At 46.5% G+C, this 57,671-nt stretch carries 49 protein-coding genes, 2 tRNA genes and 1 other RNA gene (1 of these 52 only partly in view); 28 read left to right on the top strand and 24 right to left on the bottom strand.

Going from position 1 to position 57,671, the window contains the following annotated elements; all coding sequences use genetic code 11:
- From QUA01_RS16510 to QUA01_RS16500, 3 genes are all read right to left on the bottom strand, one after another.
- Positions 1-1,471, bottom strand: the 5' portion of a protein-coding gene (locus tag QUA01_RS16510; protein ID WP_333091030.1) for an AAA family ATPase. The gene continues 596 nt to the left of window position 1, outside the view; the window shows 1,471 of its 2,067 coding nt (coding positions 1-1,471); it begins with the start codon at positions 1,469-1,471; its stop codon lies beyond the left edge, outside the window.
- Positions 1,468-1,743 carry a hypothetical protein gene (locus tag QUA01_RS16505; RefSeq protein WP_333091028.1) on the bottom strand — a complete coding sequence of 92 codons (276 nt, stop codon included), beginning with the start codon at positions 1,741-1,743 and terminating at the stop codon, positions 1,468-1,470. Before QUA01_RS16505 ends, QUA01_RS16510 begins: the two co-directional genes overlap by 4 nt.
- Before the next feature lie 201 nt (positions 1,744-1,944).
- On the bottom strand, positions 1,945-3,291 hold the full coding sequence (locus QUA01_RS16500) for a DNA phosphorothioation system restriction enzyme (protein WP_333091027.1): 1,347 nt from the start codon (positions 3,289-3,291) through the stop codon (positions 1,945-1,947).
- A 21-nt stretch (positions 3,292-3,312) separates the two neighbouring features.
- Here QUA01_RS16500 and QUA01_RS16495 point away from each other — a divergent pair, with 21 nt between their 5' ends.
- Positions 3,313-3,462 (top strand): hypothetical protein, encoded by a 150-nt coding sequence (locus QUA01_RS16495; protein WP_333091025.1) that lies wholly within the window; start codon positions 3,313-3,315, stop codon positions 3,460-3,462.
- A 43-nt stretch (positions 3,463-3,505) separates the two neighbouring features.
- On the opposite strand, the gene QUA01_RS16490 is transcribed toward QUA01_RS16495, so the two are convergent.
- The 5 genes from QUA01_RS16490 to QUA01_RS16470 all read right to left on the bottom strand — a co-directional run bounded on the left by QUA01_RS16490 (position 3,506) and on the right by QUA01_RS16470 (position 5,736).
- On the bottom strand, positions 3,506-4,081 hold the full coding sequence (locus QUA01_RS16490) for a Uma2 family endonuclease (RefSeq protein ID WP_333091024.1): 576 nt from the start codon (positions 4,079-4,081) through the stop codon (positions 3,506-3,508).
- Positions 4,082-4,108: 27 nt separating this feature from the next.
- Positions 4,109-4,549 carry a hypothetical protein gene (locus tag QUA01_RS16485; RefSeq protein ID WP_333091022.1) on the bottom strand — a complete coding sequence of 147 codons (441 nt, stop codon included), beginning with the start codon at positions 4,547-4,549 and terminating at the stop codon, positions 4,109-4,111.
- Positions 4,550-4,942: 393 nt separating this feature from the next.
- Complete coding sequence (locus tag QUA01_RS16480) at positions 4,943-5,326, bottom strand: phasin family protein (protein ID WP_194067167.1); 384 nt, start codon at positions 5,324-5,326, stop codon at positions 4,943-4,945.
- A gap of 23 nt (positions 5,327-5,349) precedes the next feature.
- Positions 5,350-5,446: signal recognition particle sRNA small type (gene ffs, locus QUA01_RS16475), an RNA gene on the bottom strand.
- Positions 5,447-5,469: 23 nt separating this feature from the next.
- Complete coding sequence (locus QUA01_RS16470) at positions 5,470-5,736, bottom strand: YciI family protein (protein WP_194008815.1); 267 nt, start codon at positions 5,734-5,736, stop codon at positions 5,470-5,472.
- 128 nt (positions 5,737-5,864) lie between these two features.
- On the opposite strand from QUA01_RS16470, the gene QUA01_RS16465 reads away from it, so the two are divergent.
- Positions 5,865-6,446: a 2'-5' RNA ligase family protein gene (locus QUA01_RS16465; RefSeq protein WP_333091019.1), complete on the top strand. Its 582-nt coding sequence runs from the start codon at positions 5,865-5,867 to the stop codon at positions 6,444-6,446.
- 137 nt (positions 6,447-6,583) lie between these two features.
- On the opposite strand, the gene QUA01_RS16460 is transcribed toward QUA01_RS16465, so the two are convergent.
- Complete coding sequence (locus QUA01_RS16460; protein WP_333091017.1) at positions 6,584-7,285, bottom strand: ComF family protein; 702 nt, start codon at positions 7,283-7,285, stop codon at positions 6,584-6,586.
- Positions 7,286-7,359: 74 nt separating this feature from the next.
- On the opposite strand from QUA01_RS16460, the gene QUA01_RS16455 reads away from it, so the two are divergent.
- Together QUA01_RS16455 and QUA01_RS16450 are read left to right on the top strand one after the other, a co-directional pair.
- Positions 7,360-9,810 carry a putative PEP-binding protein gene (locus QUA01_RS16455; RefSeq protein WP_333091016.1) on the top strand — a complete coding sequence of 817 codons (2,451 nt, stop codon included), beginning with the start codon at positions 7,360-7,362 and terminating at the stop codon, positions 9,808-9,810.
- A 493-nt stretch (positions 9,811-10,303) separates the two neighbouring features.
- Positions 10,304-10,750 carry a hypothetical protein gene (locus QUA01_RS16450; RefSeq protein WP_333091015.1) on the top strand — a complete coding sequence of 149 codons (447 nt, stop codon included), beginning with the start codon at positions 10,304-10,306 and terminating at the stop codon, positions 10,748-10,750.
- A gap of 291 nt (positions 10,751-11,041) precedes the next feature.
- Here QUA01_RS16450 and QUA01_RS16445 read toward each other — a convergent pair whose 3' ends face one another.
- The gene (locus QUA01_RS16445; RefSeq protein ID WP_194067161.1) at positions 11,042-11,257 is read right to left on the bottom strand and encodes a hypothetical protein; all 216 of its coding nucleotides are present in this window, start codon (positions 11,255-11,257) and stop codon (positions 11,042-11,044) included.
- 318 nt (positions 11,258-11,575) lie between these two features.
- Here QUA01_RS16445 and egtC point away from each other — a divergent pair, with 318 nt between their 5' ends.
- The 4 genes from egtC to egtD all read left to right on the top strand — a co-directional run bounded on the left by egtC (position 11,576) and on the right by egtD (position 15,331).
- Complete coding sequence (egtC, locus tag QUA01_RS16440) at positions 11,576-12,364, top strand: ergothioneine biosynthesis protein EgtC (RefSeq protein WP_333091014.1); 789 nt, start codon at positions 11,576-11,578, stop codon at positions 12,362-12,364.
- On the top strand, positions 12,336-13,655 hold the full coding sequence (egtB, locus tag QUA01_RS16435) for an ergothioneine biosynthesis protein EgtB (protein WP_333091011.1): 1,320 nt from the start codon (positions 12,336-12,338) through the stop codon (positions 13,653-13,655). Before egtC ends, egtB begins: the two co-directional genes overlap by 29 nt.
- Entirely contained in the window at positions 13,601-13,864 is a 264-nt protein-coding gene (locus tag QUA01_RS16430; protein WP_333091170.1) for a hypothetical protein, read from the top strand. The genes egtB and QUA01_RS16430 overlap by 55 nt, the downstream gene beginning before the upstream one ends.
- A gap of 423 nt (positions 13,865-14,287) precedes the next feature.
- Positions 14,288-15,331: an L-histidine N(alpha)-methyltransferase gene (egtD, locus tag QUA01_RS16425; RefSeq protein ID WP_333091010.1), complete on the top strand. Its 1,044-nt coding sequence runs from the start codon at positions 14,288-14,290 to the stop codon at positions 15,329-15,331.
- Between the two features lie 370 nt (positions 15,332-15,701).
- On the opposite strand, the gene QUA01_RS16420 is transcribed toward egtD, so the two are convergent.
- Both QUA01_RS16420 and QUA01_RS16415 read right to left on the bottom strand, forming a co-directional pair.
- Entirely contained in the window at positions 15,702-16,313 is a 612-nt protein-coding gene (locus tag QUA01_RS16420; RefSeq protein WP_333091008.1) for a hypothetical protein, read from the bottom strand.
- A gap of 630 nt (positions 16,314-16,943) precedes the next feature.
- The gene (locus tag QUA01_RS16415; protein ID WP_333091006.1) at positions 16,944-18,626 is read right to left on the bottom strand and encodes a tetratricopeptide repeat protein; all 1,683 of its coding nucleotides are present in this window, start codon (positions 18,624-18,626) and stop codon (positions 16,944-16,946) included.
- 256 nt (positions 18,627-18,882) lie between these two features.
- Here QUA01_RS16415 and QUA01_RS16410 point away from each other — a divergent pair, with 256 nt between their 5' ends.
- The 4 genes from QUA01_RS16410 (at position 18,883) to QUA01_RS16395 (ending at position 23,861) form a co-directional block, all read left to right on the top strand.
- Entirely contained in the window at positions 18,883-20,526 is a 1,644-nt protein-coding gene (locus QUA01_RS16410; RefSeq protein WP_333091004.1) for an RluA family pseudouridine synthase, read from the top strand.
- 74 nt (positions 20,527-20,600) lie between these two features.
- A complete protein-coding gene (locus tag QUA01_RS16405; protein WP_333091002.1) occupies positions 20,601-21,164 on the top strand; it encodes a Uma2 family endonuclease in 564 nt (187 codons plus the stop codon).
- Between the two features lie 331 nt (positions 21,165-21,495).
- The gene (locus QUA01_RS16400; protein ID WP_333091001.1) at positions 21,496-22,614 is read left to right on the top strand and encodes an alkene reductase; all 1,119 of its coding nucleotides are present in this window, start codon (positions 21,496-21,498) and stop codon (positions 22,612-22,614) included.
- A gap of 242 nt (positions 22,615-22,856) precedes the next feature.
- A complete protein-coding gene (locus QUA01_RS16395) occupies positions 22,857-23,861 on the top strand; it encodes a protochlorophyllide reductase (RefSeq protein ID WP_333090999.1) in 1,005 nt (334 codons plus the stop codon).
- A 233-nt stretch (positions 23,862-24,094) separates the two neighbouring features.
- Here the strand turns inward: QUA01_RS16395 and QUA01_RS16390 are convergent, their stop codons facing one another.
- Complete coding sequence (locus tag QUA01_RS16390; RefSeq protein ID WP_333090997.1) at positions 24,095-24,271, bottom strand: hypothetical protein; 177 nt, start codon at positions 24,269-24,271, stop codon at positions 24,095-24,097.
- 48 nt (positions 24,272-24,319) lie between these two features.
- Here QUA01_RS16390 and QUA01_RS16385 point away from each other — a divergent pair, with 48 nt between their 5' ends.
- Positions 24,320-26,449 carry a ShlB/FhaC/HecB family hemolysin secretion/activation protein gene (locus tag QUA01_RS16385; RefSeq protein ID WP_333090995.1) on the top strand — a complete coding sequence of 710 codons (2,130 nt, stop codon included), beginning with the start codon at positions 24,320-24,322 and terminating at the stop codon, positions 26,447-26,449.
- 80 nt (positions 26,450-26,529) lie between these two features.
- On the opposite strand, the gene QUA01_RS16380 is transcribed toward QUA01_RS16385, so the two are convergent.
- The 4 genes from QUA01_RS16380 to QUA01_RS16365 form a co-directional block, all read right to left on the bottom strand.
- A complete protein-coding gene (locus QUA01_RS16380) occupies positions 26,530-27,759 on the bottom strand; it encodes a DNA methyltransferase (RefSeq protein WP_333090993.1) in 1,230 nt (409 codons plus the stop codon).
- The gene (locus QUA01_RS16375; protein WP_333090991.1) at positions 27,756-28,550 is read right to left on the bottom strand and encodes a hypothetical protein; all 795 of its coding nucleotides are present in this window, start codon (positions 28,548-28,550) and stop codon (positions 27,756-27,758) included. Before QUA01_RS16375 ends, QUA01_RS16380 begins: the two co-directional genes overlap by 4 nt.
- A 113-nt stretch (positions 28,551-28,663) precedes the next feature.
- Positions 28,664-29,002 carry a DUF433 domain-containing protein gene (locus QUA01_RS16370; RefSeq protein ID WP_333090989.1) on the bottom strand — a complete coding sequence of 113 codons (339 nt, stop codon included), beginning with the start codon at positions 29,000-29,002 and terminating at the stop codon, positions 28,664-28,666.
- A gap of 14 nt (positions 29,003-29,016) precedes the next feature.
- Entirely contained in the window at positions 29,017-29,253 is a 237-nt protein-coding gene (locus tag QUA01_RS16365) for a hypothetical protein (RefSeq protein ID WP_333090988.1), read from the bottom strand.
- Positions 29,254-29,628: 375 nt separating this feature from the next.
- On the opposite strand from QUA01_RS16365, the gene QUA01_RS16360 reads away from it, so the two are divergent.
- The 3 genes from QUA01_RS16360 (at position 29,629) to QUA01_RS16350 (ending at position 38,654) form a co-directional block, all read left to right on the top strand.
- Positions 29,629-32,556, top strand: a complete 2,928-nt coding sequence (locus QUA01_RS16360; protein WP_333090986.1) for an S-layer family protein — start codon at positions 29,629-29,631, stop codon at positions 32,554-32,556.
- Positions 32,557-32,655: 99 nt separating this feature from the next.
- Positions 32,656-35,676 (top strand): S-layer family protein, encoded by a 3,021-nt coding sequence (locus QUA01_RS16355; RefSeq protein ID WP_333090985.1) that lies wholly within the window; start codon positions 32,656-32,658, stop codon positions 35,674-35,676.
- Between the two features lie 65 nt (positions 35,677-35,741).
- On the top strand, positions 35,742-38,654 hold the full coding sequence (locus QUA01_RS16350) for a two-partner secretion domain-containing protein (RefSeq protein ID WP_333090984.1): 2,913 nt from the start codon (positions 35,742-35,744) through the stop codon (positions 38,652-38,654).
- Positions 38,655-38,702: 48 nt separating this feature from the next.
- Here QUA01_RS16350 and QUA01_RS16345 read toward each other — a convergent pair whose 3' ends face one another.
- The 3 genes from QUA01_RS16345 to QUA01_RS16335 form a co-directional block, all read right to left on the bottom strand.
- Positions 38,703-39,926: a DUF790 family protein gene (locus QUA01_RS16345; protein WP_333090983.1), complete on the bottom strand. Its 1,224-nt coding sequence runs from the start codon at positions 39,924-39,926 to the stop codon at positions 38,703-38,705.
- Between the two features lie 15 nt (positions 39,927-39,941).
- Positions 39,942-40,403: a DUF3598 family protein gene (locus QUA01_RS16340; protein ID WP_333090981.1), complete on the bottom strand. Its 462-nt coding sequence runs from the start codon at positions 40,401-40,403 to the stop codon at positions 39,942-39,944.
- Between the two features lie 246 nt (positions 40,404-40,649).
- Positions 40,650-42,185 carry a DEAD/DEAH box helicase gene (locus tag QUA01_RS16335; protein ID WP_333090980.1) on the bottom strand — a complete coding sequence of 512 codons (1,536 nt, stop codon included), beginning with the start codon at positions 42,183-42,185 and terminating at the stop codon, positions 40,650-40,652.
- 283 nt (positions 42,186-42,468) lie between these two features.
- On the opposite strand from QUA01_RS16335, the gene ald reads away from it, so the two are divergent.
- On the top strand, positions 42,469-43,557 hold the full coding sequence (ald, locus tag QUA01_RS16330) for an alanine dehydrogenase (RefSeq protein WP_333090978.1): 1,089 nt from the start codon (positions 42,469-42,471) through the stop codon (positions 43,555-43,557).
- A 512-nt stretch (positions 43,558-44,069) separates the two neighbouring features.
- Here the strand turns inward: ald and QUA01_RS16325 are convergent.
- The gene (locus tag QUA01_RS16325; protein ID WP_333090977.1) at positions 44,070-44,924 is read right to left on the bottom strand and encodes a Uma2 family endonuclease; all 855 of its coding nucleotides are present in this window, start codon (positions 44,922-44,924) and stop codon (positions 44,070-44,072) included.
- Positions 44,925-45,232: 308 nt separating this feature from the next.
- Between QUA01_RS16325 and QUA01_RS16320 the strand changes: the two genes are divergently transcribed.
- The 5 genes from QUA01_RS16320 to mutT all read left to right on the top strand — a co-directional run bounded on the left by QUA01_RS16320 (position 45,233) and on the right by mutT (position 48,967).
- Positions 45,233-45,314 (top strand) — tRNA-Leu (locus tag QUA01_RS16320).
- Positions 45,315-45,388: 74 nt separating this feature from the next.
- The gene (locus QUA01_RS16315) at positions 45,389-46,165 is read left to right on the top strand and encodes a TrmH family RNA methyltransferase (protein WP_194067135.1); all 777 of its coding nucleotides are present in this window, start codon (positions 45,389-45,391) and stop codon (positions 46,163-46,165) included.
- A gap of 608 nt (positions 46,166-46,773) precedes the next feature.
- Positions 46,774-47,733: an RNA polymerase sigma factor, RpoD/SigA family gene (locus QUA01_RS16310; protein ID WP_194066910.1), complete on the top strand. Its 960-nt coding sequence runs from the start codon at positions 46,774-46,776 to the stop codon at positions 47,731-47,733.
- Positions 47,734-47,958: 225 nt separating this feature from the next.
- Positions 47,959-48,300 carry a DUF760 domain-containing protein gene (locus QUA01_RS16305; RefSeq protein ID WP_194009546.1) on the top strand — a complete coding sequence of 114 codons (342 nt, stop codon included), beginning with the start codon at positions 47,959-47,961 and terminating at the stop codon, positions 48,298-48,300.
- 262 nt (positions 48,301-48,562) lie between these two features.
- Positions 48,563-48,967, top strand: a complete 405-nt coding sequence (mutT, locus tag QUA01_RS16300) for an 8-oxo-dGTP diphosphatase MutT (RefSeq protein ID WP_333090974.1) — start codon at positions 48,563-48,565, stop codon at positions 48,965-48,967.
- 36 nt (positions 48,968-49,003) lie between these two features.
- Here the strand turns inward: mutT and QUA01_RS16295 are convergent, their stop codons facing one another.
- On the bottom strand, positions 49,004-50,245 hold the full coding sequence (locus QUA01_RS16295) for a histidine kinase (protein ID WP_333090972.1): 1,242 nt from the start codon (positions 50,243-50,245) through the stop codon (positions 49,004-49,006).
- Positions 50,246-50,333: 88 nt separating this feature from the next.
- Between QUA01_RS16295 and QUA01_RS16290 the strand changes: the two genes are divergently transcribed.
- The 3 genes from QUA01_RS16290 to QUA01_RS16280 all read left to right on the top strand — a co-directional run bounded on the left by QUA01_RS16290 (position 50,334) and on the right by QUA01_RS16280 (position 54,928).
- Positions 50,334-52,022: a DUF2079 domain-containing protein gene (locus QUA01_RS16290; protein WP_333090971.1), complete on the top strand. Its 1,689-nt coding sequence runs from the start codon at positions 50,334-50,336 to the stop codon at positions 52,020-52,022.
- Positions 52,023-52,250: 228 nt separating this feature from the next.
- On the top strand, positions 52,251-53,438 hold the full coding sequence (locus QUA01_RS16285) for a glycosyltransferase family 4 protein (RefSeq protein ID WP_333090970.1): 1,188 nt from the start codon (positions 52,251-52,253) through the stop codon (positions 53,436-53,438).
- 245 nt (positions 53,439-53,683) lie between these two features.
- Positions 53,684-54,928 (top strand): MFS transporter, encoded by a 1,245-nt coding sequence (locus QUA01_RS16280; RefSeq protein WP_333090969.1) that lies wholly within the window; start codon positions 53,684-53,686, stop codon positions 54,926-54,928.
- A gap of 151 nt (positions 54,929-55,079) precedes the next feature.
- Here the strand turns inward: QUA01_RS16280 and QUA01_RS16275 are convergent.
- Positions 55,080-55,153: transfer RNA gene (locus QUA01_RS16275), tRNA-Arg, on the bottom strand.
- A gap of 93 nt (positions 55,154-55,246) precedes the next feature.
- Here QUA01_RS16275 and moaC point away from each other — a divergent pair.
- The 3 genes from moaC (at position 55,247) to QUA01_RS16260 (ending at position 56,480) form a co-directional block, all read left to right on the top strand.
- A complete protein-coding gene (moaC, locus tag QUA01_RS16270) occupies positions 55,247-55,768 on the top strand; it encodes a cyclic pyranopterin monophosphate synthase MoaC (protein WP_333090967.1) in 522 nt (173 codons plus the stop codon).
- Between the two features lie 88 nt (positions 55,769-55,856).
- The gene (locus QUA01_RS16265; protein WP_333090966.1) at positions 55,857-56,114 is read left to right on the top strand and encodes a 2TM domain-containing protein; all 258 of its coding nucleotides are present in this window, start codon (positions 55,857-55,859) and stop codon (positions 56,112-56,114) included.
- Between the two features lie 63 nt (positions 56,115-56,177).
- Complete coding sequence (locus QUA01_RS16260; protein WP_333090964.1) at positions 56,178-56,480, top strand: DUF3181 family protein; 303 nt, start codon at positions 56,178-56,180, stop codon at positions 56,478-56,480.
- A 75-nt stretch (positions 56,481-56,555) separates the two neighbouring features.
- On the opposite strand, the gene QUA01_RS16255 is transcribed toward QUA01_RS16260, so the two are convergent.
- Positions 56,556-57,671: calcium-binding protein (locus QUA01_RS16255; RefSeq protein WP_333133121.1), on the bottom strand; the 1,116-nt coding region annotated here is incomplete at its 5' end.

Raw genomic sequence — 57,671 nt, 5'->3', positions numbered from 1 at the left:
CATCCTGAGTCGCAGCAATCCGGCGCTGGGCCAATACTTGCTTTTGCTCGTTCAGTTGCTGCTTGTCGATTTGTTTGTCCAAAGCAGCAACCTGCGCGTTCAAACTCTCAATCTGCTGCTGGTTAGAGCCAGTTTCCCGGTGCAAATCGCCAAGGTTTGCCTCAATTTCATCCAAGCGCTTTTGCAAGCGGCTGACATCGCCGTCAGGGAAATTTTTCAGCTTGCTGTGAATATCGTCTAACTGGTTTTCCACCCGCGAAATTTCTGTTCTACCGCGATGAATATTGGCTTGTTGGCTGTCAAGTTCCTCCCAAAAATCAGCTACTTGTCTATCAATTTCATTAACGCGATCGCTAATCCGAATAGTAGTTTCTTCCACATCGCCAATAACCGCTTTATCCATCCAACCACTCACATTTTCGGAAGCAACAGAACCGGGAGTTAATTCCGCACCGCAGATGCAGCGCTGCTGCACTAATAACTCTTGCAAAAACGGCCGCCCAATCCCCGAAAGTAACTCACCTTTTTCGCGCAAATTTCCAAAAATTGAGTTAAATTCAGCCGCAGCATCCGACAAAAATACCGCGTAACCGCGCCCCGAAATTGCTCGTTGAAGCGCTGATGAAGCCCGATCAATTTCTTCGTGAAATAAACGCCGTTGCTTTTCCAATTCGTCTCGCAACTGTTGCAACTCAGCAGCACCACTGCGTTCCAGCAAATCACCGTTAACTGCTTTTTTTAATTCGCCTTGATTAGTCAATTCTTGCTCAATTTCTACTTGTCTTTGTGAAAGTTGGTCTACCTCTTTCTGCAAAGTTTGCTTTTCTTTTAAAAGTTTTTTAATTTCGTACCCACCAATCATACTCAAATCTGTTTCTAGAGATTTTTTTGCGTCTCCCAAATGTCGGATAGAGCGATTCAGTACCTCTACTCCCAGCAATTCCTTAGTAGCTTCGGCAATTTCTGCTTTCTTATCGTGGCGAACAATTTGCTCCATTCGTTCCCCATCAAAAAAGAAATACTGATGTAAATTTACTGGTAAAATTCGTCCGATAATATCATCGGGATGCTGGGCTGTTGGCATCCAACGGCCGTCATCTTTTGCTACTTGCAGGAACAATTCGCCTTTGATGTGTTCTACACCATTTTCACTTTTGTAAGCACGGCAAACACGCCTTGCTTGGTAGCGCTTGCTGTCGTGTTCAAACACAACTTCTGCCCAACAACCTACTGCTTTTCCCATTTCTGCTTCAGCAAGAGCGCGCTTGTTTACTAATTGTTCTTCCGCCGCAAAAGCCGTGCTAAATTTTCCGTACAGCACCCAGGTAAAAGCATTCATCAGTGCAGTTTTTCCAGCACCGTTATTACCGTGAATTACTGTAATATTTTGCTCGCCCCAAGCCAGCTTTATTTCGGGACTTTTGCCAAAAAACTGCCGAAAATTGCAAAGAGTAAGTGAAATTAACTTCATACAATTGCTTCCCTAATAATTGTTAAAATGTCATCGCTAATATAGCGGGGAGATTTCATATATAGCTTATCTTTTTCTAGTTCCAATACCTGCTCGATAATTTGTCTGACTTCCGGCGGCGCGCTAGTAATCGGTTGCTGTACGTCGCTTAAGTCTTTGTCTGTGTAATAACCAGAACGTTTTTCTGCTAAAATGCCGATCGGTATGGGTGCGATCGCACTATCTTCATATCTAAAAGCCATTACCAAATTTTCATTCAGATTTTCAGCCATATTTTTTAGCAAATATTAAAAATTACAGGGCTGGTGCTCATGGGTGAGAAACCGAGTTTCTACGAGTTTTGCGACGAGAAACGAGAAATTTAGGCAGAAATCGGGTTTCTCAAGTCTGCGTGCGCCAGCGAAATCAACTAGCAACTCAAACTGCGAGCAAATAATTCTCTATTTTTAACATAAACCGAACCGGAATAAATGTCAAATATCTAACAAGCCATAACGCTTTTGAAGTTGCAACAATTTTACCCTAGCTTCCCCAGCATTGTCGGCTAAATCAGCAAATTCTAAGAACCGCTTCAACTCTTTTCTGAGCAGATTGCGCTCGACTTCTAAGGTTTCTCTGCCCAAATCGGGAGGCAAAACAATCATGTCAAATAAAGTAGCTCTTTCCTTTCCCGGATGCGGTCGCAAAATGCGTCCCCGGCGCTGAATAAACTGGCGCGGATTGCTGCTGCTTGCTAAAATAACAGCATTGCGAATTGCTGGAATATCAACGCCTTCATCCAAACAGCGAATCGCGACTAAACCTTGCAATTCTCCACTCTCAAATTGCTGGCGCAATCTTTCTCTTTCTGCTAAAGGAGTTGCCGCCGTGTAGGTGTTAACTCGATAGCCTAATTCTGAACCTAATAACTTTGCGGTTTCTGTTAGTTGGCGGTTGTTATTGCGGCGCGCACTTCCTTCGATCGCGCCGTCGCCGCAGTAAAATAAAGTATGGGCCGTGTCGAGACGGTTACTCATTAACTTTCGCAAAGCTGTTAATTTATTAGCCGCCGCCCCAATTAACCGAGAACGCTGCATTAGTAAAGTTGTTAAAATATCGTTTTCTGATACTTTTTCATCGCCCCAAAGCGCCCAACCAATTTTTTTAGTTAAATAGGAATATTTGCGGGTTTCAGCTTCTGTCAATTCTACTAAAATCGGATAGTATAAATAATGTACTAAGGCTTTTTGTCGGATGGCATCGGCTAAGGTAAGCTCTGGTTGCAAAACCGGGCCGAAATAATCTAAAATAGATTCGGTTCCCTGTTCGTCAAAGTGTCTTTGTGGGGTGGCGGAAAGGGCGAGGCGCAGTCCAATATTGCGTGGCAAACTTTGTCCCAAACGGGGTGCGCCTAAGTTGTGAACTTCGTCTCCAATAATTAGGGTTTTTTCTGGGAAATAGCGGATTTGCGACTGCAAGCTATCGGACATTAAGGTGGCATTTGTGGTGATAATTGTCAGAAATAGTCCCTCGATAGCTCGCACTTCATACAAACCCGCAGCTAGCTTATTTTGCCAACTGCGGGCATTTTCAAAGGCTAAAATAGGTTTTAAACCAAATTTTTCCGATTCGCGCGCCCACTGATTCACTAAGTGGCAGTAGGGGCAAATTACAAGCAATACTTTAAGGTTAATTTTATTATATAATTCAGTGGCGATCGCCAGTGCAGTAATCGTCTTACCGCAACCAGTCGCCATCTTCAGCGTACCGCGTCCCCGATTCGCAAACCAATTATCAACCGCCGCCCGCTGATATTGTCGCAATTCCAGCGATGGCGGCATTCTCGGAAACCCAGATTGCAAATGATTTACCGCCATCGCGATTCACCTTTAAATGCCGTTAAGAAGAAGGAAGAAGAAAGAGGAAGAAGGAAGAAAGAAGAAGGAAGAAGGAAGAAGGAAGAAGGAAGAATGAACGTTTTTTTTAGCGAGTCGTATTTTACATTTAACTAGATGGATTTAGTTGGATGCAAAAGTCCCTGTACTCAAATGTAGCTTACGCGCGATCGAAACTTAACAACCCAAACAAATTATCCGCCGACAGTTGCAAATCCGACAGCACATCGAGCACCGGCAAAATATCCAGATTCTCCTTCCCCTCTGGTTGCTGCTCCGGCTTAAAAACCAAAATTAATTTTTCTTCCGGGTCAATCAACCAACCTAACTTAGCACCGTGATTTAAACAAAACAAGATATTATTGATTACCCGAGTTGGATTTTGAGCCGGCGATAAAATCTCAATTGTCCAATCCGGCACAATTTCAAACCTGTTTTCTATCTCTCCACTAGCATTAAGAGGAATGCGCGACCACTCAAATACTGCTAAATCTGGAACAATAGCACATCCTCCAAAAGTACAGCACAATTCAGGAAAAGCAAAAGCTAACTTTTGCCGTTTACCAGCTTGATTAATAGCTGACGACAATTTGATTTGTAACGTGCTGTGTTTTCCTTGCGGCATAGCTTTTTGATGAATTTTACCGTCAACATACTCGCTAGCCGGCTTAGTTTCTGGCAGTAGCAAAAACTCTTCCAGAGAAATCTTTGACGGAGACTGAATTGACGTTAACATAAGCGATTCAACCCTCAAAAACTCCGATCAATTAACGTCGCTGTCACCTTCCCAATCCTGACAACTCTCCGATTCCACACCAGTAGGGTGCATCGCACAAACCAACAAATTTCCGCCGTAAACTTGGCCGTGATAGTTAGTGCAACCGCGACAAGCCGGCTGCTGAGTCGTCGAAGGGTCTACATAAGTCACCACCGACCAATCTATCTCATCAAGCTCCGGGTCGAACTCCCGAACAATTTCAATTATCGGCTCTATAAATTCATTGATATAACCGTCTAATTCATTAAAATAACCGTCAAAGTCAGCAATCAGGTTATTTTGTACTTGTTCTGTAAACTCTTCCGAAATCTTTGCCAAAACGTCCAGCATTTCGACAAATTCATCGCTAACATCGCTGAAAAAATGCTCTACGTCAGAAGCAGCATTTTCCATTACTTCAAAAAAACCTTTTGACCAATCTTCCATGAATTTGACAGCTTACTATTGCAAAGTATTTAACATAGTCCGGGACACATCAAGCCCAAAAAACCGGGTTTTTTACTCTCATCAGGTTGCAACGGGCGTATTGTAGTAAAAAAACTCGGTTTCTGACTACCCCCACGTCCGGGACTATCACAGATAAGTGCAGCCAGCCTCATGCGAAGCGATCGCACCTACTCTCAATTCTATTACCTATTGCTCTATATCCGTCCACATCGGATACCATTTTCCTGAAACAATCCAACTGTAGGTCAACTCCAAACCCGCATCCAGTCAATCATCCCCAATCTAAAATCGAAAAATCTAAAATCGTAAAGGGAACTTAAGAGTATTATCTTGAGTTCCCTTTATGCTTTGCTTTGCGAGCTTTTTTTGAGCTTAATCGCGCTTCAGCTTTCGCAATTCATCTTGTAAATTCTGTACTTGTTCGCGGAGTTTATCTACGCCGCCGGTTTCTTTAGCATCTGGTGCCGAAACCTCTTCTTCCTCAGAAACAATTTCAATCCGGCGAGGTTCAGCCGTTTTTTTGTCCCCAGTGACTTCTACTGGCGGTTGCTGCTGCTGAGCTTGTTGCACCATATCTTCGACAAAGCGGCGTGCTTCTTCCGTTGACATTTCGCCCCGCTTGACTAATTCATCGGCCAGCTTTTGGGATTCAGCGCGCAATTCAGTCAACTTGCTGCCTGCTTTTTCACCAGCATAGGAAGCTAGCCCGACACCAAGATAAACTGCCTTTTGTAAAATATCTCCGAAACCAGGCATAGGAGCTACACCTCATAAAACAAGGTGAACCGGAGACCACGCCTATTACAAGCATCCCGTGTTGCTGCTACCTTCCGGTCCTGACAAGATTTGGGCGTTGGAATCGCGTGGGTCCAGTTCATTTGTGAGTATAACACATTTATTTATTCTTCAACCACACACCAGTGATAAATTTCATAAATAACGCAACCGTTTTTCACCAGGGGGTCTTCAGCAACGATCGCCCTTGCCTCATCCATCGAACCCGCCTCAAACATCAACATACCGCCGCCCCGCCTCGCCCAGTAGCCAGTTTTAGCTCGGTGTCCTTTAGAAATCAACTCTCGGACATAAGCTCTGTGAGCGGGCACATACTGGTCAAATACAGGCTTTTCGACAATTCCTTGCTCAATTTTGACAAACCAAGGCATTTTTTATTTTAGATTTTAGATTTTAGATTGGGGATTGTAGATTGGGAATGAGGTTTTTGGTACGAGGAATTGAGTAAATACTCGATCGCCCGTACTCAGCCACTCCTTCCTTACTGCGATGCTACCCTATGAACCAGTCAAAACAGCGATTTTTTATTGCTCTAGTGCCGCCCCCGGAAATTCAACAGCAGATTACTGAGATTAAACAGTATTTTGCCGAACACTACAACAGCCGCAGTGCCTTGAAGTCACCGCCCCACATCACCCTGCAACCTCCTTTTGAATGGCCAGCGGCGGAATTTCCGAAATTAGAGGAAAGCTTAAAAAAATTTTCCGCACACCGGCTGTCAATTCCCGTTAGCCTATGCGGTTTTGCCGCTTTCGCGCCCCGCGTCATTTACGTGGATGTTGTCAAATCCCCCGAATTGCTAGAAATTCAAACAGATTTGATCAGTTATATTGAGGCGAATTTGGGAATTGTCCCTCCAGTTGCTCAGAATCGCCCATTTGTACCGCACATGACAGTAGGGTTTCGCGATTTAACCAAGGAGAATTTTCAAGCTGCTTGGTTGGAATTCTCAGGGCGCCAACTCCACTTTGAGTTTACCGCTGCAGCATTAACATTGCTGCTGCACGACAGCAGCCGCTGGAACATCAGCAAACAGTTCCCGCTTAATATCGAACCCGCAACAAATTTAAATCAATCGTAAAAACTCTTCCTTCTCTACTCTTCCTTCTCTACTCTTTCTTCGCGCCGCTTCGCGTCTTCGCGGTTAGTTATTCCAAAAAAACGTGATAAACTCTCGACATCGGAATGCAATTTAGATGCGGAAAACCTGTTTAAAATTCAACGTAAAACAGGTGGCAAACTGCTCTTATTGGGACTTGCCAGAGCCACAGTTCCGTAAACCAAAATTCCCGACTCTCGCAATATTTTAATAGCCGATTTAACCGTAGTGCCGCTAGTATAAATATCATCAACTAACAGCACTCGATCGCGCGGGCGGCGGCGGCGAAAATCTTTCCCCAAAATCAAAGCATCTTTCATTTCAGCTTTTCGCTGCTGTGGTGTTAGAGCAAATAAAGGTTGAGTATTTTTCACCCGATCCAAACCGTGGCGCTGCAAAGGTAAACCAGTCAGCTCGCAAAAACTTTCCGCCAAAAGTTCCGCCTGGTTAAAACCCCGCTGCTTGACCTTTTCTTTGTGCATGGGAATTGGTACAACGGTTAGATTGTCAATAGCTAATTCGGGAAAACTCAGCCAAGCTTCGGCCAGCCAGCCGCCGAGAGGTTTCGCTAATTGGGGATTTCCCTCATATTTCAAAGCTGCGATCGCCCGTTTCAGAGTCCCGCCGTACTCGCCCCACACAAAAACCCGCTCCCGATCATCCCAAAATCGAGCGGGATCTGCTAACTGACATCGCTGAAGTTGTTTGTGACAGTACGCACAAAACTCCTCGGTCGCAGGTCGCTGACAAAGAGGACAGTTAGACTTAAGAAATAGATTAAGTAAAGATTTGACTAATCCCGTCCATTTTCGGTTGTTCATCCTAAAATTGTGGTAATTGATTAATCGGAAAAACTATCAAAATTCAATCTGTTTCTAAGGACAGGCTCGCTCGCGTGACAAACCTCTACCGGCTAGACAAAATTCAACCTTCAGACCGAGATGCAGTGGGAGAAAAAGCATTTTACTTGAGCTGTTTGCTCGCTCAAAATCATCCCGTTGTACCGGGTTTTGTCGTGCCGGCTCAAACATTTTGGCAGTTTGTAGAGTCGATCGACTGGCTAGAACCGCTATTTGCTGACTGGCCCCACTCTTCCCTGCACCTGAATGTTGACGATCCCAGACAACTGCAATCGATCGCCCGCAGCATCCGCCACCAAATCCTCGCCAGCAAACTGCCAGATTCACTGCCCTCCACCCTAGAGTCTGCTGTTTCTCAACTCAACTCAAACTCCAAAACCTTAATTTTTCGCCCTTCCCTGACTTCCTGGCACCCGAAAACAGCCGGAATCCTGGAAGATCCGGCAGTACGCGCACAACCAGAAGCCATTGAAGCCGGACTCAAACGAGCTTGGGCAGAACTGTTCAGAGCCCGAAGTCTATTTTACTGGCAGCGGTGCGGCATGAGGATACAGCAAATCAATCCTGTAGTTTTGGTGCAGCCTCTCGGGCGAGCGATCGCCGCGGGCGAAGTGAAAATTAAGGCCGGTGCAGCATGGGAAATCCAAGCCACCTGCGGTTTGGGAATGTCCCTCCCCAGGGGAGAAACCATCCCCGACTACTATCAAGTGCAGCCAGAAACAGGCGCAGTTAAATTCCAGCGGCTAGGTTACAAAACATTAGCCTACGACCTCAAAGCCGACGGAGAAAAACCGCTCGCCCAACAGCAGCTAGGCAATTTTTCCGCTTTCCCAATTCCCGATTCTCCATTTCTAATTTCTGATTGTGCTGACAGTTGCGTGGAAGTGTTGGCGCTGGAAGAGAAAGCACAAACTGAATATGTTTTAGAAGAATCGCAACTACAAAAAATTATTAAAGCCAGCAAACAAATAATAGCTGAATATGAGTCTGATTTAATCTTAGATTGGACGATCGAACAGACAGAAAACAGCGGCGAAACGCAGTTGTATTTCACTCAGATTCGTTTTTTGCCAGGGGAAAAAGTCACGCCGAAACGGGGTGTGGCGATCGCCCCGGCGAGAACTCCTGCGATACTCAGAGGTTTGGCCGCCGCCTCGGGAAAAGCCGAAGCAATTGCCCAAGTTATCACTAATTCCCACCCAGAAAACGCTCAATTCTTGGCTGGAGGCATTTTGGTAGCCCGGACAATCGAGCCGCACTGGCTGCCTTGGCTGAAAGTTGCTGCGGGGGTAGTTGCCGAAGAAGGAGGCATGACAGGCCACGGCGCGATTTTAGCTAGAGAGTTGGGGATTCCTGCCGTTGTGGGAGTTGCAGGGGCGACTCGGACGATCGCCTCGGGGGATTCGGTGTTGGTAGATGGCGATAGCGGAGAAGTTTTTAGTACCGCCCCAGATTCGGCGACTGACACAGCAGAAAGCAGCCGACTTGAGGAAACAGCAAACAATCCAGATATATACAGTACGGCAGCAAAAATGTCAATAGCCAACCACCAATTTTCTGCATCGGAGCGATCGTCCAATCCCGGTCTTCAATCTCGACTGGTACAATCTCCCGAATCTGCTTGGGGCGCGCCAACGGCGACTCAACTGCTAGTTAATGTCAGCCAAACAAGTTCGATCGAGCGCCTCAAAAATCTACCAATAGATGGCATCGGATTGCTGCGATCGGAATTGATGGCATTGGAAGCTTTGGACTGTCAAAACCCCAAAGTTTTGCTGCAAAACGGCCGCCAATCGGAATTTGTCGATCGCATGGCGGATTGCCTCAGTTTATTTGCAGCAGCCGTTGCGCCGCGGCCGATATTTTATCGCTCTCTCGATTTGCGCGAATCGGGAGCCATCGGCAGTTTTAGTTATACCTTTGAACCCGAGTTATTTGATTGGGAACTGTGCGTGCTTCAAAAAGTCTGCGATTGGGGCCATACAAATATCAATTTAATTTTGCCTTTCGTGCGCTCTGTTGACGAATTTGTTTACTGCCGCGAGCGATTAGAAAAAAATTGGCAAAACCGACCAAACGAATTTGAAATGTGGATTATGGCGGAAGTTCCCTCGGTATTATTTTTATTGCCAGATTATGTAAAAGCCGGAGTTCAAGGAATTTCCATCGGCAGCAACGATTTAACTCAATTTCTATTAGGCATTCACCGCAACTCGGAACAGTTAGCAGGTGGTTTTAGCGGGCGCGATCGAGCAGTAATGAAGGCGATCGAACAATTAATTCAACAGGCCAGGGCTGCGGGCATTCCTTGCTCGATCTGCGGCGACGCGACCGCACTGTATCCTGAGATAGTTGAATCCTTGGTGCGGTGGGGGATTTCGTCTATTTCCGTCAATGTCGATGCTGCAGAACAAACTTGCAGGGCGATCGCCCGGGCCGAACAGCGCTTGATTCTAGAAGCCGCTCGATCGATCGTTAATAATTGATATCAATTCCGGTTGCACTCCTCCAGAATTTTTGACTGTTGACTGTTGACTGTTGATTGTTGACTGTTGATTGTTGATTGTTGACTGTTGATTGTGAATCGAACAACTGGAAATTGCACCGAGATAGGTGGCGACTTGTAAAAAATATTCATGAATTGCCCTCTAATTTATCATTTCGATGCAGCCGAAAACGATAGGAGATAAGCTGTTGCGGTAAATCAACATTGCGTGTCAAAAATGACTGAGATTGCTTGTGAGACTTTGCTCCAGCCTTGTTTAAATTATTTTGGATATTTCAGCCTAATGTAAGTATTCGGATGTTAGCGTATTGGGTATTAACGATTTTATCAACCAAATTTTTTGACAGACATATTGCCCTCAACCGCAAATTTTGTCCGGGCTGCCGAGTTTGGGAACCTAAGTCCTCAATAAAAAAATGGATTTTCAAGTTAGGATAGAAATATGATCAACACCTTACTCGGAGCAACAAACAATGAAATCAAAAATCATTGCAACCGCAGCAATTCTTGCCGCCCTCGGCTGTCTGCATCCCCATCCTGCATTATCTCAACCGGCAACTAGCGGCGGCCCACAACCCGGATTTTGGCAGCCGAGGGCGCAGGTTGACACTACTCGGAACATTACCCTGAGACTGTTAAATGAAACCGGATTAAACCTAGAATACGGTGAATCAGGTGTTCGTTTATCATCCTTACCCGTCGGAGCCAGCAAAAACATCACGGTTAGCGTCAGCAGCCGCACGGCCGACATTGCCAATATTCCGATTAATGTCAAAGGAGGAACCACAACTTTGAAATACGACTACAGCGTAGATTCTAAGACAAATCTTGTGACGGTTCGGATCACTACATCTGATGGTCGGAGTAGGCAAGATCGGTCAGTTTATATTGATGAAAAAGGCAGAATTTACTCTTTCTAAAACCGACGGCGATCGACCCGGTTTTTCCTGATAAATCTTGGTTTTAGCAGGAAAGTATCCGGGAAGAAATCGGGTTTCTGGACTCGATCGCATAAATTATATATGTTTCAAAAAGTCTGAATCAAGTGCAGCCGATCGAAAGTCGATTTTTTTGTGCAGCGGATTTAACATTGCATACTCTTAATTTTACTGTCTGCGTGCGCTCTAGCGGCGGGGGCGATCGCACCTGACTCAAAGGGTTTGCCGCACCGACAAACCCTTTGTAATAGATCGGATAGTTACTGCTGTTTCTTAGTCGATCGAGATCGACTGAGGCCCAGTGCTTTTGTTAGTCGCTTCGGTTGCGGGAGGAGTGTAGGAAGTCGAACCTGCTTGTTCGTCAATCCAGCTTCTGACGGGATCTTCGTGAAGGTTGAGTCGAAGCAGGCCCGAGAAAAATCCGCCCGCAAAGGCGATCGGCTGTTGCATCAATTCTTTGGCCACTGGGATGAGTTCGTCGAGGAACATTCAAGGTCTCCTTGTGCTGCTGGGGTTCTACCTTTACTGTACCGTTTGTACTGCGATGCTGGCAGCGGGCTAAGCTGTTGCTCCTATAGATTGTGTATGAGATTGTGTAGGGCGATTGAGGGGGAGAAGGGCCCTTCGGCTTCGCTCAGGATCAAGAGGGGGAGAGGATTTGACGATTTTTGATTGTCATCAAAATATACAGTTTAAATGCACAACAGCTTACCAAAAACCCAGTTCCCGGCGCTGGTACAAGACGGGCGATCGGGCAATTTTTGGCCGAATGATTTAGAATACTAATCAATTTGCTGTAAAAATTATATGTGCCGTTTGCTTGGCTACCTCGGGGAGCCGATTTTACTCGATTCTATTCTTTACAAGCCGGAACATTCCCTAATTGTGCAGAGTTACGAGCCCCGCGAAATGACTTCAGGCGTGGTTAATGCTGACGGTTTTGGCATCGGTTGGTATCACCCGCACCTAGAGACTGACCCGTTTACCTATAAAAACATACAGCCAATTTGGAGCGACCTCAATCTACCGAGTATCAGTCGATACGTTGAATCCGGCTGCGCGATCGGATACGTTCGCAGCGCAACTTCGGGACAATCTGTAGATTTGAGCAACTGTCAGCCGTTTGGGTACGATCGCCTGCTGTTCGTACACAACGGCTTCGTGAAAAAATTTCGCCAAACTCTGTACAGACCAATTCGCGATCGCCTGTGCGATACCGTTTATCAATCAATTAACGGTACTACAGATTCAGAACACATCTTCGGCTTATTTGTCAATGAATTGACCGACCAAAGTCTGACCCTACAAGCAGCTTTGCAAAACTCCTTAAAAATCTTGGCAGACTTAGCAAAAGTTCAGCAAACAGAATTTTCAGCTAACATCATTATCAGCGACGGACACCAGCTCGTTGCCTCTCGCTTTGCTTCCCAAAAAGCCGCTCCTTCCCTTTATTGGGTGCGGGACGATCTAAACTTTCCAAATTCGGTCATCATTGCTTCAGAGCCTTTATTTGCTGGCAATTGGCACGAGTGTCCAGAAGACAGCATTATCAGTACGGGAGTAGACGGTGATATCCAAATCTATCCAATCTTGTAGAGAGGCAATTTATCGTGATTTGCAGCAGTGTCGGCGCGGCACTTTTAAATTATTTGCAGACATAGATTGCGATACTTTCTGCCGCCTTGCTCATCCAGATTTCAGTCCGGTTGGCTGGCATTTAGGTCACATTGCTTATACTGAAGATTTGTGGCTGTTGCAGCGATGTGCTCTTTTGAAGCCAGTTTTTCCTGAGTATCACCAACTGTTTGCTGCGGATGTTTTGCCGAAAAAACAGCGGGTTTTTCTGCCAGCGTTACCAGAAGTTAAATTGTATCTGGATGCGGTGAGAAAAAAGGTGTTAGATTATTTGGAAATAGCGCCGATCGAGGAGCAAGAACGTCTCTGGCGGTTTATGATTCAGCACGAAAGCCAGCACTGCGAAACCGTGGCTTTTGTGTTGCAAATGCAAAGGAAGGAAGGAAGGCGCGACAGGGATTTGGACGCGGATACACGGATTAATTATCCGCAAGGGGGAAGAAGGCAGAGGGAAGAAAGAATATTAATGCCCGATTCCCGATGCCCGATGCCCGATGCCCCATGTCCAATTCCCAATTCAGAAATTGAAATTCCGGGCGGGGAATTTTATATGGGAAGCGATGCTGCTGAGGCTTTGGATAACGAGCGATCGCGCCACTTGTGTTATTTAGAAGCATACGCGATCGATCGCTATCCCGTCACTTGCGGTCAATACCGAGATTTTATGGCATCCGGCGGCTATCAAAACCCTGATTGGTGGTCAGTAGAGGGGTGGAAATGGCTCAAAGTTCATTTAGTCGATCGCCCGCTTTACTGGTCAGAAAATCCAGCGTTAAACAACCATCCAGTTTGTGGCGTAAGTTGGTACGAAGCCGAAGCCTACTGCAACTTTGCCGGCAAGCGTTTACCATCAGAAGCCGAATGGGAGAAAGCAGCGAGTTGGGATGCAGCAAATCAAACAAATCGCACCTATCCTTGGGGAGAAGCACCGCCAAATGCCAGCCTGTGCAATCACGGGAATAATCTTGCAAACACATCGCCAGTTGATGCTTTTCCAAAAGGAGCGAGTGCGACAGGCTGCTGCGATATGTTGGGGAATGTTTGGGAGTGGACTGCTTCCACATTTGACGCTTATCCAGGATTTGAAAGTTATCCTTACAAGGGATATTCTCAAGTTTATTTTGATGGAGAACACCGAGTTTTGAAAGGCGGGAGTTGGGCGACTTTTCCTCAAGCAATGCGATCGAGTTTTCGGAATTGGTACTATCCGGGCGTGCGGCAAATTATCGCTGGTTTTCGCTGCGCCAAGTAGTTGGTCATGCAATTATAGCCTTTTTCATAAAGATGAGGTATTATGCGGCATTGGCCAAACAGGCCAAACAGGCCAAACAGGCCAAACAGGGCAAACAGGCCAAACAGGGCAAACAGGCCAAACAGGGCATTGCAACCAACAAACAACAAACAACAAACAACAAACAACAAACAACAAACAACAAACAACAAATAACAAACAACAAATAACAAACAACAAACAACAAATAACAAATAACAACAGTCAAGAGTTAACAGTTAACTTACTATTCCGATACTAACGGATTTGAGATGAGGACTTGAGTCTCGATGGAAGTCAAAGGAATTTAGTTTTGACTGCGAACTTATCGGGCTTATTTTACGGATAGATATAAACTGAGTGAGAGTGAATTCGGAACGATATTTTTTGAGCTAAACTTCCAATTTCTTTCAAATCTAAAAAGATCCAGTAACAAACTTTTATAAAATATTTTCTAATTATAGTAGAGATTTTTTAAGTTTTGACTTGGGGAGCGATCGCCATTTAGTGAGAAAATATAAAACCGAGAGCGACATAAAAAATCAGGCTTAAGCCTGATTTTTGGCAACACTACCCTGTGCTATAACCACTGGTGCATCCTATATTTTAACTTTATGAAATCCCCAAGACTGTCGGAGACGGCAAAGCAAGCCTCAACAAAGGAAAATCGCCTGCATTTAGAGCGACTGGTGAGCGCGACAGCACCCACACCCGCAGAAATCAACGCAGGTAGCGAAGTCGTTAGCGGGTTGACTCAAAACCCTAAAACCCTGCCTCCCAAGTATTTCTACGACGATCGCGGATCGAAGCTGTTCGAGTTGATTTGTCAGTTGCCAGAATACTACGTGACACGCACGGAGACGGCAATTTTGCAAGAGTGTGCAGGGGCGATCGCCCGTTTGACGGGCCCGTGCGAAATCGTCGAACTCGGTAGCGGCAGTTCCACCAAAACTCGGATTCTCCTCGATGCTTACAACCAACTGCAATATCCCCTGCACTATTTGCCGATCGACATCAGTCCGACTATCCTAGAAAGCAGCGCTTGTCAACTGCTAACAGATTATCCGTCCCTCCAGATTCACGGACTTGTCAGCACTTACGAACTAGCCCTAGCTAAAATTGCACCGTCACCGTTGCCAACCCGAATGATTTGCTTTCTAGGCAGTACCCTCGGCAATTTAAACCATCAAGAATGCGATGTATTTTTCTCGCAAATTGTCGGTGCATTGCAGCCAGGAGAATATTTTTTATTGGGAATTGACCTAGACAAATCTAAAGATATTTTAGAGCCGGCCTACGATGACAATCAAGGAGTGACAGCAGCCTTTAACTTAAATATGCTGCGACATTTAAATCGCAAGTATGAAGGAAATTTTGATTTAGCGCAGTTCGAGCATTGGGCATTTTACAATCAAGAAGAATGTCAAATTGAAATGCACTTGAGAAGTATGAAAGCGCAAACCGCGAACTTGCGCGCTCTCAATTTAACGGTAGAATTTGCCGCTGGAGAAACTATCCGCAGCGAAATTTCTCGTAAGTTTAATCTGAATACGGTAAAGAAAGAACTTTCTGAGCGCGGTTTAAAGTCGGTGCAAGTTTGGACAGATCCAAAACAGTGGTTTGGTTTGATGCTTTGTCAGTTGACAGTTGACAGTTGACTGTGGGCAGTTGTCATTAGTTAGTGCGAGGGAAAGAAACCGGGTTTCTACGATTTTTGACAACCGGAACGAGAAATATCGCAATAAACCCGGTTTCTGAAATGGTAAGTGCATCCATTAACTTCTGAATTATTACTTTAGGGTTCGCGTATGAGATCCACAAACTAAAGCTGTGTCTACTACGCCCCCTACTTATCAACTATCAACTATAGCAATCCTAAATCATTTGTGAATTTCTTATTCCCTCCCCTTGGTAAGGGGAGAGTTGGGGTGGGGTAAAAAGTTTACGACTCATTTAGGATTGCCCTATCAACTATCAACTATCAACTGACAACTGTCAACTGACAACTGACAACTGACAACTGACTAATTAACAAATCGGCCGCTGCCCGGGTTTGACTGCGTGAATGTACTCGCTGCCCGATGTCGGCCATCCCCGCTTGTAATAGGCTTCCTCCGGCTTCCCCCAGCCCAACTGCAACAAAATTTCGAGAAAATCCAACTTTTCCCACTTCGAGAGACTGGCCCATTCTGTGCGCTGAGCTAGAGCCTCTACATCCACCGGCTCGATCGATCGAAAATCCTTCCCGCTGTTAATACTCAAATACAAATCCATCCCCGCAGTTACCTGCTGCCAAAATTCTAACATCGCAATCTTAGCTGCTGTCAGAGTAATCAAATCAACCGGTAAAGCTATCAACTCATCATCCACCGCCGGATAGCGCAGAGTATTGCCTTTAACCGCCATTTCCCGCCAGACAATCCCAGAAACTTGATGTTCCCGCTGGTATTCGTGCACCGCAGCCTTAAAATTTTGATAAGCAGTAAACTTTTGAACGCCCTCAGATTTGAGAAAACGATCGATCACCGGATTCCCTGTAGCAGGAGTTTCAGTCAAGTTGAGACGTCGCCCGTGCAAGCAGGCTTGGCGCTCTTCTTCGAGGATTTTAATGAGTTGGGCCGTGCTGTAGACGTTAGACATCTTTATTCAAGCAAAATCAATACATTTGCTGGTTTGGCTGATTCGATCGGCTAATTTTTACTAAAGATTCTTTTTTTTGTGAACAATATCACTTTTGCCGCTATTGTAACCCACATTCTGCAGATGTGGCTGAGCTTACTGGTATTTTTAAGCAATCAAAACTATGAAAATTTTCCTAACCTAATTTTTTTAGGTTTGATTTTTGCTTTTCGTGAAAATAACTATAATGTAGAAAAACTTAAGTTATTTTGTTTGAATTAGTTTGATATCGCGTGCGATCGATTAACTTCAACAAGATTCGATCGCGCGTGCGGGCTGGAGTCCGCAACATAAGAGGGGACTCGCATTCCGCACTACCAACTATTTTTGTTATGGTAATCGACCGGAGATGATATTATGCAGTAATGCAAGTGTAATTAATTCTGCACGCCTTAATATGCACAGTCCATTTAAAACTTTTATGGCGAAGTCTAAGGCTCTAAAATTGACTGGCTTTTTCCAATGTTTATGGATTTTAAAAGCATTTTGAATCTTATACAAAGATATTTTTGCTGTTAAAAATTCCTGAGTTTGTTTTCACAGATAATTGCACGTCTCCCTTGCTTTTTCCTGCTTGTTTCAACATCTCCATTACCATTTTCCTGTGATTGCGTCCTTCAGCCTTAATTCTTCTCGACTGACTAGAGCTTCGTAATAATCGGGTTTGATTTCTAGGGCGACTCCGTAAGAGTTCATGGCGTCTTGAGTCCGCTGCAATTTTTGCAAAACGTCGCCCCGCTGTGCCCAAGCTTCCCAGTTGTCCGGCTTGAGTTGAATCACTTGGTCAAATGCGACGAGCGATTCGGAATAGCGCTGCATTTTCCCTAGCAGCAAACCTCGCTGCACCCAGCCTTGATAGCTATCGGGCCAGATAGTAATTGCTCGATCGTAGGATGCTAGAGCTTGTTCGTATTGCTGCAAAGTTGATAGAGCGTGGCCGCGTTTCAACCAAGCTTCAAAATTGTCGGGCACGATTTTAATTACGCGGTTGTAAGCTGCGACTGCTTCTTCGTAACGCTGCAATTTTTCCAGGGCCGCGCCTTGCTGCAATCCTACTTTTGATGTGATTTCTGTTTCTGAACTCAAAGAAATTACTTTGTCATAACAGGCGATCGCTTCTTCGTACTGCTGCAAGTTTTCTAGAGCTTCGCCTCGGAAATTCCAAGCTTCTAGAAAATTCCCTTCTATTTGTAGGGCATTGCTGTAAGCGATTATCGCATCTTTGTAGCGTTCCAATTCTGCTAGGGCGATGCCTCTACCCAGCCAAGCTTCGGGGAAGTTTGGATTAATTTGAATTGCTCTGTCAAAAGCAGCGATCGCCTCTTCATAATCTCTCGATTCTGACAGGGTTTGACCGCGCCCGATCCATACTTCTGGATAAAAAGAATTAATTTCAATTGCGCGATCGAAACAAGCAATTGCGCCATCGCGCCACTGGTGTTTGAGCGCCATTCCTTTATAAAACCAAGCTTCGCAATCGTTGGGTTGCAGTTGCAGCACGCGATCGTAAGCTGTGACTGCTTCTCCGTATTTGTGCAGTTTTGCTGAAGCAATACCCCGATTGAACCAAGCCAGACTGTTTTGTGGTTGTAGTTGAATGGTGCGATCGTAAGAAGTTACAGCTTCGGCGTAGCGCTCGGCCTTCATCAGAGCCAAACCTCGGTTCAGCCAAGCTTCTGCATTAGTCGAGACGAGTTTGAGCGATCGCTCGTAGGCCGCCACGGCTTCAGCGTAGCGCTCTGCTTGCAGCAATACGTTGCCTTGCCGGCACCACATCGCGGGCAAATTTGGGTGAATTTGGGTGGCTTTTTTGTAACAGCTTGCTGCTTTATCCCACTCCTGCAATTCCTCTAAAACTCTGCCTTGCTGGTACCAAGCTTCGTGCTTTTCTGGATTGATTTCAATTGCTTTGTCGAAAGCCGCGATCGCTTCTGAGTAATTCTGTAAATTTAACTGTGCGCTCCCGCGCAGCATCCAAGCCCAATATTCTTCTGGATTAATTGCTATAGCTCGATCGCAACAGGCCACTGTTTCTGCGTAGGAGTGCAGTTGCTTGTAAGCTTTGCCCAGATTCAGCCACGCCCGGGCCCAGTCCGGCTTAATTTGCACCGCTTTTCCATAGCAAATGATCGCCGCTTCGTACCTTCCCGATGCGTACAATCTATTGCCCCGATCGTAATCTGGAAATGCTGCCACAATTCTTAAAATCGGTGGCAGTAGAGCTGGTTGGGGGTTTGACGAGTTTTCCGTGGCTGAAGTCGAGAGGTCTGGCATACGCCTTACATATAAAAAATTTAGTGGGTTGACAAGCTTGCGGTCTTATATATTAACTTATGCTGTTCTTAACTCGCTGCGGTTTTGAAACCAATTTAGCATATCAGGTCTTCTGCCACAAATTATATTTACTTGAGAGCAACTTAAATCTATATGTATAAAATTATGCACAGTTCCCGCTTTCAGTATTCGGCTGTAAAATGCCGTCGGGAAACAAACAAATATCTCGTCATCCTGATTTCAAAATAAATTTCATATGCTAACTGTACACAGACTTTTAGATTTTGCGGACTGCTTTACCGATCGCAATTCAAGGTCGATCGACCTTTCCTGCAATTATTGGTACCAAGGTAATTGTCCTCAAAGCGGCGAACTGCTGAGACTGCCCCGCACTCGAATGTCAGAGGAGCTCGCCAGGGGTTTAATGCAGTACCTTGCTGCGGACGCTTCCTACGATCGCGAGGGCAAGATGTACGGCATATTGCTGGTAGAGATGGCTTCGGGGGAACAGGGGATACTCAAAGCATTTTCCGGGCTGCTGAACGGTTGCAGCGTTGTTGAGGGCTGGGTGCCGCCGATTCCGGGACGATCGCGAGTTCAAGGAGAGGAAGCGCGCGCCTTAACTCAATTAGAAGCGATGAAACAGGAACTGATTGCACTGAATCAACTGCCGCAGCGACAAGAGTATCAAGCTTTATTGAGCGAGTTTGAATTGCAATTGCAATTATTGAACGAACAGCACCGAAACTGCAAGCAACAGCGAGAACAAAAACGCCAATTACTGTCTCAAACTCTCGCAGCAGAAGCACTCTCAATTGCTCTCGAACAATTGAATCAAGCCAGCCGTTTGGAGAAAATTGAACGCAGGCAATTGAAACGGCGGCGGGATGAAACATTGCAGCCGCTAAAACTCTTAATTGAAGCTGCCGATGAGCGGATGCGGGCGCTGAAAAAGCAGCGAAAAGAGCTTTCCCGCGAACTTCAGGCGCAGATGCACGCGGCCTATACGCTGGTGAATTTTTTGGGTAAATCGCGATCGCTCTTGCAATTGATGCCTGCCGGTGCTATTCCCACGGGAACGGGCGATTGTTGCGCGCCAAAATTGCTGCACTATGCTGCTGCAAATAATTTAAAACCCCTAGCAATGGCAGAATTTTGGTGGGGGCCGAGTTCTGGAGATAAGATTCAAGGGGAATTTTATGGTGCTTGTGGCGATCGGTGTCAGCCGCTGATGGGTTTTTTGCTTTCTGGATTGGGTCAAAACAAATCAAAATTACCGATTATTTATCAAGACGACTGGTTAATTGCTGTCAACAAGCCCGCCGGATTGCTATCAGTTCCCGGTCGATATTTCGATACTCAAGATAGCGTTCAAAGCCGCTTGCAAAACTATTTTTACGATGATTTGAATTTGAAGAATGTTCACCGATTGGATTTAGAAACATCGGGTATTTTGCTCCTGGCTCGCGACAAAGAAATCCACAGCCAATTGAGCGGCCAATTTGCTAACAAACAAGTTCGCAAAGTTTATGAAGCGGTGCTTTCTGGGACTGTAAAAATTGATGCCGGGACGATCGAACTTCCACTTTGGGGCGATCCCGAAAATCGCCCTTGCCAACAAGTTAATTGGGAGTGCGGAAAGCCCAGCGTTACTGGCTTTCAGGTAATGGCGAGGGAGGGAAATCATACTCGCGTCGAGTTTTTGCCGCTGACGGGGCGCACGCATCAGTTGCGGGTTCATGCAGCGGATGTCGGAGGGTTGGGAATACCGATTTTGGGCGATCGACTTTACGGATGTCGGGCACAGGCGAGTCGATTGCACTTACACGCGCGGGAACTTTGCTTTGAGCACCCGCAGTCGGGAGAATGGCTGCACTTACAGGCGGCGACTCCATTTTGAGCACGCGGGCGATCGATATCTGTAGAATTATAAGCATAGGAATCTCAACTCGCCTCTGTTCAGGAAACCTTAAAATGGTACAGACTCCCACTAAAAACTTTACCCTAGAAGAGTTTCTGCAACTGCCGGAGACGGAACCCGCCAGCGAATACATTAATGGACGGATCGTCCAAAAACCAATGCCACAAGGAGAACACAGTGCACTTCAGACTGAATTGTCCCCTGCAATCAACTCGGTTGTAAGATCCAAGAAGATTGCACGAGCTTTCTGTGAACTCCGCTGCACTTTTGGCGGGCGATCGATCGTACCCGATGTTTCGGTATTCCTGTGGAACAGGATTCCTCGCAAGGAAAATGGTGAAGTGGCTAATGTTTTTGCAATTGCGCCAGATTGGACGATCGAAATTCTTTCGCCCGACCAAAGCCAAACTAAAGTAACGAAAAATATTCTGCATTGCTTGAGGCACGGAACGCAGATGGGTTGGCTGATTGACCCATCTGAGCAATGTGTATTTGTTTATTTGCGCGATCGACCAACAGCATTTTATGATGAAGCCGATGTACTGTTACCAGTGCCAGAATTTGCCCGAGAATTCAACCTTACAGTTAAAGGTTTATTTAATTGGCTGTTAGAGTAACTAAAAATTTGGCAGTATTAAATAACTAATATAACTGGTTTCCAGGAAGAACCTGGGAAACGATATCACTCTTGCTCTGCCTCGCTTGAAAAAATCGAAAATGGAGGCAGAGCCTCCGGATCTGCATTACCAGGCAGAGCCTGGTAACGAGTAAATAACATTGGATCTGTGCGGACTTAAGTCCGCAAAGTTCTGCAAGATTGGATCGCGCGTGCGGACACGATATAGAGATATGCTGACAAAGATTTGTTCGCAAGTCCTGTTTGAGTTATCTTGAGAAGCGATCGAACTCAAATTTTTCAGATTCTTCAGTTGAGTAAATATCAAAATTATGACCGCTAAAACAACCTCTCCACTCCTGCTCAGTTCCTTCAAAATCGGAGATTTACCCTTAAAAAATCGGGTAGTCATGGCACCCCTGACGCGGAGCAGAGCCGGTGAATCGCGGATGCCCAACGCCTTGATGGCAGAATATTACACTCAGCGAGCCTCCGCTGGTTTAATCATTACAGAAGCTACGGTGGTTTCTACTCAAGCTAACGGTTGGCTGAATACGCCCGGTATTTATTCAGACGAGCAAGCCGAAGCTTGGAAGCAAGTTGTAACTGCGGTTCATGGCCGCGAAACACCGATTTTCATGCAGCTTTGGCACTGCGGGCGGGCTTCCCACAGCAGTTTTCACGAAAACAATCAATTGCCAGTTGCAGCATCTGCCGTCAAAATCAACGGAGAAGGCATTCATACTCCTGCGGGAAAACAACCCTACCAAACCCCCCGCGCTCTAGAAACCGATGAAATCTCGCTGGTTGTAGAAGATTATCGCAAGGCGGCGGAACGGGCAAAAATGGCAGGTTTTGACGGTGTAGAAATTCACGCGGCAAACGGCTATCTCATTGACACATTTCTGCAAACCAGAACCAATCACCGCACTGATTCCTATGGTGGGACAGTCGAAAATCGCTACCGTTTTCTTAAGGAAATTGTAGAGGCGATTATCACAGTATTTCCGGCAAACAGAGTGGGAGTTAGACTTTCTCCCAATGGTGTTTACAATGATATGGGTTCTCCAGAATATCGAGAAGATTTTCTGTATTTCGCAGGGCAGTTAAATGCCTATGATTTAGCTTACCTTCACTTGGTGGACGGTCTGGCATTTGGCTTTCACGAATTGGGAACGCCGATGATGATAGGAGAGTTTCGCGATGTGTTTGCCGGGCCGCTGATTGGCAACTGCGGATACACTCAAGAACAGGCTGAAACGGCTTTGAGCAGCAAAGTTGCGGATTTAATTGCTTTTGGTCGCGATTTTATCAGCAATCCAGATTTGGTAGAGCGTTTCGCTAATGGTTGGCCGCTCAATCCGCCTGCAGAAGTTGGGGTGTGGTATTCTTTTGGGCCTGAAGGTTATATCGATTTCCCGACTTATCAGGAATCTCAAGCTATTTCCTGATGAGGTTTGATCGTTCGGACTTTAGTCCGCATCAAAATTAGCGGACTAAAGTTTTCACTACAAACCTGTGCTTTTGAATGTAGGAAAATGTGCTCCGGTGTCGATCGCCCATCGTCCAAGTTGAGATCGAGAACGTTTGGGCCTATCCTATTAAACTGAAGGCATCTCAAAACATCCGAGCTACTAGCTCAGGCTGAGAGTGTCCAAAAATAATCAATAGCGATCGAAGTATTTTTAAGAAAATGGCACAAAATCACAAGTCAACAGTTATCATCACCGGCGCATCCTCCGGCGTCGGCTTGTACGGCGCGAAAGCCCTTGCAGACAAAGGATGGCACGTAGTCATGGCCTGTCGCGACGTGCGGAAAGCCGGAGACGCAGCCCAAGAGTTGGGCATACCTCAAGGCAGTTTCTCCATTATGCAGATTGACTTGGGAGATTTGGAGAGCGTGCGCCGATTTGCTAGGGAATTCAAGGCCAGCGGCAGGCCTCTCGATGCTTTGGTGTGCAACGCGGCAATTTATATGCCTTTGATTAAGGAACCGCTGCGGACTCAGGAGGGTTACGAGTTGACGATGACTACGAATCACCTCGGTCATTTCCTGCTGTGCAACTTGATGATGGAAAATATGAAGCCTTCGTATTATTCCGATGCGAGAATCGTGATTTTGGGAACCGTGACTCACAATCCAGACGAGTTGGGCGGGAAGATTCCGCCGCGCCCGGATTTGGGAAATTTTGAGGGCTTTGAAGCGGGTTTCAAAGACCCGGTTTCGATGGCTGACGGTAAGAAGTTTGAACCGGTCAAGGCTTATAAAGATAGCAAAGTTTGCAACGTGCTGACGATGCGGGAATTGCACCGCCGCTTTCACGAATCGACGGGGATTAATTTCACTTCGCTATATCCCGGATGCGTTGCGGATACGCCGCTGTTCCGCAATCACTATCCTTTGTTTCAGAAGCTGTTCCCGCTGTTTCAGAAGAATATTACCGGGGGTTATGTGTCGCAGGAGTTGGCTGGGGAAAGGCTGGCGATGGTGGTTGCAGATCCCGAATACAAGCAATCTGGCGCTTATTGGAGTTGGGGAAATCGTCAGAAAAAAGATGGCAAATCTTTTGTGCAGAAGGTTTCTCCGCAGGCGCGGGATGATGAGAAAGGCGAGCGGATGTGGGAGTTGAGCGCTCGGTTGGTGGGTTTGACTGACGGGGCTCCAATGGGTGCTGCTAGTGCTGGTCGATCGGCATAATATTGTGTCTGCACTGCTAACCGGCTCAGGTCGTTTGCACTACAAACTGTTTGTGTCAGCGACTTGACATGATGTAGTTGATAGTTTGTGCACCACAATCTCAGAAACCGGGTTTTTTACTTTGTCTGCGGGCTGTGACGAAGTGAACGTATGAAAAACCCGGTTTTTTGCTATTGGTACGATCGCCCCATCAACCTCAAAGCACTGGTTGGGCGATCGAATAAATCGATTTTTTATACCGTTGGCGATCGAATGTCGAGATATTGTTGCGGATCAGCATCCGGTTGATGTGTAAGTTTTGGGGGACGAACACCGGAGCGATTTTTGGGTTTTTGGCCGTTGCGAAACTTTTGGTGGCGAAGGTTGTTGGCTTTTTTGCGGTTAAGATTAATTTTAAGTTTAGGGTGCACGGGTTCCTGAAAAGATTTTCACCCAATTATTCGAGATAATTAGATCCTATGGCTTGTCGATCGCAAAAACTTTTTTTAATCGCTGGAATTTTTGGCTTAGTTTGGTTGGGAAAACCAGCGAAAACATCGGCTAGCAATGTTGCAATTTTTACCTCCAATGTTGAGGATTTGACCGCAGTCAGTAGCGATCGCGATCGACACGAGCGAAGCACTTATAATAATCTTGACACTCGCGAAGACTTGCTCGCCCCAGCATCAGAGCGATCGGCTTTGCCACCAATTATACCTGCAGGAACTCCAGATTTACAGTCAGAAGTTGCCAATTGGGCCGATCGCACCTCGATCGCCAAAACTCAAGAAACGGCGCTTTCTAACTCAGGTAAACCGCTAGAAGAAAGTATTAGCGCCCAAAAAACGGGTTTGGAGGGCGATCGAGATTCGCAACTAATTTCAAATCCGGTGACATCGGAATTAGAACCGAGTCCTGTCGCGATCGCGAGTACAGACAATTCTGATAACAATATCAGCCAACTGCCCAACCCAATTCAACCGAGAGAGCCGGAATTTCCCTCACCAATTACCCCCGAACCGCCTCCACCCTCTCCCCTCCAGCCAACCCCAGCAACACCTGTTCCCGGCGACACCAGACCGGGGATTCCGGGTACAATTCGGGTGGAGCGCTTTGAATTTGAGGGCAACACGGCTTTTAGCGATCGCGAACTGGCAGAAGTTACGCAGCAATTTGCGGGGCGCGAAATCACCTTTGCTGAACTGATCGCAGCCGAAGCAGCCGTCACTCAAAAATACGTAGCAGCCGGATACATCAATTCCGGGGCTGTAATTCCCGCCAACCAAAGCTTTCCCAGGGAAGGAGGCGTGGTAAAAATTCGGATTGTAGAAGGCGGGTTAGATGAAATTGTGATTACTGGAAACAGACGCTTGAATTCAAGTTACGTGCGATCGCGCCTCGAACGCGCCACCAGAAGGCCGCTCAATCGCGATCGGCTGCTGGAAGCCTTGCAAATGCTGCAACTCGACCCCTTAATTGCCAATATTTCCGCCGAATTGCAAGCCGGAAGCCGCCCGGAAAACAGCCGATTGGAAGTGCGGATTAAAGAAGCAGACAGCCTCAGCGGCGAAGTGTTCGCAGACAACAACCGATCGCCCAGCGTCGGCAGTTTTCGGCGCGGCGTGCGCGTCAATCAAGCAAATTTGCTGGGTTTGGGCGACGGATTGGAGGTATCCTACGCTAACACCGACGGTAGCAATGAATTTAACGGTAGCTACACAGTTCCCGTCAACGCGCGCAACGGCACAATTCGGTTTGCTGCGGGTGCTGCGAGCACCAACGTGATCGAGGAACCCTTTGCTGCGGCAGAAATTGAGGGTAAATCGCGCACTTACGAGTTAACTTACCGCCAGCCGATTGTCGAAAAGCCCGATCGCACTTTAGCTTTGGGAGTAAGTTTATCGCGCCAAGAAAGCGATACATTCCTGTTGGGGGAACCATTTGCGCTGTCGGCGGGAGCAAACGATCGCGGGGAAACGCGGGTTTCGGCGGTGCGGTTTTTTCAAGAATACGTGCAGCGAAATACCAGTCAAGTGTTCGCAGCGCGATCGCAGTTTTCTGTCGGTACCAATTTTTTGGGCGCTACTGCGAACGATAGCGGCCCTGATAGTCGCTTTTTGTCGTGGCGTGGACAAGCTCAGTATGTGCGGCTGTTAGCGCCGGAAACCTTGCTGATAGTGCGTTCCGATATTCAATTAGCCGATCGCCCGCTGCTTTCTCTGGAACAAATCGGGATCGGCGGTGTTCAAAGCGTGCGCGGATACCGCCAAGATTTACTGTTAACTGATAGCGGTGCGATCGCCAGTGCGGAAGTGCGAATCCCGGTTTGGCGGGTGCCGCAAGTCAAAGGATTGTTACAAGTGGCTCCGTTTGTCGATTTTGGGGTAGGCTGGAACCATTCGGGGGAAAAAGCGAATCCTGAGTCTGACACGCTGTTGGGTGCGGGTTTGGGGCTGGTTTGGCAGATGGGCGATCGGTTGAATGTGCGTCTCGACTATGGTATTCCTTTGATAAATGCTCGATCGGGCGATTCCCTACGGGATAGCTCCGCTTCACGAACTTTCCAAGAAAAAGGCTTATACTTTCGGATTAATTACTTTGCTTTCTAAATTGTCGGTTGGGTTGAGCCGCCGCAAAAAATCGTTGCTTCCCACAGGTAACTTTGATACCGTCTGCTCCAACGCGATGGTTAACCTGTGGACCAGATTGCAGAAACACAGTATTCATACAAAGCCTTGTTACAGTTCCGTTTTCTGACAATTTCAGAATGAATTTTGGAGTAGCCAAGAATTCTCATGGAATCAGAAAATAAGGCTGCCGTATCAACCATATTACCAAAAAAAGTTGAATTACCAACAATATAATGGAGTTCAGCTCCATCTTCTAAAATGGATCTGATTGAACTAAAATGCAAGTGCATATCATGAAAGTATTTTAAGACGTAAATCGATAAAAGATTTGCATTTTTCCCGTCAGACATCCTTATATTTTTTACAGTTGAGAAGATACTTTCTGGTAAATCTTCTTCTTGTATCGTCCAAGAATTGAGCCGACTTGTTGCAATTCCCCAAGTTCCACCAACAGCTAACCAATCTAGTTCACCTGCTTCCTTGGCTTCATTTATAAATTTTGTCCAATACATATAAGGACGAAGTTCACGAATATAACTAACTCGATTTGGATAAGGCGGCGAAGTTATAACCTTATTTATCTTGATATTGCCGACACTGATTATATTTCGAGAATCCACCTTCAGGACTCTAGCATTACCCATAATATTCTTCTCGGCAGATCTAAGTACAAAGTCAAGTATAACTAAAAAAAATCCTTCAATATATTCAATTTCATGATGAGTTACAGTGTCATTAAATGACATTGAAATATGATTAAAAGCTGCCGATGAAGTTTCGATTATCAAACGACAGAAGGCGATCCAAACAACACTATATTCATCGTTCTCTTCAGGTTCTCCAAATTGCTCCACTAAGGCGGTTCGCAGGGCGGCAAGAACATTGAGCGTATAGCCAGACCACCACCGCTCAATGTTGAATATTTGTGGTGTCCAGTTATCTTGCTCTAATTGACTCTTATACTCTTTCAAAGCCTGCCATACTTTTTCACGAATATCTAGTAGGCAGTCTTCAGCATAATTTCGGTATTTAGCATTTCCAAGCCAAATCAGAAATGGGTTGATGTCAAATGAATAAGCTTTGTACCCTAGTTCAGCAGCAACAAGCCCTGTTGTAGCTGTACCAGAAAAAGGATCAAGAATAATCGCTTCGGTATTAGACGAAGACAAAAGTTTTTCAACAAGCTTCACGCCATATGCTGGTGTAAGACGAAGCCATCCGTGTCTTCCAAGACTACGATTAGCTTTAAAAGTATAGTCAGATCGTTGTTGGACAGTATATCTCATCATTCTGCCCTCAGTAGAATTTCTAAAGTGCTGTAAACTTCGCTTTTGATTACCTCAGAATTCCTATGAAAAAAATCTGCTAAGTCATATCCCAAAACTTCTTTGGAAAAAGCAAATAGCGAAGTTTGATTATTCCCTGATGTCGTGCCAATGATTATTCCTCCACGACTATTTCGGTAGCGCAACACCAAATCGGTATCAATCTGAGAAGAAAAAATTGCAAAAACTGGAAGGTAGCCGTTTGCCCAAGCAACGGCAATATTGTCTATGTCAGCATTCTGTCTCTTGCTATCTTTACTTTTATATCCTTGTCGAACTTCAAACACTGCTCCGTTCAAGGGTGCAGGTACACTGAGAGAAATACTATAGTCTGCTATCCACTGAATAACTCTTGCTTTGACTTCAATATTCCGAATTTGGCTAAGTTCCAGCCGCGCATCTAATGACAAAGTTTTATTCTTATCATTTTTGGTTTTTGTAATGTAAGACCACAGGGCGTAATTTGGATCATCATATTGTGTCTGGTCAATGATTATCTGCCTGAATAGATTTTCACAGCCTTTTCCAATCTGTCGGTAAACCGAAGTCATCCCCCCAGCAGCTTTGTGAGCTGCATACATCAAATCTGAGTCAAGACCAATCCATGAATAGAATGGGTCTGCTCCATAGATTGACAAGAACCGCATCAGATCTATCCCTTCTTCTCTATTACCTAGACCGAATTTGGGCTTATATCGTCTGCATACCTTTATAGGATCTAAAAATTTTTTGAGGTAAAGGCTCTCATCGGTCACGGCAAATCTTACGTTTTTTACTTTAACCAGCAAAGTATAGCGTGGTATGGCGTTAATTTTGCCCTATACATCAAGAACGATCGTATTATCGAAGTTTTCATCAGCAAGAAATTTTAACATGGTTCTTGCGGTGTTCTGCGGGCAAGCAGGCGATCGCGCAAGCCTTGTGGGTCGAATTTTGCTTGATTCATAGCGCGAATCTCTTGAGATTGCTGCCGTCGCTGTTGCAAGTACGCTTCTACTTCCGATTCGTGGTTGAGATAGAAGGCGATCGTGGCATAAACGTCAGCTAGATTCAGAGATGGATAACGATAAACAGTTTCCTCTGCGGTCGCGCCCTGCTGAAAGACAGCGATTACAGTATCTAATGTAACGCGAGTTTTTCCAATGAGAATCACACCATCTTCATTTGCATTTAAAGGAGCCGGTTCAGCTACGATTGTCAGTGTCATAAGCATATTCAAATTCAATATCCCAATAGTAGCAAATCCACCCGTCGCGCTTCCAAGATTGCAGCCACCTCCTCATCTGTCGGTGCGGGTTGGTCTGTCTTTAGCAAGCCTCGCATCCGCTGAATCGCACCAGAACGATCGACCCCGGTAACTCGCCGATCTTGTAAGGACTCAATGATGGCACCCACTAACGCAAGGCGATCGCTCGGTGGCAGTTTGAAAACGTGTTCCTTGACTTCTTGTAGTAACATAGACGGCTCCTAAGATTGAAGGTGTCTACCGTCTAGTATGAACGATTGCGTTTTCCATGACCAGCTTGATTCCCTCCATGACAGCTTCGTAAGAGCAATCACACCACTAAGCACCCTACAAGTTGGCATATTTCCTGTGGTTTCGGTAACTTGGGCGACAAGTTTTCATTGTCTTCTCGATCTTTGCCAAATATTAGCCTACGGCTGCGGAGCTGGCAAATTTGTCAGTTATCATTAACGCTGACTGTCAATTTTTATTAAGTGGCGGCCTCGCTACTTGGGTCGCGAACACTGGGGCGATCGCACTGATATAATCCAAATATCTAATTATGATAGAAGCGGAAACCATATTATTTATATAACAGGATTTAAGCTATGTCTCGCCTGTCTTCCGGCCTACTGTTTGCTTTCCTGTTGCTATTTCCCTCGAAAACCTTCGCCCAAATCATTCCCGACGGCACTTTGGGCCCGGAAAGTTCGCGCCTTGTCCCCGATACTATCAACAACTTACAATCAGATATAATCACTGGCGGCGCAACTCGCGGCTCTAGCTTGTTTCACAGTTTCGGCGAATTGAACATCAAAGAAGGGCGGGGAGCTTATTTTGCCAATCCCAGCGGAATTGCTAACATTTTTACCCGCATCACGGGCGGTAACTCCTCAAATATTTTAGGAACTTTGGGAGTTTTAGGCAATGCTAATTTATTTTTAATTAACCCCAAAGGCATTGTCTTCGGGCCAAATGCGCGGTTAGATTTGCGCGGTTCGTTTGTAGGTTCAACGGCTGACAGTGTTGTGTTTGATAACGGCTTTGAATTCAGCAGCACCAACCCGCAAACATCACCGCTATTAACAGTTAATATTCCCATTGGCTTAAGATTTAGAGACAATCCCGGTACAATTGTCAATCAATCGACGGCGACGGGAAAGAGCAACCTGCCAGCATCTCCCCTGCCAATTCCGATTACTAATCGAGTTGGTTTAGCCGTAGACCCAGGTCAAACTTTAGCACTGATTGGCGGTGACATCCAAATTCCAGGCGGCAATTTAACCGCCAATGGCGGACAAATTTTGCTCGGTAGCGCAGCCAGTCCCGGTTTAGTTAATTTGGCACTGACATCGGGCCCGCAGCAGGGGAGTTTAAGTTTAAATTATGACAAGATTCAGAACTTCGGCAATATTCAAATATCCGATGGAACGCTCATAAATACCAGTGGCATCGGTGGCGGCAGAATAGAGTTAAAAGGTGGCAATATCACCCTCGACGCTGCGCGATTTTATGCGATTACACTGGGCAATATTGATGGTAGAGGTATCGATATCGATGCCCAAAAATTGCGATCGCAAAACGGCACGCAATTTTCTACTTTGACTCTAGGAGATGGTGCCGGAGGTAATATCAACTTGCGCGCTGCTGATTCAATAGAAATGAGCGGGCTGGGAGTTGATGCCTTTCAACAGGTCGCAATTACATACCTGGTATCGGGAACCACAGACCCGTTCGATCCGCTATTTACGCTGTTTAATGCTAGTGCTGGTGCTGGTGCTGGGGGGAGTATTACCTTCGACACCGGACGCTTGCTATTCAACAATGGGGTACTCGGTAGCGGGATAACTTTTGGTAGTGGAAGGGGCGGCAATTTGATTGTTCGCGCCAATACTTTTGAGATGGTGGGTTCTGGAGTCAATAACGGGACGGCGAAAGAAAGTACCGGCGCGGGAGGAAGCATTACTGTTGATGTCAGTCGATTAATTATGCGCGACGGTTCTCTTCTGGGTACTACGAGTTACAGCAGCGGCCCGTCTGGGAGTATTAATGTTAAAGCTGCTGAATCAATCGAATTGTCTAACCGCGGCCCGAGAACAGTTGTGTCAACTGGAATTAGCACACTAACTATCGGTTCTACCGGCCCTGCGGGGAATATTAATGTTGAGACGAAGCGGTTGAGTCTCTCTGACGGTTCTGCGTTTACATTAGGAACGGGTGTTTTAGTTGGCAGGTTTTTGTTTTCTCAGGATGGCGGGCCTGCTGGAAATTTAACAGTTAGGGCTACTGAATCAGTAGAAATTTCAGGTATTTCTCAAGTTTTGACTAGCGGAATTCAGAATGCTAGCGCGCTGACTTCTGGAACTTTGAGTTCTAGTCGGGGCGGGGATATTCGTGTTGATACGCCCAGCCTCATTGTGCGGGATGGGGGGATAGTTTCTACGAGTTCTTTGGGTAGGGGAGATGTGGGGAATATTACTGTGAATGCCGATCGCATTCAAGTCAGTGGCAGCGGCAATAACGGTTTGTTTGTCAGTACGATAGATGCTTCGGTTGGCAAGACATTCGGTACTAATCCCGATGCTACAGCAAATGCTGGTTCGTTGAATCTGACGGCGCGCGATCGACTAACTGTCGCAAATGGAGCTACCATCACGGTGCAGGCTACGGGAACCGGACGCGCTGGTAATATCAATATTGTCGCAAAGTCGATCGCCCTCGACAACAAAGCGAGAATAGACGGCACGACAGTATCGGGTACGGGTGCAAATATTAACCTGCAAGCGCAAGACATCCAATTGCGCCGCAACAGTCAAATTACCACCGATGCGGGCAATTCTGACGGCGGCAACATCAACATCAACAGCGGCATTCTTGTCGCCCTCCCCCAAGACAACAGCGACATCACCGCTAACGCCCGCACAGCAGCCGGCGGGCGCGTCAGCGTCAATGTCCCCAGTGTTTTTGGCTTTAGTGCAGTTACTCGCGAACAAGTCAGAAGCAGGTTGAATCTGGATGACGCTCAATTTGCCGATTTGCAAGTAAGTCCTACTTCCCTACTTGAGAGTAGCGACATCGCCGCGATTTCCCAAAGTGGGGGCCCGGCTTTGCAAGGGGCGGTAACATTCGGCGCCTCTGGGGTGAATCCCGCTCAAGGTTTAGTGGAACTGCCGCAAAATTTGGTCGATCGGGCGGCATTAATTGCTGCAAATCCCTGTCTCGAAGGGGGCGAAAATGAGTTTACAGTCACCGGCAAAGGAGGAGTGCCACCGAGTCCTAACGATGTTCTCAACAGCGAATCTGCACCGTTTCAGTGGGTGGAAGAAGGAACTTCGGCAGCGAATTATGGAACGGATTTAAGGGATGTTACGGATAGAAGTTCGAGGGAAGAAACGGAAAAAAAAGCTGAGGAAGTTGTTCCGGCGCGCGGTTGGGTGATGAATGGGAAAGGGGAAGTTACGCTGGTGGCTGCGGAAGTTGCGGGTCAATTTCCACAGCGCACGAGGCATCCTGTTTCGGTTTGTCAGTCCCGATGACCTGAAAATAGCTGATGTTGGAAAAATTATCTTCTCATGTCAGCTAACAAAAGGTTAATTATGTTTTTTCAAAATCTATAATTCTGGGAATTAAGCAACATGAATCAGCTCAAAGACCGAGACAAATACTATATTTCAGTTTTCAAGTGGATGAAATACAGTAGGAAGGCAGCAGTGCCTTGTCCCTACCCGATATCGGTACTTAACTCTACAGAAAACCGCTATTTTTCAGGAGCTATTTACCTGTTACTTTTGAGTGGTTATTGGTGCTTTTTTCCCGGAAGCGCGATTGGCCAAATCATCCCCGACAGCAGCTTGGGTGCAGAAAGTTCGCGCACTGTTCCCGACACTAGCAATAATTTACCCTCAGATAGAATCACTGGCGGTGCAACTCGTGGTTCTAATCTCTTTCACAGTTTCCGAGAATTTAATGTAGGTGAAGGACACGCTACCTATTTTGATAATCCTAATGGGATTGCTAATATTTTTACCCGCGTTACTGGTGGCAACCCTTCCAATATTTTAGGTGTGTTGGGAGTGCAAGGCAATGCCAATTTATTTTTACTTAATCCCAAAGGAATTGTCTTTGGCCCCAATGCGAGGTTAGACTTGCGCGGTTCATTTATCGGTTCAACTGGTAGCGGTGTTCTCTTTGATAATGGGTTTGAATTTAGTGCAGCTAATGCTAATACAGTGCCATTGTTAGCGATTAATATTCCTGTGGGTTTAAGATTTCGAGAAAATTCTGGTACAATTGTCAACACTTCCCAAGCAATCGGCCCCACACCAACCTTACCGCCATTGCCCGTAGAAATTCCTACTTCAAACAAACTTGGTTTAGCTGTAGACCCCGGTCAAACCTTAGCATTAATTGGCGGTGACATTCAACTGCAAGGAGGAAATTTAACAGCTTATACCGGACAAATATTACTGGGAAGTGTGAAAAGTCCAGGTTTAGTGCAATTTGAACCAACAGCTTTAGGTTTAAATTTAAACTATAGCAGTATTCAGAGCTTCGGCAATATTGAAATGAACGGCGCATTTATAAATACCAGCGGATTAGGAGGCGGGAAAATTGACATCAGGGGTGGAAATGTCACCGTCAGTAGTTCGGGAATTTATAGCCTAACATTGGGAAATATTGATGGCAGAAGTATTGATATCAATGCCCAAAACTTGCGAATAGATAAAGGAGCGCAAATTTTCACTCCGACACTGGGAGATGGAAAAGGGAGCGATATCAACATCCGCGCTACTGACTCAGTAGAAATGATCGGACTGGGAATTGAAGGCTATCAGCGGTTTTATAGCCAATACGTAGCATTAGGAACATTCAACCCTTTCGACCCGCAACTTGTGATGATCAGTGGTACTGTTGGCAATGGATCTGCCGGAGACATTAACATTGATACCGGACGGCTGCTGCTGCGCGATAGCGTAGTGGGCGGTACCGTCACCTTCGGTGCTGGAAATGCCGGCAATTTGAATATCCGCGCTAACACCATAGAGATTGTTAGTTCAGCGATCAACAGCGGAACAACGAAGGAAAGTACCGGCTCTGGTGGCAATATCAATATTGAGGCCCAACGGTTAATCATGGGCGATGGAGGCAGTATCGTCAGCGCCAGCCGCAGTGATGGAGCAGCGGGGAATATCGCGATTAAAACGAATGAATCTGTAGAATTGTCGGGGAGTCTTGCTGGAACTACGGCGCAAACTTTGATCGGCACAATCGCTGTAGATGGAAATGGGAAAGCCGGGGATATTACCATCGACACTAAGCGGTTGATTGTTTCTGATGGAGCCGCAATTAGTTTAGCGACGGGTGCGATTATTGGCGAAGTCGTGTTTTCTACCAATGGGGGGCTAGGAGGAAATTTAACTGTGAGAGCTTCCGAGTCGATAGAATTAAGCGGTGTGTCTGGAGTTTTGGGGAATAGGGGATTCGCACCGAGTACCCTGACTACTAGCACTACAAGCTCTGGTCGAGGTGGAGATATCCGCCTCTCAACGCCTGTGTTAACCCTGCGAGATGGGGGGATTATTACTGCGGCTTCTTTGAGTGCAGCCGATGCGGGAGATATTACAGTTAATGCCTCTAGCATAGAAGTGCAAGGCATCGGGAATAACGGTCGGTTCAGAAGTAGCATTGAGGCTTCGGCTGGCCGCGCATATACTGTTGTCAATCCCAACGCTACGGGGAATGCTGGCTCATTGAATCTGAATGCGAATCGATTGAGTATCCGGGATGGAGCAACGGTTAGCGTTCAGTCTTTAGGAAGGGGAAGCGCAGGAAATATTAATGTTGTAACTGACTCAATTGCCTTGGATAACAAAGCCAGTATTGACGGTACAACTGACTCTGGCGGTGGGGGAAATATTAATATCAGGGCGCAAGATATCCAGTTGCGACGCGGGAGCAGAATTACTACCGATGCTGGTATTTCTGATGGTGGCAATATCAGGATTAATAGCGATACTTTGGTGGTTTTACCCAAGGAAAATAGCGATATTACTGCGAATGCGCGATCGGCCGCCGGTGGCCGCGTTAATATTAATGTCCCCAATGTTTTCGGCTTTAGCGCCGTTAACCGCGAACAGGTTCGAGGTACTTTGGGATTAACAGATGCTCAATTTGCAGATTTGCAAGTAAGTCCTACTTCTCTAGTTCCTACCAGCGATATTGCGGCGATTTCCCAAAGTGGCGGCCCGGCTTTGCAAGGGACAGTAACATTCAGCGCCTCTGGGGTGAATCCCGCTCAAGGTTTAGTGGAACTGCCGCAAAATTTGGTCGATCGGGCGGCGTTAATTGCTGCAAATCCCTGTCTGGAAGGGGGCGAGAACGAGTTTACCGTCACCGGGAAAGGGGGAGTGCCACCAAGTCCTAATGATGTTCTCAGCAGCGAATCTGCGCCGTTTCCGTGGGTGGAACCAGCGTTAGGTGGAAGTCAGCCAGTAGAAGGCCCCCTAGCATCCATAGAAGTTCGGCCAACAGAAATTATTCCCGCTCAAGCTTGGGTAATCGACGATCGAGGACAAGTAACGCTGGTAGCCTATAATTCAGGTGGTGGTGCATCTCTTCGCAGTCCGAAACCGACGGGTGTTTGCGTACCTCAATAGGTAATCTTCAGGTTTTAACTAACCCCTCGCTATTTTTCTAATACTAAATTAACCAGGCTTAAAAGATGCCCAGCCAATCTTCCGTCCTATTTTTTGCATTCTTACTGCTGTTTCCTTTCCCCGCGATCGCTCAAATTCTCCCAGATAATAGCTTGGGTGCGGAAAGTTCGCGCACAGTGCCCGGCACAATTAATAATTTACCATCGGACAGAATAGAAGGCGGTGCAACTCGCGGAGTAAATTTATTTCACAGTTTACAACAATTTAACGTGGGTGAAGGTAGGGGAGCCTATTTTGCCAATCCTAACGGGATTGCCAATATTTTTACCCGCGTTACTGGTGGCAACCCTTCCAATATTTTAGGTGTGTTGGGAGTGCAAGGCAATGCCAATTTATTTTTACTTAATCCCAAAGGAATTGTCTTTGGCCCCAATGCGAGGTTAGACTTGCGCGGTTCATTTATCGGTTCAACTGGTAGCGGCGTTCTCTTTGATAATGGCTTTGAATTTAGTGCAGCTAATTCTAATTCCGTGCCATTGTTAGCGATTAATATTCCTGTGGGTTTGAGATTTCGAGATAATCCTGGCACAATTGTCAATCAGTCAATTGCTCCTAACCCATCACCGCCTGACATTCCCTTACCCGTACCAATTTTTAAGAATATTGGTTTAGCAGTAGACCCCGGTCAAACCTTAGCGCTAGTAGGGGGAAATATTCAATTCGACGGGGGAATCGCTACCGCCAGTAGCGGACAAATTCTTCTGGGCAGCGTCAAAAGTCCAGGTTTAGTGCAATTTGAACCAACAGCTTTAGATCTGAATTTAAACTATAGCAATATTCAGAACTTCGGCAATATTGACATGAACAGTGCATTGATCAATACCAGCGGATTAGGAGGTGGAAGAATTGACATCAGGGGTGGAAATGTCACTCTCAGTAATTCAGGAATTTATGGCTTGACACTAGGAAATATAGATGGCAGAGGCATTAACATCAATGCCCAAAACTTACGATTAGATCGGGGATCGCAAATTTTCGCCTCTACACTGGGAGAGGGGAAAGGGAGCAATATTAATATTCGCGCTACTGACTTGGTAGAAATGATCGGCCTAGGAATTGAGGGCTATCAGCAGCTTACAGAAAATTTTCAGACATCTGGAACAGGGAACCCCTTTATTTCGCAAATTGTTTTGTTTACTAGCACTATTGGCAGTGGAGCCGCCGGGGATATTAACATTGAAGCGGGACGACTGTTGATGAGCAATGGGGTAGTGGCCGGTGCTCCCACCTTTGGTGCTGGGAATGGCGGAAATCTGACTATCCGCGCCAATACCGTCGAACTCGTCAGTTCAACGCTCTATAACGGAACAACGAACGAAAGCACCGGTCAAGGCGGAAACATTACTGTTGAAGCCCAACGGTTAATGCTGCGCGATGGCGGTGCTTTTGCCAGCTTCAGCCTTAGTGATGGAGCATCGGGGAATATTGCGATTAAAGCCAGTGAATCGGTGGAATTGTCGGGTAGTCTCCCTGTAGGTCTAGGGCAAACTCGGCTCGGCACGAATACTTTTGATGGGAATGGAAAAGGTGGGGATATCACCATCGACACTAAGCGGTTGAGTGTTTCTAATGGAGCCACAATTAGTTTAACGACTGGTGCGATTTTTGGCGAAGTCCTGTTTTCTACAAGTGGGGGGACTGGAGGAAATTTAACAGTGAGAGCCTCCGAGTCTATAGAAGTGAGCGGCGAGTCAAGATTTTTGGGGAATGCGGGTTATGTAGCAAGTTCTTTTGTTACTCAAACTGCAAGTTCTGGTAGGGGTGGAGATATCCGCCTCTCAACACCTAAACTAACTGTGCAGAATGGTGGCGTTATTTCTGCGGCTTCTTTGGGTATAGCAAATGCAGGAGATATTACAATTAATGCCGATCGCTTAGAAGTGCAAGGTATTGGGAGTAACAGTCGGTTGAGGAGTGGAATTGAGGCCTCGGCTGGTAGGGCGTTTAATGCTATTAATTCCAATGCTACCGGAAATGCAGGCTCGTTGAATTTGAGTGCTAATCAATTGATACTTAGGGATAGTGCAGTGGTTAATGTTCAATCTTCAGGAACAGGTAGGGCTGGCAATATTAACGTTGTAGCTAACTCAATTGCCCTGGATAATAAAAGCATAATTGATGGCACGACTGTCTCTGCTACAGGGGCAAATATTAACCTGCAAGCGCAAGACATTCAGTTGCGACGCGGCAGTAGAATCACCACGGATGCAGGTATTTCTGAGGGCGGTAATATCAGCATTAATAGCGATATTTTGATAGCTTTACCGCGAGAGAATAGTGATATTACAGCTAATGCTCGCACAGCTAGGGGCGGACAAGTTACGGTCAATGTACCAAATATCTTTGGCTTTACAAGCCTTAACCGCGAACAAGCCAGGAGTAATTTGGGATTAACAGATGCTCAATTTGCAGATTTGCAAGTAAGTCCTACTTCTCTAGTTCCTACCAGCGATATTGCGGCGATTTCCCAAAGTGGGGGCCCGGCTTTGCAAGGGACAGTAACATTCAGCGCCTCTGGGGTGAATCCCGCTCAAGGTTTAGTGGAACTGCCGCAAAATTTGGTCGATCGGGCGGCATTAATTGCTGCAAATCCCTGTCTGGAAGGGGGCGAGAACGAGTTTACCGTCACCGGGAAAGGGGGAGTGCCGCCGAGTCCCAATGATACCCTCAGCAGCCCTCCATCGCCGTTTCCGTGGGTGGAAGAGGCAGGAAGTTCGGCAACGAGCAATGTACGGGATTTAATGGATGTAACCGATAGAGGGAAGAAGGAAGAAGGGGAAATTCGGGATCGGGAAGTTGTTGCCGCGCGCGGTTGGGTGGTGAATGCAAAAGGGGAAGTTACGCTGGTTGGATACAATCCCGGTAATGGTGCTGACTCTCGCAATCCTCGATCGAACTCTCGTTGTGTGCCGCACTGAAAAGCTGAAAAAGGGGGATCTTTCTTAAGTGAACCCTATTGAAATATATTATATATCCTCATCGAGGACTTCCAGCACTGATTTGGGCAACAATTTATCTTTAAACCAAACTACTTTTGCTGGCACATCTTTTACATTCACCCCAGCTTTTTCCAAATTTAGACGTTCGGAAATCGCTAAAATCAAATTATCGCATTCAGATTTTTGTACTTGAGCAAATTTTTTTTGTAAATACTCCGGCCGCCAATAGCCAACTATTTCTAATATAAACACTCGCCCGTCGGGATGCACTAAGCGAAAATCGGGAATCATCACGCTTCCGGGAATCGGAATTAAATCAACTTCTCGTTCGAGTTTCCACTCGGTCTTTAAGCTGTCCCACCTGTCGGCAAATGCTGCTTCTAACATACTATCATAGGGTTTGCCTGGGGGATAGTGGCTGACTAAACCGCAGTCGGAATTTAGCGTGAATTTACCTGTTTTCACAACCCCGCTAAAAGCATCTTTGGTTTGCAGGGTTGAGTGCATACTCCATTTTGTGACGTGTAGGAGTGCGGGCAGCATTTTGGCGAGGGCTAAGCCGTAGCGGGTGCTGGGTTTAAACAAGCTTGTGGGCCCGTCGATTGTGAGGGTAAAACCGTGGTCTGCATCGCCTTCAATGTAGGTCATTAACTGAAATAGTTTCAGATAGCGAAATAGGAGTTTGTATTCTCCTGGATCGTTGCGGTGGGCGGTTAATTTGACTTGACTGGCGCGATAAAATATGCCTTGAACTTGAGAAAGGTTGTATCTGTGAAGCAAGTTTTCGGGTGTTGGTGCGTCAAATTGGGTGAGGATTTTGTTTTCGTTTAAATCGGCGTATAAACCTGTTTTGATTTCCTCGGTAACGACTTCTCTGTTTAAGTCTTGGCTGAGCTCTGTGGCTACTGTTTCGAGGGTTAATTGGGTGGATTGCGGGCTGGGAGTCGATCGCGCTGACAACGCAAATACTCGCTGTCTCAAGTCTGATGGTTCTAGGGGGCTGACGACTTCCAAGGTGGAGAAACCGCCTTTGAGGAGGTGCGCTAATCCCCGTTTGAGGCGATAGTCGGGGCTGTCGCCTTCTAATTCTAGTAATCGTCCGTCGAGTTCGCCTTGGGTTTTGCCGATCGACTCTTGAAAACAGTTGATCGTTTCCATAGCTGCTTCTAAGTTCTTAGCATCTATCTTCAGGCGGAGAGGGATGATTGATTCCCCATTTTGGCGGTGACTTAATAAATCGGTGGGTAACATAAGCAGTGAAAACTTTTACTCAATTTTTTGTTCGACAATCACCATAACTCCCCTAAGTTTTCCATCTTCTGTCAAGCTTTGGGTAGTCCGAATTCGCCGATTGTCACTGACAAGATTTATTGTTTCAACGGCCCTCAGAATGTTAGTTGCTTTGTCCCATATTTGAAAAACGATCAAATGATCTCCAACTTCTGTGGCTAGTGTCTTGTAGTTAGAAAAGATAGAGTTAGGACTTTCAATTTCCACTTGTCCTTCACCGACAACATGACCCACAAAGTTTTGGGTTTCACTCTTGCCATTGGCATAGGTTTGAACGTTAGTTTGCCTCCACTCGTTGTCCACAATTTTCTGGGTTAACACGGCTGTAAAACGCTGGGTTTCTTGGAGGTCAGCATTGAGGATTGTCCAAGTTCCCTCCCAAACTCCTGTATGTTTGGGGAAGACTTTAAAGTTACTTATTTGTGTGATATCGATCATTTTCCAGTAATGTGAATTAGTTAATATTTAGATTATACACTAATTGGGAAATCTTAAAAATTCCGTGAAATCATCATTTTTGGCTCCCCAATTTCTGGGTGACTCTGCTGCTTTTTTAGTCGCCTCTCGGTTGACTCCGTAAATCGATTGTAGATTTTAGATTTTAAATAAACCTAGGAGTGATTTAATTATATAGCCATCTTTTCGCTAAGACTACCCATCTCATAACTAACTTTTTTAGGCTGACTACCAGGGAATTTCATCATCTTCTCCCCATTTTGCTGGTGATTCAGCCGCTTTTTTTGTTGTCTCTCGGTTGACTCCGTAAATTGGTGTTGGTTTGACAGTTTCTAATTTCGGATATGCTGTGGGCGGCGGTTCTATTTGTACTTTTGGTTGGGGTTTGTGAACTTGCATTCCTCCTCTGCGGCGCTGAGATGTTCTTTCTTCGCTGGTGTCTTCGGTGACGACTTCGTAGAGAATTGCTAATTTGTTTGCATCGCTGCTTTTGCGGAGAACTCGACCCAATCTCTGGATGTATTCGCGTTCGCTTCCTGTACCTGACAATATAATAGCAATTCTGGCATCGGGTACGTCCACTCCTTCGTTGAGGACGTGGGAGGCGACGAGGGTTTTGTATTCGCCGCTGCGGAAGCGATCGAGGATTTCGTGACGTTCTTTAACTGGGGTTTGGTGGGTGATTGTGGGGATGAGAAATTCTTGGGAAATTCGGTAAACTGTGGCGTTGTCTCCGGTGAAAATTAGGGTGCGCTGGGGAGAGTGTTCTGCTAATATTTGAGCTAAAATTCGCAGTTTTCCTTCGGTACAAAGGGCGATTTCTTTGGCTTGGCGGTGGGCTAGCATGGCGCGTCTTCCCAAGGGCGATCGCGCGCTGGCCATGATAAACTGTTTCCATCCTTCGAGGCTGGATATTTTGATGTTAGACTGTTTTAAGAAGTCGTTGCGAATGTTCATGAATTCGCTGTAGCGGTCGGTTTCTTCTTTTGACAGTTTGACCATGATTTGAACTATTTTATGGTCGGCTAAGGCATGGCCTGCCAAATCTTCGGGTCTTTTGCTATATACTGTCGGGCCGACGAGGAAATGTAAATCGCTGTGGCGGCCGTCGGTGCGATCTGGTGTTGCTGTCAGTCCGAGTCGAAAAGGGGCGATCGCATATTCGGATATTACTCGATAAAAGTCCGTTGGTAAATGGTGGCATTCGTCAAAAACCAACAACCCGTATTTATTACCTAAAGTTTCTGCATGAATGCTGGCGCTGTCGTAAGTTGCCACTAAAATTGGTGTTTTGTCCCGCGAACCTCCGCCCAACAATCCAATTTCGATGTCGGGAAAAGCAGCTTTCAAATTAGCGTACCACTGGTGCATTAAATCGAGAGTTGGTACTACAATTAATGTACTGCGACCCGTGACCTGCATGGCTAATTGTGCCAAATAAGTTTTGCCGGAAGCGGTGGGGAGGACTACTACTCCTTGGCTTCCTGCTTGCTGCCAAGCTGCTAAGGCTTCTTTTTGATGCGGGTAAGGCTGCATTTCGACGCTGGGTACGAGTTCGAGTGGTTCGTATCCCTTGGCTTCGTCGGTGAAATTAGTACACTCAGCTTGGAGAGATTCTACCAGCGGGCGGTAGTGAATTGCCCGAATTCGGAATTTTTCCACGCGATCGTCCCACGTAGCAAAGTCCACCCAGTCTCTGCCCTTGGGCGGCGGGTGCAACAATAGCGTTCCGCGATCGAATGTTAATGTAGGTATGCGTGGCATTTGTTTTTGAGACGCGCTGAGTGCAAGCCTGTTAAATTATAGGCGATCGATCGAATATATTGACTCTTCTTGAAATTATCTGCGTTAATCCGTGTTAATCTACCCTAAATCTGCGATCGATCTAAAATTTAAGCAATTCAAATCCCACGGGATGAAACTCAAAAATTTGTTCGCCTAGCCCCAGCCGGATTGCCAAATCTAAAATTTCCAATGGTATTGTTCCGGTAGGAATTATTTTTAAGTTAGATTCGATCGGCATAAGCCTGAGATTTAGAGGTTGTAGATGGAAATAGGCGTTCCCAAAGAAATCAAAGATTTAGAGTTTCGAGTAGGGCTCAGTCCCACAAGTGTCCGGGCTTGTTCGGACAAAGGTCACGCAGTTTTCGTCGAAACGAATGCTGGTGTTGGGGCCGGTTTTACCGACGAGGACTACCTTCAAGCAGGGGCTAAGATTGTATCAAAGGCTTCAGATGTCTGGAACCGGCAACTAATTGTTAAAGTTAAGGAACCACTTCCCGTTGAGTATCCGCTGCTTCAAAAAGAGCAGTTGCTATTTACATATTTGCACTTAGCAGCCGATCGCGCATTAACCCAGCAATTAATCAACAGCGGAGTCCAAGCCATCGCCTACGAAACCGTCGAACTCCCCGACCGGAAATTGCCATTGCTAACACCGATGAGCATTATTGCAGGGCGTTTGGCCGTGCAGTTCGGAGCTCGGTTTTTGGAACGACAGCAAGGCGGCAGAGGCGTACTTTTGGGCGGCGTACCGGGGGTACAACCGGGCAAAGTCGTGATTTTGGGCGGCGGAATCGTCGGGACGGAAGCAGCCCGTATTGCTGTAGGAATGGGCGCTAGAGTGCAGATTTTGGATGTAAATGTCGATCGCTTAGCCTACTTAGAAACTCTGTTCGGTTCCAGAGTAGAATACCTCTACAGCAGTCCTTTACAAATAGAAGCAGTTATCTCCGATGCAGATTTGTTAATCGGCGCAGTTTTAGTATTGGGCAAAAAAGCCCCCGTGCTCGTTTCTCGCGCATTTGTTGCCAAAATGCACCCCGGTTCTGTAATTGTTGACGTAGCCGTTGACCAAGGCGGCTGCGTGGAAACTTTGCGAGTAACTTCTCACACAAATCCTACTTATATTGAGGAAGAAGTTGTGCATTACGGCGTACCAAATATGCCCGGCGCAGTGCCTTGGACAGCGACCATAGCTTTGAATAACAGCACTTTGCCCTATGTTTTGGAGTTAGCAAATAACGGGATTAAAGCATTGGAAATGAATCCGAGTTTGGCGAAGGGATTGAACGTGCAGAATCACCGATTAGTGCATCCGGCGGTACGCGAAGTTTTTCCCGATTTAGCCGATTAATATCGTGTTCGGTCGATTTACAACGATAAAATTGGTTCGTAGTGTAGACTAAAGTCTGCACTACGAACCAAGCGTTAAATTGCTCGTTATATCAAATCCTGTAGCATCCGAATGATTCAGATATATATTCTCGGACTCTGTGTACTCTGTGTTCTAGCGCCGGTTAAATCATTCCAATGCAAGCGGAAACAATATTACCAGGCTCTACCTCTCTTTACCTCACCGCTTCTGAAGAGAGAAAAGTGTGGCAGATGTTTAAATTATTAAATTTTCATTTCTCAATTAGTGCGTCGAAACCCGGTTTCTCCGATAAATTTGAGTTGAACAGGAAAAATATAGGAAGAAACCGGGTTTCTGAGATTAGCGGGCGCTCTAATTTGTGTCGCTTGGCGCGGGCGGGTTGTTGGAGATTGTCTGTGGGAATTAAAAAATGTTGGTGAACCCGCCCCTAGCAAAAAATATTATGATATAATTGCCAATTAAACAAACATGATATTACTAACTTTGTAAAATTATGATTGATAAATTTGGGGAATTTCATCGAGGTTGTTGGCTGCTGCTATGCCAGATGCGATCGCCTGCAAAACAGCAACATCAGAAATTGCCGAAATTTCATCAAGCAGCAGCAATCCTTCCTCTCCAAATTTCAGTCTCAAACCGAGTTCGATCATCTGAATAAATGCTCGTTTAGTCCGCGCTTGTTCCTCCAATAACTGAGCATCTTTTTGAGATAACTGAGCATCTTTTTGTGCCGCCAGTTCGTCGCCTGTAGGAATGGGATCGCCACTAGGATAGCACCAGCGCAACCAAGTACCACCCACCTTTTCAAATTCACCTTCCCACAGAGTTAGTCCCAAACCGACTTCGGGAAACCAAGCATCAGTTTTGGGCGCGTAGGATTGATTCTGCAACTCAAAAACTCGCAGCGTGCTACCTCTCAACTCCCGTAGCGGATCGTACACAACATAATAGGGGATTCGCATTCGAGCGTAGTCTATTAACTTGCTGCTTAATTCATTTCCCGGAGTTGGGGAAACAATTTCGATCGCAATTTCGGGAGGTTTGCCAAATTCCCAAAATAAATACGATCGCACTTTTCTTTCCCACCAATCCTCAGCACCAGTAATATTGATACTGAGAAAAACATCCGGGGCGACTCCCGGTTGACGTATGCTGCTGAACAAACCAACATTTGCCGCCGCAATAAACGGAACAGTAATCCCTGTATCGCCACCGCTATACAAAACCGTTGTCAGCAGTCGCTGCTGTTTTTCGTTAATGAAGCTATCCAAAGGAGTATCGTCTTCTAGAACTAAGTTGCTAAGATCTGGCAACTGACTCGGATCGAGGATTAATGGCTCAGACATAGGTAGCCGAGATGAGAACTATCTGCCTATACAATTTTAACATCATCAGCCAAGGGACTCAGGCAATATTAAGTTTTTCCACCAATGTCAGCATTCAACTTGAATTCGCTTCATTCGATCGCTAAAAAATCGAAATTATCTCCGTCAATCTGTGTCAATCTGCCTTAAATTTGCGGTTGACAGGGCGATCGAACATTTATGCCATGTATTGAAGTTTAGTTAACACTCGCATTCCCAATAAAAATTTAATTGCCAAAAACACTTGACAAATTTGGGAACATAGTGCATAGTATTAATTCGTGACCGATGCGGAACTGGCGGAATTGGTAGACGCGCATGATTCAGGTTCATGTGGTGCAAGCCTTCCGGGTTCAAGTCCCGGGTTCCGCATTCTCAAGGCAGAAAAAAGTTTGGGGTTAACCCGATACAGGAAATAACCCCATTCGCTCTGCTGAATTAACACAATGCTGACAAGTATTCAAAACCCCCTAGTCAAAGAAATCCGCAAGCTGCACAGCTCGAAGGGACGCAGGGAACAACAATTATTTTTACTAGAAGGGACGCATTTGCTCGAAGAAGCTTGCGCCGCTAAACACCCGCTAGAAACAGTTTGCTGCACTCCCGAATGGTTGGATCGCCACGGGAAATTGTGGGAGCAAATTGGTAGTTTGGCCGATCGCACAGAATTAGTCAGTGAAAAAGTATTAGAGTCGATCGCCACCACAGTTAAACCAGACGGCATTATCGCCACCGCACCCCGCACCGCCACAGCGCCGGCAGAAATATCAACTTTAGGAATAGCCCTCGAAACTATCCAAGATCCAGGCAACTTGGGGGCGATCGTCCGCACGGCCGCGGCTGCTAATGCCGACGGTTTGCTGCTGAGCGCAGACAGCGCCGATTTTGACCATCCCAAAGTGCTGCGCGCCTCAGCAGGAGCTTGGTTTAAGCTACCCGTAGCAGTCACTCCAGATTTAACCGCCGAAGTCTCCGGGTACAAAAATCGGGGAATGCAAATATTAGCAACCGTTGCCGGTGCGAGTTTAACTTATTGGGAAGTAGATTTGCGAGTGCCGACTCTGATCGTTTTGGGTAACGAAGGTGCTGGATTGTCAGCCGAATTGAGAAGTTTGGCCGATCGACAAATCCAAATCCCCCTCAGCCGCAGCGTAGAATCATTAAATGTGTCCATCGCCTCTGCCCTCATCCTGTACGAAGCTCAACGACAAAGAAGTCATTAGTCATTAGTCAGTTGACTGTTGACTGTTGACTGTTGACTGTTGGTAGGGGCGGTGGATGGTGCGTGCGTGCCCTCTCTCTCAGTAGTCAGTGGTAGGGGCGGTGCCCCGGTGCCCGCCCTCTATCTCAGTAGTCAGTAGTCAGTAGTCAGTAGTCAGTTGACTATTTTTGGGAGCATCAAGGAAGATTTTCCTAATTCTCCCCCTCTCCCCATCTCCCCTCTCCCCCTCTCCCCCTCTCCCCATCTCCCCCTCCCCATCTCCCCCTCTGAGATTTGGCTGATTTTGTTTAACACGATGCAACTCTAAAATTAGTTTGCGGGTACTCTCAAACCTATACAGTGCAGCCTTGCATGAAATAAATGTAAAGAAATGTAGCTAACCGCTCTCACAAATGTTAAGATTCTTAACACAAGTAGTATTTTGCACCCCCCAACCAAAACCTAACCTGAGATGGTGCTGAGTGGGAGTAGCAGCTAGCTACCATAAAACGAAGCCTCTTTAAATGGAAGGAAAGCGCAAATCCCCGCCCGCTTTCCTTCTCAACTAAAACTAAAGGTTTGCGACTACCGCAAACCTTTATAGGCAAAGATCCTCAGCGGGAAAAGCTCATGAAAACTCTTAAGTCCTCAGATACAGATTCTGTTCGTGCTTACTTGCGGGAAATCGGCCGCGTTCCCCTGTTGACCCATGAGCAAGAAATACTCTACGGGAAACAGGTACAGCGATCTGCCGCACTGCATCAGGAGAAAAAGATTTTAGCCGAAGAGTTAGGCCGCGACCCGACGGCGGCTGAATGGGCACAGGCAGTCGGGCTGTCTGAGGCACAGTTGCAGCGGACGATCGACCACGGCGAAAGGGCCAAACGCCAAATGGTGGAAGCAAATCTCCGCCTGGTAGTGTCTGTCGCCAAAAAATATATCAAGCGCAACGTAGATTTACTCGACCTCATTCAGGAAGGGACGATCGGGATGCAGCGGGGAGTAGAAAAATTTGACCCGACAAAGGGCTACAGATTTTCAACTTATGCTTATTGGTGGATTCGTCAGGCAATTACGCGGGCGATCGCCGAAAAAGGTCGCACCATTCGCCTGCCGATCCACATTACCGAAAAACTCAACAAAATTAAAAAAGCTCAGCGCCAGCTAGCTCAACAGCTCGGCCGCGCGGCTACTCCTGCTGAATTGGCTGCTGAGTTAGATTTGACTCCCAAGCAAATTCGCGAATATCTCGATCGCGCGCGCCTCCCGCTTTCCCTAGACTTGCGCGTGGGAGACAATCAAGATACAGAGTTGGGCGATTTGTTGGAAGATACCGGTACTACCCCAGAAGATTTTGCCCTGCAATCTTCCCTGCGGACTGACCTAGATCACCTGATGGCGGAACTGACTCAGCAACAGCGAGAAGTCCTCGCCTTGCGGTTCGGTTTAGAAGACGGTCAAACCTTAACTTTGGCAAAAATAGGCGATCGTCTCAACATCAGTCGGGAACGGGTGCGGCAAATCGAACGGGAAGCCTTGACCAAACTCCGCAAGCGCAAGCAAGATATCAACGATTATCTCGCCAGCTAGCTAGATTGGGGATTGCGCCCGCACACACCCGAGCGCGAATTCCCAATCTAAAATAGTAAAAACCGTCGCCTTTAATTCGGTTGTGCCCACTTGGTTGTGCCGACTGTCCTGCTACATTAGTAATTACTTAGTAATAAAGATCAACAGCGATCGGATAAGGTAAGGGTTATTTAATTTAACTGCCCGCATCTCAAATAATAAGCTGTCTCTGAAACGGAGGTACTCGTGAGTAATTCATCTAATAAGTCCCCAGAATTTTTTGAAGAAGACGGAGAAAATGCCAATTTATTATGGCAATACGTGCAGTCAATGGCTCCCGACACTGTTTCTCAGTTGTCTAAACCGACTTCTCATGAAGTGTTTCAAGTAATGGAGCGAAATATTGTCGGACTCTTGGGAAATTTGCCTTCGGAACACTTCGGGGTGACAGTGACTACCAGTCGCGAACATTTGGGTAGATTGCTCGCCTCGGCCATGATTAGCGGTTATTTTCTCAAAAATGCCGAACAGCGCATGACTTTTGAAAAGTCGATACAAGCCAGTGAGAGACACGGCTCGGAAGATTAGTCGGTTACTAACATTTAAGCTCTGCAAATGTCAAGCCCCCCTCGGAAGATGGGGGCTTAATATTTTAGATTTTAGATTTTAGATTTTAGATTAAATAATTGAATAATTATTGATATTATTACTAAATTACCGATGACCAATGACCAATGACCAATTCCCAATTCCCAATTCCCAATGACCAATTCCCAATGACCAATTCCCAATTCCCAATTCCCAATTCCCAATGACCAATTCCCAATTCCCAATTCCCAATTAATATAATATGTCTCTTTCTCCTGTGCCCCACAAAGTTATCGGCGTTGCTGCGATCTGGAATGACCGACAACAAATTTTGATTGACAAGCGCCGACAACACGGACTACACGGGGGTTTTTGGGAGTTTCCGGGCGGTAAAATAGAGCCTGGGGAAACGATCGAAGCTTGCATACAACGGGAAATTATGGAAGAGTTGGGAATTGTCGTCGAAGTGGGCGATCGCCTGATTACAATTGACCACGACTACACTAAATTTACAGTTAGACTCTACGTACACCACTGCCGCCACGTCAGCGGGGAACCGCAAACGATCGAGTGCGATGAAATTCGCTGGGTGTCACTCGACGAAATTGACCAGTTTACTTTCCCCAAAGCCAACGAACAGATTATCGCTGCACTGCGATCGAGTTGAACAGTCAACAGTCAACAGTGAACAGTCAACCATCAACTATTTTTGAAGAGGCAAAGTAAAGTGAAAACAAGTGCCTCGATCGGGTACAGAGTCCACCCAAATTTGACCGTAATGGGCGCGGATAATGCCTTGACAAAGAGACAGCCCAATGCCGTAACCGTATTTTGATTTATCTCGCTGCAAGCGAAAGCTGTCTTCAAAAATGCTTGCACAATCTTCTTGAGGAATACCAGGGCCGCTGTTACAAATGCTCACTTGAACCTTGTAAGCAGTGCGGTGGAGCATAGAAATACTAACAGTTCCTTCCTCTGGGGTGTACTTGCTGGCGTTGTCTAGCAGGTTAGCAATCACTTGTTTCATGCGATCGGGATCGGCATAAACCAAGGGCAAATCTGCGGGAATGTCTATTTCTAATTTCAGACTTTTCGCCTGAAATTTATCTTGAAATTCCAGGATTACATCTTGACAAATCGCTCCCAGTTCAATTTTTTTTGTTTGGATGTGAAGTTGAGCGTTTGTGCCCCTGGCCGCTTCGAGGATATCTGTAATCATTCGATCAACAATTCGGATTTGGTTGCGGGCTTGTTTCATCAAATAAGCCGCCAGAGCGGGTGTCAAACGCGACTTTTCCCCCTCTTTCACCTTCTGAGTTGACTCCAAAGTCTCCAAAGCCAAAGATGCCGCCGTCAAAGGATTCCGCAAGTCGTGAGCCAGCATCGCAATAATCCGATCTTTCAACTGCAACTGCTCTTGCAGGTGTTCTTTTTCCTGTTTTAGCCGAAAAACTTCATCCGCAAGTTGCACGAGCTCAGTAGCGCAAGCAACCGAATAAATTGGTTTTGGGTCTGCCAGAGCTGATGCCGTCAGAGCTGGGGCAGACTGCTGCTGGGCGGCATATTCTTCTACAGCACGCTTCCAGCGGGGCCAGCACTGTTTGAGTTGGGCGATCAGATTGGTGCCGGCGAGAGTTTGTCGGGGCTCTGGATGAATTTTGAGCAGGGAGGGACTAGCTACAAGTTTAAAGTGTTCGGCTAAATCCGGCTGTTCTCCTACATCGACGATTTGAAGATCGAAATCGCACTCTGCCTTCAAATCCTGTAGAAACTTGCGGATGTGTCTGGTCTGTTCCCTAGAAGAGGAACGCTTGTCTACGAACAGCAAAAGCTGTAAAAGCGGTGCGGGATTGGCCGGCAGTTCGGGAGAACTGTCGGTGTCGCCGGTGCCTGGTGCGGGATTGACGCTGTTGACTTTTTCGATCGGGTGAAAATAATTGACCATTGCCGAGCCGAGTTATTTCACTTCTACTTTAATTTAATACTTGCTTTAGATTTATGCTAATGTCCGATGATTTCATTACGGCGGGCCAATGACATTTTTGAGATGGAAGAAAAATGAGTCGCTGCAGGTGGTGGTAAAAGTGGCTGTCGCCTTTTTTGTGCTGTGCCTGCTGCTGACGCTGCACCGCTACTACAACTTTTACGCTACTTACGACCAAGGCATTTTCAATCAACTTTTTTGGAACGGCACTCGGGGTCACTTGTTTGAGAGTTCCCTGTCTTCGGCTTTGTCCACTAATGTGGTTCACCAAAATGAGCTCCCGTCGGTATCCTATTACCGATTGGGGCAGCATTTCACCCCGGCACTGATGCTGTGGCTGCCTATTTACTCTTTGTTTCCCTCGCCTGTCACTTTGACGGTGTTGCAGGTGACTTTAGTTACGGCGGCTGGTTTAGTGCTCTGGGTTCTCGCCAGACACTATCTAGAACCGCGGCTGTCGGCGGCAATTGTGTTGAGCTATTATTGCGCTAACGCGGTGATCGGCCCGACTTTGGGCAATTTTCATGATGTTTGTCAAATTCCGCTTTATGTTTTTAGCTTGCTGCTGGCGATGGAGAAGCGCTGGTGGCCATTGTTTGGGGTTCTGGCCACTTTAATTTTGGCTGTGCGAGAAGATGGGGGAGTTGTTTTATTTGGGGTGGGAGTTTATCTAATTTTGAGCCGACGCTATCCTCGGACTGGTTTAGCTGTCTGCGCGCTCAGTTTTGGTTATATGATCGTCCTGACGAATCTGATTATGCCTTTATTTTCTGCTGACATCTCCCAGCGGTTTATGATCGAACGCTTCGGTCAATATGCCGATGGAGATGAAGCTTCGACGCTGGAAATTCTTTGGGGAATGGTTAGCAATCCCGGCCGGTTGGCGGCTGCGTTATTTACGCCGTTCTTTGGTAAAATCAAATACTTGCTCGGTCAGTGGTTGCCGTTAGCTTTGGTTCCTGCCTTCGCGCCTGCGTCTTGGACGATCGCTGGATTTCCGCTGCTGAAGCTATTTTTAGCGAAAGGAGAGTCTGTGCTGGCGATTAATATTCGCTATGCGATGACTGTGGTTCCAGGGCTGTTTTACGGGGCGATTTTGTGGTGGGCCGATCGCCAAAAGGAAGAGGATAAAATTAAGAGGGGAGAACAAACAATTTTGCGTTTTCCTTCAGCAGTTTTGCCTTTCTCTTCGTCTTCAAAGTTTCGCCGCTTTTGGGGGTTTTGCATCTGCTTGTCGCTATTTTTTACCTTCACGTCTAACCCAAACCGGACTTTTTCTTGGATTTTACCCGATGCGATCGCCCCTTGGGTGCAGGTTCCTTTGATCCGACAGTGGCAGCACGTTTCTCAAGTCCGGCCACTTTTGGCTCAAATTCCTGCGGATGCTAGCGTGGCCGCAACGAATAGTATTGTGCCAATTTTGTCAAGCCGCCGCGAAATTCTCAGGTTTCCGATGTTTGAACTGCGTAATGATGCGGGGAAAGCGGTGAAGATGGAATATGTAATTGCCGATATGTGGCAGTTACAGCAGTATCAGGCTGCGTTTCGGCGGGAACGGGGACAGTTGCAGGCGATCGTCCCGCAGATCGATCGAATGTCCAAATCAGGAGAATACGGAATAGTTGGCTTTGAAGACGGCGCGATTTTGATGCGTAAGGGTGCTGCTTCCAATTCTGCATCGGCGGCTGCTTGGATGAGTTTTCGCCGCGAATTAGAACCGATTTTGAAGCAAGGGTAAGCCCGATCGCCCGAAACTGGCGCAGCCCAACTATTGCAGAAACCGGGTTTTGGAGGCAACAAGCGGGCGATCGAGCAATTCCTGCCAACACCCGGTTTCTGCATAATTTTCCATGCTGTCAGCCTTCGGGCATAAATTTGCCTTTACTAAAAAATAAGGTATGCGATTATACAATAAAATAGTTAACAATCAACATTAAGATATATAAATTCTTGGGAGCACAGAAATATGAAAATTTTGGTATTAGCCTGGGAATTTCCTCCCAGAATAGTAGGCGGCATCGCTCGCCACGTATCGGAACTGTATCCAGAATTGGTGAAGCTAGGCCACTCGATTCACCTAATTACTGTAGAGTTCGGACACGCGCCGATGTATGAAGTGGTAGAAGGAATACAGGTGCATCGGGTGGTAGTGGGACACGCCACGGACTTTTTTCACTGGGTGGCCAACCTCAACCAAAGCATGGGCCACCTTGGTGGCAAACTGATACTAGAAGAAGGCTCCTTCGATCTGATCCACGCTCACGACTGGTTAGTGGGAGATGCTGCGATCGCCCTCAAGCATACCTTTAAAATCCCCCTAATTGCCACCATCCACGCCACCGAATACGGGCGCTTCAACGGCATCCACAATGACGGACAGCGCTACATTAACACCAAGGAAAACAACCTCGCTTACAACGCTTGGCGGGTAATTGTTTGCAGCGACTATATGCGGCGGGAAGTCGAACGGGTACTATCGACTCCGTGGAACAAAATAGAGGTAATTTACAACGGAATTAGAGCCGAAAAAAAACCCAGGCTGCCCGAATCTGACGCGATAAACTTCCGCCGTCAATTTGCAGCAGACGATGAAAAAATTGTTTATTATGTAGGAAGAATTAGCTATGAAAAAGGTATTTCTGTATTTTTGAATGCTGCACCTAAAGTAATTTGGGAAATGGGGGGAAAAGCTAAAATTGTAATTATTGGCGGTGGCAATACAGACTATCTAAAACATCAGGCTTGGGATTTAGGAATTTGGCATAAGTGTTATTTTACCGGCTTCATGTTTGAGGAACATCTCGACAAATTCCAGACGGTGGCTGACTGCGCGGTTTTCCCCAGTCTTTACGAACCTTTTGGGATTGTAGCGTTAGAAAGTTTTGCAGCCCGGGTGCCGGTGGTAGTTTCCGATACGGGCGGCTTACCGGAAGTTGTGCAGCATACTAAAACTGGCGTTGTTACTAAAGCAAATAATCGGGATTCTTTGGCTTGGGGAATTTTGGAAGTGCTGAAAAATCAGGGTTATGGGCGGTGGTTGGTTGACAATGCTTATGAGGATTTGGAACGCCGGTTTAGTTGGCCGAAGTTGGCGATGGAAACCGAGTGGGTTTATCAGCGGGTGATAGAGGAAAGCGCAGAGGTTAATTGGTAAGACTGTTGATTGTTGATTGTTGACTGTTGGCTGTTGACTGCTGACTGTTTGCGGTTGACTGTTAAGTTAAGAGGGCGGGCACGGGGGCACCGCCCCTACTGACTGCTGACTGTTAACTGTTTGCGGTTGACTGTGAGTAGAATATTAACTTTTTTAGTTGCAAATATTAAGAAATTGCAACACAATGATAGATACACTTGACCTCAGCTTGAGCGCACTCAGAAAATTTAAAGGGAATTCGCATCTTGAATATTTTTAGGGACATCGAGCCCCAACGCAAACGCGGCTTGCTGACTTTGTTTGCCGCAGGCTTGTTATTTTGGTCGAGTTTGGCTTCGCTGCTGCCAACTTTGCCGTTGTACGTTCAATCTGTAGGCGGTACAAAACAGCAAATTGGCTTTGTGATGGGTGCATTTGCGATCGGGCTTTTGCTGTCGAGGCCGCAGTTGGGTAAAATAGCCGACAGCAGGGGGCGAAAACAAGTTTTGCTGCTAGGGGTGTCAGTGGCTGCCCTTGCCCCCATAACCTACCTGTTCGCTAAATCTATCCCCTTACTGTTATGTATCAGGGCTTTTCATGGCATTAGCATCGCCGCTTTTACCACAGCTTACAGCGCTTTGGTGACAGATTTGTCGCCCCCAGGAAAGCGGGGCGAATTAATCGGTTATATGAGTTTGGTAACTCCTATCGGTTTGGCCTTTGGCCCGGCGATTGGCGGCTTTGTGCAAGCTGGGCTCGGCTATCCTTTTTTGTTTGCGATGTCGGCGGCTTTAGCCACAATTGGTGTATTTCTCACTACCAAAATTGCCGAACCTAATTTTGCTGAGTTAACAAAATCCGATTCGCTATTTGAGGAAAAAAAACGCCAAAAATACTGGCAAATGTTGTGGAATCCCAGGGTGCGGATTCCGGCTTTGGTGTTATTGCTGGTTGGTTTGGTCTTCGGAACTTTGAGCACTTTCATGCCTTTGTTTCTCCAAGAAACTAAGGTTAATTTGAATCCGGGATTATTTTATTCTACAGCGGCTGTGGCTAGTTTCGGTGTGCGGTTGTTGACGGGGCGAGCTTCGGACAAATACGGGCGCGGTTTGTTTATTTCTGCCGGCTTGATCTGTTATTCCGTGTCGATGTTATTGTTGTATTTTGCTAACAACAGCAATGCTTTTTTGCTAGCAGCTTTGTTTGAAGGTGCGGCGGGCGGTACTGTTATGCCGATGATGGTGACGCTGATGTCGGACAGGTGCGAACCTCAAGAAAGGGGCCGATTGTTTTCGCTTTGTATTGGCGGGTTTGATTTGGGAATTGCGCTGGCTGGCCCGATTTTAGGCTTTGCTGCTGAACAAGTCGGCTACAGAAATATGTTTGGTTTGGCGGCTGCTGTCAGTGTGTTAGCTTTCCTGATTTTTGTTACTTTGTCTAGCAAGAGTTTGTCTCATTCGCTGCAATTTGCGATCGGGCGCGGCAAAGATGTCTATGCTTTGAATAGGTGACAATCGGTTTGATCGTTCGGACTTTAGTGCTGCTTAACTCCCAGTAAAAAAGACGACTGAGGTTTTGGTTAGTAGTGAGGACTTTAGTCCTTCTTAACTCCCAATAAAAAAGAGGACTGAAGTCCTCACTACCAACTTATTATCTGTTTAATGGGCTTGGAGGGATTCGAACCCCCGACCTCATGGTTCGTAGCCATGCACTCTATCCAACTAAGCTACAAGCCCCTGTTGCTTGGAGAGTTGAAATTTTAGATTTAATCTAAAATTGAACAATCTCTGTTCCGCACAGAATCTAACAGTAACACCATTCTCAAAATAATGCAAGACCTTTCTCAAAATATTTCTAAATTGCCCGATCGCCCGCAGCTAACTCACCTCGACAACAGCGGGGAAGCCCAAATGGTGGATGTTTCGGCAAAAGTGGCAACTGTACGGCAAGCTGTGGCCGCGGGGCGGGTGCGGATGTCGGCGGATACGTTTGCTGCGATCGAAGCGGGGAATGCGCCGAAAGGGGATGTGTTGGGCACTGCGAGGCTGGCTGGGATTATGGCGGCTAAGCAGACGGCTAATTTGATTCCTCTGTGTCACCCTCTGCAGCTGAGTAGCGTGAAGGTGCAGGTGATACCGGATGCTGGGTTGCCGGGATATCAAATTCGGGCGACGGTGAAGATTAAGGCGGAAACTGGGGTGGAAATGGAGGCGCTGACGGCGGTTTCGGTGGCGGCGCTGACTTTGTACGATATGGCGAAGGCTTTGGAAAAGTCGATCGCCATTGAATCGATTCGTCTGGTAAGTAAAAGCGGCGGCAAATCGGGGGATTATCAAAATTTAGAGGAATAAATTTCCTGTCTTGAGAGGGATGCAGAATTCAAAAAGCTGCGCTTAAGATTAAAATAGGCACAGAACTACTAATATCATGTGAAAAACTATGCCTCCTCGTTGGCCCCGCAAACCCGATCGCAACGATCCAGAGTACCGCCGTTTAGATGACCGGATGAATTTTGCTATCCATGTCGGTCTTTTTTCTGCTACCAATTCTGTTTTGTGGTTTGTTCACAATTTGCAAAAGGCTGATTGGCCTTGGGCAATTTCGGTAACGGGTGGATGGGCTCTAGTAGTTTTGGCCCACGCGATTTTCATTTTTGCGATCGCCGATTATTCGCCCGTCACCAAAGATTCTGGCTGAAGGCAGTTGTCGGCGATCGGTTAACTTTTTTTGACGGATCACCAATAACTTTCTGCTTTTTATATGGCTAATACTACTCAGGCGATCGAATCCTTAGCAGCCGAAATCGGCGAAAATGTCTACATTGACATTGCCAAGTGGCATTTGTATCTCCGTGATGCCCACCTGCATACGGTGGTTGCCCAACAACTTTATTCAATGCTGGAAAAGGGCAATTTAGATACTGACAAAGTTGAAGGAGTTTTGCAAGGAATTTCAATCAAGTTGGGCGGCGGCAAGCGAGAAGTGCCGCTGGCCGATTTGATTCCGATGCAGTGTCAAGTTAAGTTGATGGATGTTTTGGACGAATTTCAGCGTCAGATGTGATATCAATTGTTGATTTGGATTTAAGTGCGATCGTTCTTTGTGGATTTAATGGGCGATCGCACTTTTCTTAATTTCCTAAACCAGCATGAAGTTAGCCACTGTAATTGCATCCGCCTTTACTCCGACCATAACACCTAACTGTTCCCCTGTCAAGAGGTTTTTGATGATTGTACCCTGAGTATTTTGAGTTATTTCCAACTGTCCAAAACTCAAACCACCGCTCAATCCAATCAAATCTTGACCAGCGGTAAAATCAGCAATAATGTCAAATCCTTGAGCTGCATTTAAGACAAAGATATCATTGCCGCTACCGCCAATCAAACTGTCACTTCCCATACCTCCATCAATGAAATCGTCGCCTTTTCCACCAGTAAGAGTATCGTTATCTGCACCTCCAAAAAGAGTATCATTTCCCGCACAGCCTCCCAGGATATCTGCTCCTGTGTCACCGTTGATTAAATCGTTACCTTCACCGCCACAGATGGTATCTGAGCCCTCATTTCCTAACAAATAATCATCTCCCTCACTGCCAAGGATTATGTCATCACCTTTGCCTCCAAATAAGCTGTCATTACCCTTACCGCCGTCGATGAAATCATCATTTCTGTTCCCATAAACGATGTCGTCACCTTCGCGGCCGTTGATAGAGTCATTGCCTTTGCCTCCAAAGATTAAATCGTTGCCCAATTCGCCCAGAATAATGTCATTATTTTCATCTCCAAATAAGATGTCATCACCTGTGCCGCCGCTGATAAAATCATTGCCTTTGTTACCGTTGAGAATGTCGCTGCTATCGCCACCATACAAGTTGTCATCCCCGGATTTGGCATCGAATATATTGCCCGTGTTGCTACCCAGTAATTCATCATTTTTGGCAGTCCCTATTTGAATGCCCGGTACACCGAGTATGGTGTTTTCAACTGAATTCGGTTGGTTTAAATTGGGATAGTCAATGTCATCGCAGATGCAGTCATCGTTGGGGATGTTGTTGGTTGTTGGTGTTCCCGATGGAGTCGGTGTTCCCAATGGCGTCGGTGTTCCCGATGGCGTCGGTGTTCCCGATGGCGTCGGTGTTACCGATGGCGTTACCGATGGCGTCGGTGTTCCCGATGGAGTCGGTGTTCCCGATGGCGTCGGTGTTCCCGATGGCGTCGGTGTTACCGATGGCGTTACCGATGGCGTCGGTGTTCC

The organism is Microcoleus sp. S36a_B3, from assembly GCF_036700745.1.
GTDB lineage: Bacteria > Cyanobacteriota > Cyanobacteriia > Cyanobacteriales > Microcoleaceae > Microcoleus.
The sequence above is the reverse complement of the archived record's forward strand: the minus strand, read 5'-3'. Positions and strand labels throughout refer to the sequence as shown.

What these genes read in the sequence shown, in the direction of transcription:
- QUA01_RS16505 (WP_333091028.1), bottom strand. Translation starts at nt 1,743, where the DNA reads ATGGCTGAAAATCTGAATGAAAATTTGGTAATGGCTTTTAGATATGAA.
- QUA01_RS16500 (WP_333091027.1), bottom strand. Translation starts at nt 3,291, where the DNA reads ATGCCGCCATCGCTGGAATTGCGACAATATCAGCGGGCGGCGGTTGAT.
- QUA01_RS16495 (WP_333091025.1), top strand. Translation starts at nt 3,313, where the DNA reads ATGATTTACCGCCATCGCGATTCACCTTTAAATGCCGTTAAGAAGAAG.
- QUA01_RS16490 (WP_333091024.1), bottom strand. Translation starts at nt 4,081, where the DNA reads ATGTTAACGTCAATTCAGTCTCCGTCAAAGATTTCTCTGGAAGAGTTT.
- QUA01_RS16485 (WP_333091022.1), bottom strand. Translation starts at nt 4,549, where the DNA reads ATGGAAGATTGGTCAAAAGGTTTTTTTGAAGTAATGGAAAATGCTGCT.
- QUA01_RS16480 (WP_194067167.1), bottom strand. Translation starts at nt 5,326, where the DNA reads ATGCCTGGTTTCGGAGATATTTTACAAAAGGCAGTTTATCTTGGTGTC.
- QUA01_RS16470 (WP_194008815.1), bottom strand. Translation starts at nt 5,736, where the DNA reads ATGCCTTGGTTTGTCAAAATTGAGCAAGGAATTGTCGAAAAGCCTGTA.
- QUA01_RS16465 (WP_333091019.1), top strand. Translation starts at nt 5,865, where the DNA reads ATGAACCAGTCAAAACAGCGATTTTTTATTGCTCTAGTGCCGCCCCCG.
- QUA01_RS16460 (WP_333091017.1), bottom strand. Translation starts at nt 7,285, where the DNA reads ATGAACAACCGAAAATGGACGGGATTAGTCAAATCTTTACTTAATCTA.
- QUA01_RS16450 (WP_333091015.1), top strand. Translation starts at nt 10,304, where the DNA reads ATGAAATCAAAAATCATTGCAACCGCAGCAATTCTTGCCGCCCTCGGC.
- QUA01_RS16445 (WP_194067161.1), bottom strand. Translation starts at nt 11,257, where the DNA reads ATGTTCCTCGACGAACTCATCCCAGTGGCCAAAGAATTGATGCAACAG.
- egtC (WP_333091014.1), top strand. Translation starts at nt 11,576, where the DNA reads ATGTGCCGTTTGCTTGGCTACCTCGGGGAGCCGATTTTACTCGATTCT.
- egtD (WP_333091010.1), top strand. Translation starts at nt 14,288, where the DNA reads ATGAAATCCCCAAGACTGTCGGAGACGGCAAAGCAAGCCTCAACAAAG.
- QUA01_RS16420 (WP_333091008.1), bottom strand. Translation starts at nt 16,313, where the DNA reads ATGTCTAACGTCTACAGCACGGCCCAACTCATTAAAATCCTCGAAGAA.
- QUA01_RS16415 (WP_333091006.1), bottom strand. Translation starts at nt 18,626, where the DNA reads ATGCCAGACCTCTCGACTTCAGCCACGGAAAACTCGTCAAACCCCCAA.
- QUA01_RS16410 (WP_333091004.1), top strand. Translation starts at nt 18,883, where the DNA reads ATGCTAACTGTACACAGACTTTTAGATTTTGCGGACTGCTTTACCGAT.
- QUA01_RS16405 (WP_333091002.1), top strand. Translation starts at nt 20,601, where the DNA reads ATGGTACAGACTCCCACTAAAAACTTTACCCTAGAAGAGTTTCTGCAA.
- QUA01_RS16400 (WP_333091001.1), top strand. Translation starts at nt 21,496, where the DNA reads ATGACCGCTAAAACAACCTCTCCACTCCTGCTCAGTTCCTTCAAAATC.
- QUA01_RS16395 (WP_333090999.1), top strand. Translation starts at nt 22,857, where the DNA reads ATGGCACAAAATCACAAGTCAACAGTTATCATCACCGGCGCATCCTCC.
- QUA01_RS16385 (WP_333090995.1), top strand. Translation starts at nt 24,320, where the DNA reads ATGGCTTGTCGATCGCAAAAACTTTTTTTAATCGCTGGAATTTTTGGC.
- QUA01_RS16380 (WP_333090993.1), bottom strand. Translation starts at nt 27,759, where the DNA reads ATGATGAGATATACTGTCCAACAACGATCTGACTATACTTTTAAAGCT.
- QUA01_RS16370 (WP_333090989.1), bottom strand. Translation starts at nt 29,002, where the DNA reads ATGACACTGACAATCGTAGCTGAACCGGCTCCTTTAAATGCAAATGAA.
- QUA01_RS16365 (WP_333090988.1), bottom strand. Translation starts at nt 29,253, where the DNA reads ATGTTACTACAAGAAGTCAAGGAACACGTTTTCAAACTGCCACCGAGC.
- QUA01_RS16360 (WP_333090986.1), top strand. Translation starts at nt 29,629, where the DNA reads ATGTCTCGCCTGTCTTCCGGCCTACTGTTTGCTTTCCTGTTGCTATTT.
- QUA01_RS16355 (WP_333090985.1), top strand. Translation starts at nt 32,656, where the DNA reads ATGAATCAGCTCAAAGACCGAGACAAATACTATATTTCAGTTTTCAAG.
- QUA01_RS16350 (WP_333090984.1), top strand. Translation starts at nt 35,742, where the DNA reads ATGCCCAGCCAATCTTCCGTCCTATTTTTTGCATTCTTACTGCTGTTT.
- QUA01_RS16345 (WP_333090983.1), bottom strand. Translation starts at nt 39,926, where the DNA reads ATGTTACCCACCGATTTATTAAGTCACCGCCAAAATGGGGAATCAATC.
- QUA01_RS16340 (WP_333090981.1), bottom strand. Translation starts at nt 40,403, where the DNA reads ATGATCGATATCACACAAATAAGTAACTTTAAAGTCTTCCCCAAACAT.
- QUA01_RS16335 (WP_333090980.1), bottom strand. Translation starts at nt 42,185, where the DNA reads ATGCCACGCATACCTACATTAACATTCGATCGCGGAACGCTATTGTTG.
- ald (WP_333090978.1), top strand. Translation starts at nt 42,469, where the DNA reads ATGGAAATAGGCGTTCCCAAAGAAATCAAAGATTTAGAGTTTCGAGTA.
- QUA01_RS16325 (WP_333090977.1), bottom strand. Translation starts at nt 44,924, where the DNA reads ATGTCTGAGCCATTAATCCTCGATCCGAGTCAGTTGCCAGATCTTAGC.
- QUA01_RS16315 (WP_194067135.1), top strand. Translation starts at nt 45,389, where the DNA reads ATGCTGACAAGTATTCAAAACCCCCTAGTCAAAGAAATCCGCAAGCTG.
- QUA01_RS16310 (WP_194066910.1), top strand. Translation starts at nt 46,774, where the DNA reads ATGAAAACTCTTAAGTCCTCAGATACAGATTCTGTTCGTGCTTACTTG.
- mutT (WP_333090974.1), top strand. Translation starts at nt 48,563, where the DNA reads ATGTCTCTTTCTCCTGTGCCCCACAAAGTTATCGGCGTTGCTGCGATC.
- QUA01_RS16295 (WP_333090972.1), bottom strand. Translation starts at nt 50,245, where the DNA reads ATGGTCAATTATTTTCACCCGATCGAAAAAGTCAACAGCGTCAATCCC.
- QUA01_RS16290 (WP_333090971.1), top strand. Translation starts at nt 50,334, where the DNA reads ATGACATTTTTGAGATGGAAGAAAAATGAGTCGCTGCAGGTGGTGGTA.
- QUA01_RS16285 (WP_333090970.1), top strand. Translation starts at nt 52,251, where the DNA reads ATGAAAATTTTGGTATTAGCCTGGGAATTTCCTCCCAGAATAGTAGGC.
- moaC (WP_333090967.1), top strand. Translation starts at nt 55,247, where the DNA reads ATGCAAGACCTTTCTCAAAATATTTCTAAATTGCCCGATCGCCCGCAG.
- QUA01_RS16265 (WP_333090966.1), top strand. Translation starts at nt 55,857, where the DNA reads ATGCCTCCTCGTTGGCCCCGCAAACCCGATCGCAACGATCCAGAGTAC.
- QUA01_RS16260 (WP_333090964.1), top strand. Translation starts at nt 56,178, where the DNA reads ATGGCTAATACTACTCAGGCGATCGAATCCTTAGCAGCCGAAATCGGC.